General features: G+C 42.7%; 49 protein-coding genes, 1 other RNA gene and 9 pseudogenes (2 of these 59 running past the window's edge). 22 read left to right on the forward strand and 37 right to left on the reverse strand.

What is annotated here, in order from left to right:
* Nucleotides 1–1243: pseudogene (locus N4T56_RS13355) on the forward strand (ATP-binding protein) (it extends 87 nt beyond the left edge of the window).
* 115 nt (nucleotides 1244–1358) lie between these two features.
* Entirely contained in the window at nucleotides 1359–2858 is a 1500-nt protein-coding gene (locus N4T56_RS13360; protein ID WP_261733576.1) for a DUF3300 domain-containing protein, read from the forward strand.
* Between the two features lie 79 nt (nucleotides 2859–2937).
* On the opposite strand, the gene N4T56_RS13365 is transcribed toward N4T56_RS13360, so the two are convergent.
* The 7 genes from N4T56_RS13365 to N4T56_RS13395 form a co-directional block, all read right to left on the reverse strand.
* Entirely contained in the window at nucleotides 2938–4338 is a 1401-nt protein-coding gene (locus tag N4T56_RS13365) for a sensor histidine kinase (protein ID WP_261733577.1), read from the reverse strand.
* Nucleotides 4339–4375: 37 nt separating this feature from the next.
* On the reverse strand, nucleotides 4376–5035 hold the full coding sequence (locus N4T56_RS13370) for a response regulator (protein WP_261733578.1): 660 nt from the start codon (nucleotides 5033–5035) through the stop codon (nucleotides 4376–4378).
* 2 nt (nucleotides 5036–5037) lie between these two features.
* A complete protein-coding gene (locus tag N4T56_RS13375) occupies nucleotides 5038–5868 on the reverse strand; it encodes an FAD:protein FMN transferase (RefSeq protein WP_261734826.1) in 831 nt (276 codons plus the stop codon).
* A 162-nt stretch (nucleotides 5869–6030) separates the two neighbouring features.
* The gene (locus N4T56_RS13380) at nucleotides 6031–7326 is read right to left on the reverse strand and encodes a DUF3570 domain-containing protein (RefSeq protein ID WP_261733579.1); all 1296 of its coding nucleotides are present in this window, start codon (nucleotides 7324–7326) and stop codon (nucleotides 6031–6033) included.
* On the reverse strand, nucleotides 7317–7556 hold the full coding sequence (locus tag N4T56_RS13385) for a DUF4266 domain-containing protein (protein ID WP_188917796.1): 240 nt from the start codon (nucleotides 7554–7556) through the stop codon (nucleotides 7317–7319). Before N4T56_RS13385 ends, N4T56_RS13380 begins: the two co-directional genes overlap by 10 nt.
* Entirely contained in the window at nucleotides 7549–8064 is a 516-nt protein-coding gene (locus N4T56_RS13390) for a TlpA disulfide reductase family protein (protein ID WP_261733580.1), read from the reverse strand. The genes N4T56_RS13385 and N4T56_RS13390 overlap by 8 nt, the downstream gene beginning before the upstream one ends.
* A gap of 115 nt (nucleotides 8065–8179) precedes the next feature.
* Entirely contained in the window at nucleotides 8180–8746 is a 567-nt protein-coding gene (locus tag N4T56_RS13395; protein WP_261733581.1) for a cytochrome b/b6 domain-containing protein, read from the reverse strand.
* Nucleotides 8747–8883: 137 nt separating this feature from the next.
* On the opposite strand from N4T56_RS13395, the gene N4T56_RS13400 reads away from it, so the two are divergent.
* Nucleotides 8884–9288, forward strand: coding sequence for a hypothetical protein (locus tag N4T56_RS13400; protein ID WP_261733582.1), 405 nt, complete (start codon nucleotides 8884–8886; stop codon nucleotides 9286–9288).
* Here N4T56_RS13400 and N4T56_RS13405 read toward each other — a convergent pair.
* The 9 genes and pseudogenes from N4T56_RS13405 to N4T56_RS13450 form a co-directional block, all read right to left on the reverse strand.
* Nucleotides 9281–9487 carry a DUF3565 domain-containing protein gene (locus N4T56_RS13405; RefSeq protein ID WP_261733583.1) on the reverse strand — a complete coding sequence of 69 codons (207 nt, stop codon included), beginning with the start codon at nucleotides 9485–9487 and terminating at the stop codon, nucleotides 9281–9283. The two genes, N4T56_RS13400 and N4T56_RS13405, sit on opposite strands and share 8 nt — an antisense overlap.
* A 77-nt stretch (nucleotides 9488–9564) precedes the next feature.
* Entirely contained in the window at nucleotides 9565–11031 is a 1467-nt protein-coding gene (gene der, locus N4T56_RS13410; RefSeq protein ID WP_261733584.1) for a ribosome biogenesis GTPase Der, read from the reverse strand.
* Between the two features lie 422 nt (nucleotides 11032–11453).
* Nucleotides 11454–12647, reverse strand: a complete 1194-nt coding sequence (gene bamB, locus N4T56_RS13420; protein WP_261733585.1) for an outer membrane protein assembly factor BamB — start codon at nucleotides 12645–12647, stop codon at nucleotides 11454–11456.
* A 12-nt stretch (nucleotides 12648–12659) separates the two neighbouring features.
* Nucleotides 12660–13280 carry a tetratricopeptide repeat protein gene (locus N4T56_RS13425; RefSeq protein WP_261733586.1) on the reverse strand — a complete coding sequence of 207 codons (621 nt, stop codon included), beginning with the start codon at nucleotides 13278–13280 and terminating at the stop codon, nucleotides 12660–12662.
* Between the two features lie 14 nt (nucleotides 13281–13294).
* Nucleotides 13295–14569 (reverse strand): histidine--tRNA ligase, encoded by a 1275-nt coding sequence (hisS, locus tag N4T56_RS13430; RefSeq protein WP_261733587.1) that lies wholly within the window; start codon nucleotides 14567–14569, stop codon nucleotides 13295–13297.
* Between the two features lie 93 nt (nucleotides 14570–14662).
* Complete coding sequence (gene ispG / locus N4T56_RS13435; RefSeq protein WP_261733588.1) at nucleotides 14663–15778, reverse strand: flavodoxin-dependent (E)-4-hydroxy-3-methylbut-2-enyl-diphosphate synthase; 1116 nt, start codon at nucleotides 15776–15778, stop codon at nucleotides 14663–14665.
* 34 nt (nucleotides 15779–15812) lie between these two features.
* Nucleotides 15813–16793: a RodZ domain-containing protein gene (locus N4T56_RS13440; protein ID WP_261733589.1), complete on the reverse strand. Its 981-nt coding sequence runs from the start codon at nucleotides 16791–16793 to the stop codon at nucleotides 15813–15815.
* Nucleotides 16793–17579: pseudogene (gene pilW, locus N4T56_RS13445) on the reverse strand (type IV pilus biogenesis/stability protein PilW). Before pilW ends, N4T56_RS13440 begins: the two are co-directional and overlap by 1 nt.
* Before the next feature lie 31 nt (nucleotides 17580–17610).
* Nucleotides 17611–18732 carry a bifunctional tRNA (adenosine(37)-C2)-methyltransferase TrmG/ribosomal RNA large subunit methyltransferase RlmN gene (locus N4T56_RS13450; protein ID WP_261733590.1) on the reverse strand — a complete coding sequence of 374 codons (1122 nt, stop codon included), beginning with the start codon at nucleotides 18730–18732 and terminating at the stop codon, nucleotides 17611–17613.
* Nucleotides 18733–18981: 249 nt separating this feature from the next.
* On the opposite strand from N4T56_RS13450, the gene N4T56_RS13455 reads away from it, so the two are divergent.
* From N4T56_RS13455 to N4T56_RS13470, 4 genes are all read left to right on the forward strand, one after another.
* Complete coding sequence (locus N4T56_RS13455; RefSeq protein WP_261733591.1) at nucleotides 18982–20040, forward strand: CNNM domain-containing protein; 1059 nt, start codon at nucleotides 18982–18984, stop codon at nucleotides 20038–20040.
* Between the two features lie 271 nt (nucleotides 20041–20311).
* The gene (locus N4T56_RS13460; RefSeq protein ID WP_261733592.1) at nucleotides 20312–22066 is read left to right on the forward strand and encodes a bifunctional metallophosphatase/5'-nucleotidase; all 1755 of its coding nucleotides are present in this window, start codon (nucleotides 20312–20314) and stop codon (nucleotides 22064–22066) included.
* Nucleotides 22067–22192: 126 nt separating this feature from the next.
* Complete coding sequence (locus N4T56_RS13465; protein WP_261733593.1) at nucleotides 22193–22495, forward strand: NrfJ; 303 nt, start codon at nucleotides 22193–22195, stop codon at nucleotides 22493–22495.
* A 57-nt stretch (nucleotides 22496–22552) separates the two neighbouring features.
* Nucleotides 22553–23077: a GNAT family N-acetyltransferase gene (locus N4T56_RS13470; protein WP_261733594.1), complete on the forward strand. Its 525-nt coding sequence runs from the start codon at nucleotides 22553–22555 to the stop codon at nucleotides 23075–23077.
* On the opposite strand, the gene N4T56_RS13475 is transcribed toward N4T56_RS13470, so the two are convergent.
* A complete protein-coding gene (locus tag N4T56_RS13475) occupies nucleotides 23074–23286 on the reverse strand; it encodes a DUF3820 family protein (protein WP_041413444.1) in 213 nt (70 codons plus the stop codon). The genes N4T56_RS13470 and N4T56_RS13475 overlap by 4 nt on opposite strands.
* Nucleotides 23287–23708: 422 nt before the next feature.
* Between N4T56_RS13475 and N4T56_RS13480 the strand changes: the two are divergent.
* The 4 genes and pseudogenes from N4T56_RS13480 to N4T56_RS13495 all read left to right on the forward strand — a co-directional run bounded on the left by N4T56_RS13480 (nucleotide 23709) and on the right by N4T56_RS13495 (nucleotide 26477).
* Nucleotides 23709–24456, forward strand: a pseudogene (locus tag N4T56_RS13480) (AAA family ATPase).
* A complete protein-coding gene (locus tag N4T56_RS13485; RefSeq protein ID WP_261733595.1) occupies nucleotides 24416–24817 on the forward strand; it encodes a hypothetical protein in 402 nt (133 codons plus the stop codon). Before N4T56_RS13480 ends, N4T56_RS13485 begins: the two are co-directional and overlap by 41 nt.
* A gap of 176 nt (nucleotides 24818–24993) precedes the next feature.
* Nucleotides 24994–25818: a M90 family metallopeptidase gene (locus N4T56_RS13490; RefSeq protein ID WP_261733596.1), complete on the forward strand. Its 825-nt coding sequence runs from the start codon at nucleotides 24994–24996 to the stop codon at nucleotides 25816–25818.
* Nucleotides 25809–26477: a nuclear transport factor 2 family protein gene (locus N4T56_RS13495; protein ID WP_315903054.1), complete on the forward strand. Its 669-nt coding sequence runs from the start codon at nucleotides 25809–25811 to the stop codon at nucleotides 26475–26477. The genes N4T56_RS13490 and N4T56_RS13495 overlap by 10 nt, the downstream gene beginning before the upstream one ends.
* 63 nt (nucleotides 26478–26540) lie before the next feature.
* Here N4T56_RS13495 and N4T56_RS13500 read toward each other — a convergent pair whose 3' ends face one another.
* The 5 genes and pseudogenes from N4T56_RS13500 to N4T56_RS13520 all read right to left on the reverse strand — a co-directional run bounded on the left by N4T56_RS13500 (nucleotide 26541) and on the right by N4T56_RS13520 (nucleotide 33861).
* Nucleotides 26541–27995, reverse strand: a complete 1455-nt coding sequence (locus tag N4T56_RS13500) for an HDOD domain-containing protein (protein WP_261734828.1) — start codon at nucleotides 27993–27995, stop codon at nucleotides 26541–26543.
* Between the two features lie 490 nt (nucleotides 27996–28485).
* Complete coding sequence (gene aceB / locus N4T56_RS13505) at nucleotides 28486–30135, reverse strand: malate synthase A (RefSeq protein ID WP_261733597.1); 1650 nt, start codon at nucleotides 30133–30135, stop codon at nucleotides 28486–28488.
* A gap of 889 nt (nucleotides 30136–31024) precedes the next feature.
* Nucleotides 31025–32812 carry a GGDEF domain-containing protein gene (locus N4T56_RS13510; protein WP_261733598.1) on the reverse strand — a complete coding sequence of 596 codons (1788 nt, stop codon included), beginning with the start codon at nucleotides 32810–32812 and terminating at the stop codon, nucleotides 31025–31027.
* On the reverse strand, nucleotides 32790–33002 hold the full coding sequence (locus N4T56_RS13515; protein ID WP_261733599.1) for a hypothetical protein: 213 nt from the start codon (nucleotides 33000–33002) through the stop codon (nucleotides 32790–32792). The genes N4T56_RS13510 and N4T56_RS13515 overlap by 23 nt, the downstream gene beginning before the upstream one ends.
* Nucleotides 33003–33032: 30 nt before the next feature.
* Nucleotides 33033–33861, reverse strand: a pseudogene (locus N4T56_RS13520) (SAM-dependent methyltransferase).
* A 478-nt stretch (nucleotides 33862–34339) separates the two neighbouring features.
* Here N4T56_RS13520 and N4T56_RS13525 point away from each other — a divergent pair.
* Nucleotides 34340–34849, forward strand: a complete 510-nt coding sequence (locus N4T56_RS13525; RefSeq protein WP_261733600.1) for an outer membrane protein assembly factor BamE — start codon at nucleotides 34340–34342, stop codon at nucleotides 34847–34849.
* Between the two features lie 70 nt (nucleotides 34850–34919).
* On the opposite strand, the gene N4T56_RS13530 is transcribed toward N4T56_RS13525, so the two are convergent.
* Nucleotides 34920–35255 (reverse strand): RnfH family protein, encoded by a 336-nt coding sequence (locus tag N4T56_RS13530; RefSeq protein WP_261733601.1) that lies wholly within the window; start codon nucleotides 35253–35255, stop codon nucleotides 34920–34922.
* On the reverse strand, nucleotides 35245–35682 hold the full coding sequence (locus tag N4T56_RS13535; protein WP_261733602.1) for an SRPBCC family protein: 438 nt from the start codon (nucleotides 35680–35682) through the stop codon (nucleotides 35245–35247). The genes N4T56_RS13530 and N4T56_RS13535 overlap by 11 nt, the downstream gene beginning before the upstream one ends.
* A 265-nt stretch (nucleotides 35683–35947) precedes the next feature.
* On the opposite strand from N4T56_RS13535, the gene smpB reads away from it, so the two are divergent.
* Both smpB and ssrA read left to right on the forward strand, forming a co-directional pair.
* Nucleotides 35948–36445 (forward strand): SsrA-binding protein SmpB, encoded by a 498-nt coding sequence (gene smpB, locus N4T56_RS13540; RefSeq protein WP_261733603.1) that lies wholly within the window; start codon nucleotides 35948–35950, stop codon nucleotides 36443–36445.
* A 71-nt stretch (nucleotides 36446–36516) separates the two neighbouring features.
* Nucleotides 36517–36872, forward strand: a transfer-messenger RNA (tmRNA) gene (ssrA, locus tag N4T56_RS13545).
* 809 nt (nucleotides 36873–37681) lie between these two features.
* Here ssrA and N4T56_RS13550 read toward each other — a convergent pair.
* The 3 genes from N4T56_RS13550 to N4T56_RS13560 all read right to left on the reverse strand — a co-directional run bounded on the left by N4T56_RS13550 (nucleotide 37682) and on the right by N4T56_RS13560 (nucleotide 40033).
* Entirely contained in the window at nucleotides 37682–38470 is a 789-nt protein-coding gene (locus tag N4T56_RS13550; RefSeq protein WP_261733604.1) for a Rossmann-like domain-containing protein, read from the reverse strand.
* A 472-nt stretch (nucleotides 38471–38942) separates the two neighbouring features.
* Nucleotides 38943–39620, reverse strand: a complete 678-nt coding sequence (locus tag N4T56_RS13555) for an oxidoreductase (RefSeq protein ID WP_261733605.1) — start codon at nucleotides 39618–39620, stop codon at nucleotides 38943–38945.
* Between the two features lie 53 nt (nucleotides 39621–39673).
* A complete protein-coding gene (locus tag N4T56_RS13560; protein ID WP_261733606.1) occupies nucleotides 39674–40033 on the reverse strand; it encodes a hypothetical protein in 360 nt (119 codons plus the stop codon).
* A gap of 111 nt (nucleotides 40034–40144) precedes the next feature.
* Here N4T56_RS13560 and N4T56_RS13565 point away from each other — a divergent pair, with 111 nt between their 5' ends.
* Nucleotides 40145–41041 carry a LysR family transcriptional regulator gene (locus N4T56_RS13565; protein ID WP_261733607.1) on the forward strand — a complete coding sequence of 299 codons (897 nt, stop codon included), beginning with the start codon at nucleotides 40145–40147 and terminating at the stop codon, nucleotides 41039–41041.
* 644 nt (nucleotides 41042–41685) lie between these two features.
* Here the strand turns inward: N4T56_RS13565 and N4T56_RS13570 are convergent.
* From N4T56_RS13570 to N4T56_RS13585, 4 genes are all read right to left on the reverse strand, one after another.
* A complete protein-coding gene (locus N4T56_RS13570) occupies nucleotides 41686–42030 on the reverse strand; it encodes a zinc ribbon domain-containing protein YjdM (RefSeq protein ID WP_188917732.1) in 345 nt (114 codons plus the stop codon).
* A gap of 199 nt (nucleotides 42031–42229) precedes the next feature.
* Complete coding sequence (locus N4T56_RS13575; protein ID WP_261733608.1) at nucleotides 42230–42445, reverse strand: CopG family transcriptional regulator; 216 nt, start codon at nucleotides 42443–42445, stop codon at nucleotides 42230–42232.
* A 110-nt stretch (nucleotides 42446–42555) separates the two neighbouring features.
* Nucleotides 42556–43878, reverse strand: a complete 1323-nt coding sequence (locus N4T56_RS13580) for a protein kinase (RefSeq protein ID WP_261733609.1) — start codon at nucleotides 43876–43878, stop codon at nucleotides 42556–42558.
* Between the two features lie 226 nt (nucleotides 43879–44104).
* The gene (locus N4T56_RS13585; protein ID WP_261733610.1) at nucleotides 44105–45148 is read right to left on the reverse strand and encodes an alkene reductase; all 1044 of its coding nucleotides are present in this window, start codon (nucleotides 45146–45148) and stop codon (nucleotides 44105–44107) included.
* 145 nt (nucleotides 45149–45293) lie between these two features.
* Here N4T56_RS13585 and N4T56_RS13590 point away from each other — a divergent pair, with 145 nt between their 5' ends.
* Nucleotides 45294–45878: a TetR/AcrR family transcriptional regulator gene (locus N4T56_RS13590; protein ID WP_261733611.1), complete on the forward strand. Its 585-nt coding sequence runs from the start codon at nucleotides 45294–45296 to the stop codon at nucleotides 45876–45878.
* 50 nt (nucleotides 45879–45928) lie between these two features.
* On the opposite strand, the gene N4T56_RS13595 is transcribed toward N4T56_RS13590, so the two are convergent.
* Nucleotides 45929–46177 carry a TIGR02922 family protein gene (locus N4T56_RS13595; protein ID WP_261733612.1) on the reverse strand — a complete coding sequence of 83 codons (249 nt, stop codon included), beginning with the start codon at nucleotides 46175–46177 and terminating at the stop codon, nucleotides 45929–45931.
* A 417-nt stretch (nucleotides 46178–46594) separates the two neighbouring features.
* On the opposite strand from N4T56_RS13595, the pseudogene N4T56_RS13600 reads away from it, so the two are divergent.
* A pseudogene (locus tag N4T56_RS13600) lies at nucleotides 46595–47321 on the forward strand (YebC/PmpR family DNA-binding transcriptional regulator).
* Nucleotides 47322–47383: 62 nt separating this feature from the next.
* Here N4T56_RS13600 and hpf read toward each other — a convergent pair.
* On the reverse strand, nucleotides 47384–47740 hold the full coding sequence (gene hpf, locus N4T56_RS13605) for a ribosome hibernation-promoting factor, HPF/YfiA family (RefSeq protein ID WP_160053720.1): 357 nt from the start codon (nucleotides 47738–47740) through the stop codon (nucleotides 47384–47386).
* A 404-nt stretch (nucleotides 47741–48144) separates the two neighbouring features.
* On the opposite strand from hpf, the gene N4T56_RS22540 reads away from it, so the two are divergent.
* The 3 genes from N4T56_RS22540 (at nucleotide 48145) to N4T56_RS13615 (ending at nucleotide 49429) form a co-directional block, all read left to right on the forward strand.
* On the forward strand, nucleotides 48145–48306 hold the full coding sequence (locus tag N4T56_RS22540) for a DsbA family protein (protein WP_315903055.1): 162 nt from the start codon (nucleotides 48145–48147) through the stop codon (nucleotides 48304–48306).
* On the forward strand, nucleotides 48278–48796 hold the full coding sequence (locus N4T56_RS13610) for a DsbA family oxidoreductase (RefSeq protein WP_315903056.1): 519 nt from the start codon (nucleotides 48278–48280) through the stop codon (nucleotides 48794–48796). Before N4T56_RS22540 ends, N4T56_RS13610 begins: the two co-directional genes overlap by 29 nt.
* A gap of 192 nt (nucleotides 48797–48988) precedes the next feature.
* Complete coding sequence (locus N4T56_RS13615) at nucleotides 48989–49429, forward strand: OsmC family protein (RefSeq protein WP_261733613.1); 441 nt, start codon at nucleotides 48989–48991, stop codon at nucleotides 49427–49429.
* Between the two features lie 618 nt (nucleotides 49430–50047).
* On the opposite strand, the pseudogene N4T56_RS13620 reads toward N4T56_RS13615, so the two are convergent.
* From N4T56_RS13620 to N4T56_RS13635, 4 genes and pseudogenes are all read right to left on the reverse strand, one after another.
* A pseudogene (locus tag N4T56_RS13620) lies at nucleotides 50048–53334 on the reverse strand (S41 family peptidase).
* A 148-nt stretch (nucleotides 53335–53482) separates the two neighbouring features.
* Nucleotides 53483–54337, reverse strand: a complete 855-nt coding sequence (locus N4T56_RS13625; RefSeq protein WP_261733614.1) for a hypothetical protein — start codon at nucleotides 54335–54337, stop codon at nucleotides 53483–53485.
* Nucleotides 54337–54883: pseudogene (locus N4T56_RS13630) on the reverse strand (sigma-70 family RNA polymerase sigma factor). Before N4T56_RS13630 ends, N4T56_RS13625 begins: the two are co-directional and overlap by 1 nt.
* Nucleotides 54884–54974: 91 nt before the next feature.
* Nucleotides 54975–56596: pseudogene (locus tag N4T56_RS13635) on the reverse strand (vWA domain-containing protein); the annotation flags it as partial.
* Nucleotides 56597–57085: 489 nt separating this feature from the next.
* On the opposite strand from N4T56_RS13635, the gene purE reads away from it, so the two are divergent.
* Nucleotides 57086–57577, forward strand: coding sequence for a 5-(carboxyamino)imidazole ribonucleotide mutase (gene purE / locus N4T56_RS13640; protein ID WP_261733615.1), 492 nt, complete (start codon nucleotides 57086–57088; stop codon nucleotides 57575–57577).
* Nucleotides 57577–57671 (forward strand): annotated as a pseudogene (purK, locus tag N4T56_RS13645) (5-(carboxyamino)imidazole ribonucleotide synthase) (it continues 990 nt past the right edge of the window). The gene purE and the pseudogene purK overlap by 1 nt, the downstream one beginning before the upstream one ends.

The raw sequence follows: 57671 nt of genomic DNA on the forward strand, positions 1-57671 counted from the left end.
ACCGTTAATAATGCCTTTGAAACTCAAATTAACGTTGCCGCCAAAAATCAATTAAAAGCTTACGTGTATTCAGTGTTAGCCATGGCAGAAGTGGAAAACGATGAATTACTCATGCCTGAGCATCTGCTCGAGAATCAATTTAATGTTATCGGCTCCGGACTTTATGCACTGATTACCACTAAAGATAACCAATTATTATGGAGCTCTAATTCGTTTTTAGGCTTAAATACCCCAATCAACTTACCCAAACCTGCAACAGGAAGAAACAGTTACGCCAGCTTGTTAATTAATGAACAACCGCAATTAATTTACAGTTACAGTGTCAGTTTCGCCACCAGCGAACACCCTTTTACCATGACACTGCACATCATTAAAAACCAGCAAGAATACCAACAACAAATTAGTCAATTTTCAAAGACGTTATGGACTATGGTTATTGATCTTAATGGCACTATTATTTAGCGTGCAATTGAGTTGGTTGTTATGGACCTTAAAACCATTAGGCAAGTTCAGTCAGGAACTCAGTGCCGTTGAGCAAGGTAAGTCGATGCAGCTAAGCACCCAATACCCTATAGAGTTGCAAAAGGTGGCGAAGCAGCTTAATACCTTATTGCAAACAGAGCAAAATCAACGTAAACGCTACCGAAATGCCCTTGCCGATTTAGCCCATAGTTTAAAAACGCCTTTAGCGGTCATGCAAACTCAAGCTAATTTAAATGACGCATCCCTAGAGCAAATTAATCGTATTAATCAAATTGTGGCTTATCAATTAAAGCGCGCACAAAGTGCTGCTGGCACGGGTTGGCACCTTGGGGTGAGTGTTGATGACATTGCCGCACGGTTAGTGCGCACCTTAGGTAAAATTTATCAACAGCAACAGCTGACTATTGACTATCAAGGTGATGCCGACGCGCGTTTTAAAGGTGATGAGTCAGACTTAACTGAAATGCTCGGTAACGTGTTAGATAATGCCTGCAAAGCGGCCAATAGCCGAGTGTTACTCACGGTTAAGCAATTACCTAACAGTTTACACATTTATGTTGAGGACGACGGCGCAGGTGTGCCTAAAGACAAGCAACAACAGATTTTTGAGCGTGGCATGCGTGCAGACACCTACACACAAGGTCATGGGATTGGCTTGGCAATTGTGCGTGACTTAGTCGACAGCTACCACGGCACATTAACGGTCGGGCAATCATCCATTTTAGGTGGCGCCAAATTTGAGTTTGCATTTACCCATTAATCAATACCCAGATAATAATCACCAGCTTTTTAAATCCTTTAGTTAACTTTCAGCTTATGTTCATCTTCGGCTGGTTATGATGGCTTTAACAGTCATCAATGACACTGGAGATAACATGAAAAAAGCCATTCAAACACCCGCTAAAGCACTTATTGCATTAGCCTTGGTTTGCATGCCATTAGCAAGTGTGCAAGCCGCACAACCTACCGAATCATCCACTTACAATACAGTCGATGAAGTAGTCAGTGATGCAGAATTAGCACAAATGCTCGCGCCTATTGCGCTATATCCAGACAGCCTATTAACGCACATACTGATTGCGTCAACCTACCCGCTTGAAATTGTGCAAGCCAAACGTTGGTTAGCCAGCCAGGGAGAGCGCGATACCAGCCAAATTATGACCGCAGTAGAGTCACAAGATTGGGACCCAAGCGTGAAAGCCTTGGTGGCCTTTCCTAATGTACTTGAACGCTTAAATGACGATTTAGTGTGGACGCAAAACCTAGGCGATGCATTTTTACAAGATGAGGGACGCTTACTAGACACCATACAGTCACTAAGACTACAAGCCGATGAAGCGAATAACCTGGCCGATCTTGAACAAGTTAAAGTGACCCGAGTTGAGCGCAGAATTATTATTGAATCTGTTCGTCCTGAAATTGTGTATGTGCCTTACTATGACAGCCGCATTGTTTATGGTAATTGGCGTTGGAACCGATATCCACCAGTGTATTGGCATGCACCTGCTTATGTGCATTACCGCCCAAGTCACAGTGCAATATTTTGGGATGCTGGCGTGCGCATTAGCTTTAACTTCTTTTTTAGTGGATTCCATTGGCATGATCGCCGTGTCATCGCGGTACCGGTTCGTAAAAACTACCGTTATTACACGCCACGTAAAATCAGTTACAGCCATGGTGCACAACATTGGCAACACAAACCTAAACATCGTAAAGGCGTGGCTTATCGCAGCCAAGTCGTGAGTAAGCGTTACAATGGTCATTATGAACAACGTCATAAGCCTGTTAGCTATTCACGTGAGACTAAACGCCAGATGGTTAATGAGCCTCGTAAACAAGTGAGCCACAGCACTAAGCAAGACAAGCGCAGTGAGCATGCAACGGTAAAGGGCGTCAACCGTAATCAAGTGGTAGAACATCGCAGCACAGCGCTTAAGCGCGAGTTAAGTCAGCAACGTCAAACCACCACTAAAAGCAAATCGTTTGACCGTAAAACTGAGCCAATGCGTTCGAGCTACAGTAATAAGCGCGATATGGTGAATAACAAATCCAAGTATGAGGCAAAACCGGTAACCAATGTGACTCAAAAATCACGACAAGTTGAATCTAAAAAAGCGGCAACTCAAAAAGTGCAACGTGCAGCGAAAGTAGAAAAAACTCGTCAACCACAAGCCGCTTCGCGAAGTGTCCAGCAAGTGGCAAAACAGCAACGCAGAAGCGAGCCCAAGCAGGTGCGTTCTGTTACTCGAAGTGCCCCGCAAAAAGCACAACGCTCAAGCAATTCGCAGCGTAGTATGAACAGCCAACAGCGTAGCACCTCATCGAGGCAAGCAGGTCACTCAAGAAGCAGTAAACCAACCAGAGAAAAACATTAGGACCGCAAAATATAAACAGCATGAGTTTGAGCTTATGCTGTTTTTATTTTTAGTCTCTAAGCATGTTATGCCAATCAGTTTATGAGATGTCAGGTAAGCTGATACATACCGATAATCCCTGCGGCTCAATACGGCGAAGACTCAACTCACCTTGATGTAAACTAATAATATGTTGGCAAATCGACAACCCTAACCCAGCCCCTTGAGAAGCATTTTCGTCGACCCGGTAAAAACGGTTTTGGGCTAAACTAATTTGCTCATCTGTCATACCACAGCCCTGATCGCTCACATAAATGTTGATACCCGCATGGGTTTGCTCCGCACGCACAGTAATAACTGAGTCTACAGGGCTATATTTACAGGCATTTTCAATGACGTTTTTTAGCACTAACTCCAAATAAAATGGGTCGGCATTAACGGTTAACTCATTGGGAATATCAATGTGCCATTGGTAATCAGCAATTAAATGCAATAATTGATTAATCACATTATCGATAATCGCTTGGAGTTGACAATGTTGACGATTTAAGACATCTATCGCATCAACCCGTGACAGCAATAACAGCTGCTCTACCGTGTGACTAATACGGTTAACCCCGCCATCAATAGCATTAATATATGGTAAGGTTGCTTGTTGAACCACCTCTCCATGAGCCGACAACTCATCACTTAATCCATCACTATGAAGCTTGATAATAGCTAATGGGGTTTTTAGCTCGTGAGCGGCATCGGCACTAAATCGCCGCTCCCGAGCAAGGGTCTCGTTAATGCGCTGTAGATAGTTATTGAGCGCTTTTTGGGTTGAGCCTAATTCTGTTGGTAAGGCGTAATTAATTGGAGTTAAATCTTGGGCTGAACGATTAGCGAGGTTTCGCTCAAGTAATTTCACGGGCTTAAACAAATAGTAAGTCACCAATAGCATAATTAGCATCATCACAGGGGTGATGAGTAAAGGCGCTCGCCATGAGTTGTTAATGATCATCGACACAATTTCTTGGCGAACATCATCGCGTTGCGCGGTAATAATCCACACTTGTTTAGGCTGAGAGAAAAAGCTGTACACATGCCATAATTTACCGCCAACAATACGGGTGTCATAGCCTTGAGTAAAGTGGGTCAATAATTGCTCGCCAGAGCTATCAGAATACGCCAATAGTTGCCCTTGCTCTGACAATAATTGAAACGATAATTTGTGTTCATATGACAAGGTGACAGCGTTGGCTTTCTCGGCCAAGGTTTCAATTTGCGAGTCAGCAACATGAAATAGCACCGGCTGTTTGATGAGAGCATCGAGTTGCGATGAGGTGAGCTGATTAACATAAAATTGCTCGAGCACTTTAGCTGTTTGTACCATTTGGGCATCAAACAGTTCTTCGACTTCATGGGTTGCATCACGATTACTTAATATGCTCGAAAATGTCACCGTCAACACAATACCAACAAGCATCAATAAACTTAACAATAATCGTAATGAAAACATAATACCCTTATCTACACCGCAGTATGGCGACCAATGACTATAGCGTTTCAGTTAAAATATAACCGATACCCCGCACGGTTTTAATTAATTCAGTTGCAGTTTTTTTACGTAAATGATGAATGTGCACCTCAATCGAGTTACTGCCGACTTCATCCCAGCCGTAAGTTAACTGTTCCAATTGATTACGCGTTAATACGCGCCCGGCAGACTGAGCAAACTCCAGCAACACTTGGTATTCACGGCGCGATAATGACACCAATTCACCACGAAAATGCACCTCGCAACGAGTAAAGTCGATATTGAGCGCGCCATAACTAAATTGATTATTGTCGAGCCCATACTGGCGTCTAATAATTGCCCGTAACCTGGCAATAAGCTCTCTAACATCAAAGGGTTTACTTAAATAGTCATCAGCCCCAATGTCCAGGCAATCGAGGCGGGTATCAAAATCAGTATTGGCCGTTAACACAATAATGGGCAAGGATACACCAGAGCGGCGCCACAGTTTGAGCAAATCAGCACCATTACCGTCAGGTAAACCTAAATCTAAAATGATTGCGCTAAAGTCTTCATTATCAAGTGCCACTTGTGCTTGTTTATAGGAAGGTAAATGGTCAACTTGAATGCCTTCTTTAGCCAAGCTCAATTCCACGCCTTGAGCCAGTAACTTATTATCTTCAACCAGCAATACTCGCATTTTTACCCTCGAAAGACTTTAAAATCGACACCCTGTAGCTGCAAAAAGGCTTCAGCATCTGACCCTTTTAACATTGACATAGTGGCTAACATACCGGCCATCACGCAATTGGGCGCAAGCACGGTAACCGATAAGGGCGCCTGCTCAACAGGATAGCCAGTTTTGGGATTAATAATATGGCCGTAGCGCTTGCCATCCACCTCAATGTAACGGCGAGTTGTTCCGCTAGTGGCTAACGCCCCCTGGCGTATGGTTAACAGCGCCGCGGCATTATCTAATTGTTGCGGATTTTCAATCCCGACCTGCCAACCATCGTTTTTGGTGATCGGGCAAGCAATATCGCCCCCAAAGTTAACCAACACAGAGTAATCCGGCCATTGTTTAGCGATCATTTGCGCCGTTTTATCAACCGCATACTCTTTACCTATGCCGCCCAAATCAATACTCATGCCTGAGGGTAAATACACATGGCTGTCGCTAAGGGTCATTTGCGATAACCCCACATGTTTTATAGCCTGCTCGATATCGCGATGTTCCGGTACACTGTGCTTACCGTCAAAACGCCATAATGACATTAACGGGCAGGCACTAATGTCAAAGGCGCCGCCACTCAATTGATAACATTGTTGTGCAAATTGCAATAAGTGCACAGTTTCGGCATCAATGGGTTTTGCCACCCCGTTTGCATGATTTACATGCCATATTAAATTGCCTTCAATAAAACGACTAAATTTTTGTTCAATACGCTTAGCTTCTTGAAATGCTAGTTGCAGCATTTGCTCGGCAATATGTTGATCATCTACTGCCATCAACACTTCACAGGGGCTTGCCATCGCCCTAAACGAACCTAAAAAGCCCCACTCGCGGGGCTGTAAGCTTATGTTGTTTGCCTGTGGATTTGACAAATTAGCGACCATAAGACTCTCGGTTTATAGCAGCAGGCCATTATTACTCATGCAATAATGGCCTACGACTCTGATTACATTAGACCCACATTAAAACGAATAACTGACTTGAGCAACAATCGCTTTCACTGACGGGAATAAATCATAGCTTTGCAATTGCCCCGGGATTTCAGTGCCGTTGTTGTCGGGGTTTTGTTGATAATACTCAAGACGATATGTCATCTCGTGGCCACCCGATAAACGCTGACCAAATTTAAGCCCAATGGTATATGCCGTCATATCACCTATGCGGTAATCGGCACTGGCATATTCAGGTAATGCATCGCCGGCCATTAAGAAAGGTTGATAGAACTCAGCCGCTTGCTGTTGGTAGTAACGCAAGTGCAACTGCCCATAAAAACTCGGGCCAAAGTAATACCGATAATGCGTTTCTAACGTATGTGAGGTAATGTCCCAGTCATCAGTACTGTAACGATATGAGAAATCCACTACGCCTGAGTCAAGCGCGCCTTTCGTCATTAAAAACACACTGTGCTTTAGGCGAGAGTCTGGACGGTTCTCATAACGATAGTCCTGGGTTAATCCATTAACATCTACTTCGCTTAAGATTTTATAAGGGTCGGTCATGTAACCCGACACACTCGACAAACCGTAATTAGCTTGCATCAACCAGTTACGGTTTAGGATCTGAGTCACACCTACCATCACATCCATCGTTTGTTTGGTATCATCACCGTCTAAACGGGTTTGATCAAACGCAGCTTGATACTCTGCATCACTGTTATATTCGGTGCGAAAGACCATTTCAGACAACGCCACAGGGCGGCCACCAACAGGGTCAACAACGTCATTAGTAAATGCGCCCGACAACGCGAGTGTAGTGTTGTTTTTGTTAAAACTACGTTCTATCCCGGCGTTTAACCCCATTGATAAATAATCAAACTCTTTAGAGGCATAGATGCCAACATTGCCGGTCCAATCTTGATTTAAGATCTCTTGCCAATTGGCGCTTAACTGTACGCGAGTATCATGAAAAGTATCGTCAAGCGGCGTGTCACCCGCGTTAACTGTGTACTCGCCTTTGCCTGAAGGACGGGTAAATGTTTGACTTTGCGCTTGAGCAACCGCACCTGATGCAGAGGCACCGGTTAAGCTATCAACCACAATCTTTAGGTCTAACAATGACGAATCGCCAAAGGCTTTTTGTACATTGCCTATCGCCTCAGCGGCTTGTACGCGGTCTTGTTCACCGTAATACATAATGGCAGCATCGACTTTCCAATCATCATTAGCAGGCACGGTTTCTGCCGCTTGGCTTTGGCCAATAAGACTACAACTGGCTAGCGCCAATGCACTAGCAATACTATGTGTTGACGTTAGTTGCATCCACAACCTCCACCGGCTAATGAGCGACCACCACTGGTGCCTTCTTTACTGAAATAAATGTGATCATCTAGTGCTAAATCCAGCTTCTCACTGTTCAGCGCCATGTCTTCACGGGCAAATTGATCTTTTTCCCATGGCTGCACACCTAAACTCGAACACCCCAGCAAACTGCTGGCAATCGCTAATGCCAACGCTGTTTTAATTAAAGGCTTATAAAGCACATTACTCATGTGATGACTCCTGTAACAACATTTGAATTTCTTGCTCATAAGCAGGTATGTTTTCTTGATAAAATCCCACATGAGTCTGTACCAGTTGTCCTTGGCGATTAAACAAGAAGCTGCTTGGCATGCCCTGCAAATCATAGGCTTTAGCAACATCACCTTCGGGGTTAAAAACAAGATTAAAATGGGCTGGCAATTGAGCGAGAAACTCATGAGCAAGTGCTGTATCAACATCTAAATTAATCGCAACAACCTCTAGGCCTTGCTGTTGATATTTTGCATGCATGGCATTCATCCATGGAAATGACTTACGACATGGTCCACACCAAGAAGCCCAAAAATCAACATAAACCACCTTGCCAACATATTGCTGCAAACTAACCGATTGACCTTGAGCGTTTAACACTGAGTGTTCTAAAGATGGCGCGGCATAAGCTGCTGTGCTTAGACTCAGTGCCACACTAAATAGGGTAAAACTGAATTTATTTGTGAGAGAAAATAACTTTTTAGACATTATATTTTCACCTTATGAGTTGATAAGTTACACACTAGGTTACCAATCTTAAGGTTTACTTAAGCTAAAAACAGATTTAAGCATTAATGATAAATTGCCAGTTATGTCATCCGTATTAACCACCAATCATTTTGGATACCATGCCTTTTTCATGAGTTGATTCGGCAATGAATATACCGGCCACATGCAAGCTGATAAACGGAATAAAGTACCATAACGCCAATTTATGAATTGTTTCTGCTTGATGCTCTATGGCCTCTGGATCAAATTTGAGTAGTAACCCGGTGATCACCGAGATGGTCACACCGGCATAAAACACCCAATACACCCATGCTTGAAATTTTTGCTTCACTGTCGCCAAACTGCTCAAGGGCGAAGGATAATGCAGGCCAAATTTAGCCATATACACAAAGCGAGCAAACACCAAAACACTTACCGCATAACCAAAGTAAATATGCCATTTAAACATCACTCCACGGATCCCTTTTGCAATACTGACCGCTTGTTTATCAGTGATCATGACATCAATATTGGCTAAGCCTTGAGCGATCATGGCAGCCATGTGATTTTTCTCCATCCAGCCTAAACGTAACAATACGGTTAATAACATCACCAGCATGGTCAGGGCTAATCCCCAATGAAGGAGACGGTGAGCTAATGGGTAATTGGATTGGCTATACATAGACACCTCGATAGATTAAGTTAACCACAGCATTATTGCCCCGTAAGCTTAACAATCACTTATGGTTTAGGGTTTTATTCGCAATATGGCTGAGCGGCAAGATGAACTTAAAAGGGATGTATGAATAGGACGTTATCATGACAGAGTTTTTTAAACGAACTCAAACGCTTGCATTATTTATTGCAGGCTTTGGTACATCGCTAGGTGGACTTTACACTATTGCGCCTCAATGGGCTTTAGCGCAATTAAACCAATTACCCTATATTGCTAGCGACACCATTTTTGTTCAGCATTGGGGCTTTTTAGTATTGATGATGGGGTGCAGTTTCTTAATTGCGATCTTTCGTAATGATTGGATCATCCCGGTATTTGGGGTGGCATTAATTGAAAAATTATTTTTTATCAGTTTAGTGATTAACAATTCAAGCCAAGCATTTATCAATGGCTTTTGGTTATCCATGGCGATGGACAGCGTTATCTGTTTGTATATTGCCGGCTACCTATTGAGCTATAGACAATCGAAAACGAATTCGCTCAAATAGCATCTACAGGTTGTTCACGGTCACATTTTTTACAGTTAAGTCGAATACCTAAATGTTGCTCACGACCCCGCTCTGTTGTAACCCATTCGCGGACAGTCCAGGGTGGGTCATGGCGTACATGTTGAAAATGGCCACATGCAAGCTCAGCGCCCCAATGCAGCTCTTCATCTAGGTGATAACCCACTATTTGCTGTTGCATATACGGCCACCTTAAGCTTTTAATATTTCAACCACAAAAAAGCCTGAACATGTCAGGCTTTTTGTAATTGCTTATCGTTATTTTTTACGATCGCGGATATGACTCATTGCACGCTTGCGGCGACGTTCTTGCCCTAAGGTTAATTTGTCTGTTTTACCTTCAAACGGGTTAGCACCTTCATGGAAACGTAACTGGATTGGCGTACCAACTACTTTTAATGAACGACGGAAATAATTCATCATATAACGTTTGTATGAATCAGGCAGCTTGCTGACCTGGTTACCGTGAACTACAACAATCGGTGGGTTATATCCACCAGCATGGGCATATTTAAGCTTAACACGGCGACCATTGACCAATGGTGGTTGGTGATCTTCTTGCGACATTTGCATAATACGGGTCAACATCGAAGTGCTTACACGACGGGTAGCACTGTCGTAAGCTTCTTCGATTGACTCATATAAATGGCCAACCCCAGTACCGTGTAATGCTGAAATAAAGTGAATACGAGCAAAGTCGATAAAACCTAAACGACGGTCTAATTCGCTTTTAACTCGGTCTTTAACCAGTTGATCAATACCGTCCCACTTGTTAACAGCAATCACGAGTGCACGACCAGCGTTTAAGGCAAAACCAAGTAAGCCAAGGTCCTGCTCTGCAATACCTTCACGCGCATCAATCACTAACAATACCACGTTAGCGTCTTCAACCGCTTTAAGGGTTTTAATTACTGAGAACTTTTCAACAACTTCATGCACTTTACTACGACGGCGCACACCCGCAGTGTCAATAAGGACATATTCACGACCTTCGCGCGACATTGGTATATAAATACTGTCACGGGTGGTGCCTGGTTCATCATAAACCACGACACGGTCTTCACCTAAAATACGGTTAATCAGCGTTGACTTACCTACGTTTGGCTTACCAATAATGGCCAGCTTAATCGGCAAGTTTTGTAAACGAGTTTGTTCGGCTTCTGCTTCTTCTTCGCTGTATTCACGTTCAACCTGCTCACCTTCTTCGTCAAGTTCACGGACAATGCCCATGGCTTCAGCGTAAGGTGTTAACGCGTAGTCAATCATGTTGGTGACACCACGGCCCTGTGCGGCAGCCATTTGGTATACTTCACCTAAACCTAGAGACCAAAATTCTCCACAGGCTGAATCGGCATCGATACCATCAACTTTGTTAGCAACCACGAAGGTCACTTTGTCACGGCTACGTAAATGCTGTGCAATGGCTAAATCGGCAGCGGTTAAACCGGCGCGGGCGTCGGTCATAAACAACACAACATCAGCTTCTTCAATAGCAGCTAATGACTGCTCAGCCATTTTTGTTTCGATCCCTTCTTCGGTGCCATCAATACCGCCGGTATCAACAACGATAAACTCGTAACCAGCTAAAAATGCACGGCCGTATTTACGGTCACGTGTTAAGCCAGGAAAATCAGCTACTAACGCATCACGAGTACGTGTAAGACGATTAAATAATGTCGATTTACCGACGTTTGGTCGCCCCACAAGAGTCACTACAGGGATCATGATTTTGCCTCTAAAAAACTTTTCAATAAAAAGCCCCCGGAACGCTTCCAGGGGCTCTAGTAGAGATATTATACCTTAATTAATTCAGAAATGGTCCTAGGGTCTGTTGATCTTTGCTGGTTGAATTTCGTTCGAGTTAAAAACGTTTTAATCGAGGCGAATGGATTGATGCCTAGTCATCTAAGCAACTCTTTATTTGCAAAGAATCATTCAACAAAGAGTAAAACGTTTTTAGCCGAACCTTTCAGGCAGCGTTTGTTGGCCATTTTTACTGCGTTATCGACTTTTTATGTAGAATAACTACACCTCAAAGTCTCTGCCTTGTATAAATGGCCAACAATTCGCTGCAAAAATAACCTTGAAAGATCAACAGACCCTAAGACTTATTCTGTATTGGCTTGGGTATCTTCCTCAACATGCATTTACTCTTCGCCTAAGACGACAATGGCAACTTTACCACTGCGACCTTGCACATAGATCTTGTCATCAACCACTAATGGTTGAGCATATAAACCATCACTGTCGACTTGAATACGGCCTACTACATCCCCGTTAGTACGGTCAATGAAGTGTAAGTAGCCTTCTAAATCGCCAACAACGAGATAATTATCGATAACAGCTGCGGCAGTAAGCTCACGGTTTTTAAGGGTTGAGTTACTCCATAGCTCTAGGCCGTTACGACGGTCAACTGAATAAATTCGGCTATGGTCATCAACAAGATATAAGCTTAAACCCGCTTCTACTAGTTCATTAAAGCTCGAATATTTACGCGACCAAACAGTACGTCCGCTGCGTAATTCCATTGACACTAGATTACCGTTGTAGCTGGCAACATATAAGTTTTCACCCAGAATTAACGGGGTCATATCAACGTCAGCCATACGGGTAAACTCATTACCGCCACTTGGGCTGTATACGGGTTGTTCCCAGGCAGCCTGGCCGTTATTTTTAACCACGACAGCCACTTTACCGTCGGCAGTACCAACAAAGAACCCACCGGCTTCATAGGCAGCAGAAGATGTGCCACGCAATGTTAAGTTAGGGAGCTGACTTTCGTAAGTCCATAACTTGTCGCCAGTATCAATACTAAAAGCTTCAAACGCACCCTTAGCCGTGTTGACTGCAACAACGTCTTCAGCAACCGTTGGCGCTGAGAGTAGCTCGCCGTTTGCATGTGCTGACCAAACCACTTCACCAGTCGCCTCATCTAACGCAACCAATAAACCCGTTTCACCACCCACAAACACTTTTTTACGTGCTGCGGTCACTCCCGCGGCTAAGCGAATGCCTTTGGTTTTGGTTTTAAGCTCTTCTTCAAACGCGTCATTAAAGTCTGTCGACCATAATTTTTCGCCGGTTGTTTCATCAAATGCAACAACGACACCGCTGCGATCTGCAACGAATAACTTATCGTAACGAACCGTAGGACGAAGCTGCGAGTAATAATCACCTACGCCTTCGCCTACACTGGTGTCCCAACTGATTTCTGGAAACACGGTTGCTTGAATATCAACTAATTCACTGACAGGTTCTTCTTCTACATCACTCGAAGAACAAGCTGATAAAAAAGCAACACTTAGCCCAACGGCAAGTAGATTTCTACACCACGACTTCATCGGCTAAGTTCCTTATGCCTTGTTTAGATTGTCTAGTTTCATTGTCAGCGCAGGACTGGTTAAGGCTCCACCATTATCTACCGCTGCTTGATAAGCTAACTTGGCATTATCCAAATCACCTTGACGCACTAAAAAGTCGCCTTTTAATTCTTCACGCTGCGAAGCAAATGCTTCGTCAGTCACTTGCTCAAGTGTGGCTAATGCAACACCTAAGTTATTTTGTTCAGCTTGCACACGTGCTAAACGAATGGTTGCTACCATGTCTAAACCTGAACCAGGTTTTGCAGCAATCACTTTCGTTAATGCCGTTTCTGCTTTGGTTAAGTCACCCGCATCAATGGCAGCCTTAGCGACCATTAATTCAAGCAATGCTTGATAACCCGCCTGGTCGTGCTCAGCAGTAAAGGTTTCTGCTTGAGTTAAAAACGCAGCAGGATTCGTTGACTGCTCAGCAATGGCCTGAAAAGTCTCAGAAGCTTGTTCAGCTGATTCGACTTTCATGTCTGAATAGGTATTCCAACCATATAGACCACCAAGACCTACCACTGCCCCTACGGCAATTGAGGTACCATAATCTTTCCAGAACTGCTTGATAGCATCTACTTGTTGTTCTTCTGTGCTATAAATTTCCACTTACGCTTCCCCTCTTAAATCAGTTCTGCAATTTTAGTCACCAGTTCAGTACGGGCGACTAATTGTTGTTCGTTGTTATTTCGTAATGGCTTAATCGCAACTTGGTTATTTGCAACTTCATTTTCGCCAATAATCAAAGCATATTGAGCACCGCTTTTGTCTGCGCGCTTCATTTGCTTTTTAAAGTTACCACCACCGCAATGAGACATGACTTTAAGCGTTGGTAACTGTTGACGCAACTCTGCGGCAACTTTAATCGCTTCAACTAAGCAATTGTCGCCCATTGCTGTGACGTATACATCAACTTCAGCGGCAATGTCGTTGGTTAGCGCTAAGGTTTCAAGCAACAATACAATGCGCTCTAACCCCATAGCAAAACCAACAGCAGGCGTATCTTTGCCGCCTAACTGGCCAACTAAGCCATCGTAACGGCCGCCAGCCAACACAGTACCTTGTGAGCCTAAACTTGTGGTGACCCATTCAAATACTGTGCGGTTATAGTAATCTAAACCACGCACTAAACGCGGATTGATGGTGTATTGGATGTCAACAGCGTCTAAGAGTTCACATAAAGTTGAAAAATGTGTTTTTGTATCTTCACCCAAGTAGTCCATCAATGCAGGTGCATCGGCTAAAATAGCTTGTACTTGTGGGTCTTTGCTGTCTAATACGCGCAGTGGGTTTGAATACATGCGGCGCTGGCTGTCTTCATCTAACTTATCTTTGTGTTGCTCTAAAAAGGCAATTAATGCATCACGATAAGCAGCACGCTCAGCAGGATCACCAAGAGTGTTTAACTCAAGAGCGACATGGTCTTTAATGCCAAGTTGGTCCCACAAACGGGCAGATAACATTAACACTTCAGCATCAATGTCAGCAGTACCAATACCGTAAACTTCAACACCAAATTGGTGGAATTGACGATAACGGCCTTTTTGAGGGCGCTCATGGCGGAACATGATGCCCATGTACCATAGGCGTTGTTCTTGGTTGTATAGTAAACCGTGTTCATTACCGGCGCGCACTGTTGAAGCTGTGCCTTCTGGGCGAAGCGTTAAGCTGTCACCGTTACGATCTTCAAAGGTGTACATTTCTTTTTCAACGATATCGGTGACTTCACCAATTGAACGTTTAAAAAGATCAGTACTTTCAACGATAGGTGTGCGAATTTCACTGTAACCAAATGCACTTACTGATGAGCGAAGCACCGCTTCGACTTTTTGCCAAATTGGGCTTTGAGTAGGCAGAATGTCGTTCATTCCGCGAATTGCTTGGATTTGCTTTGCCACTGTTACTGATCCAATTTTAAAAATTAGCTTGCACTAATAAAAAGTAAGTTTACCCGCTCAATCTATGCTTCGCACAACGAGCAGGTTAGAGAATTAATCTGTTTTGTCGGCTATATCAATACGATTAGCCATCATCGCTGCTTTAGCGCGAATTTTGGCTTCCAGGCCATCAACAATACTGTTGTTGTCAAAACGTTCTTTTTGGCGCACGCCATCATCGTAATAACCACTTTTAGCGTGACCACCGGTTAAACCAATGTGCGACACTAATGCTTCGCCTGAGCCATTAACCACACAACCAATAATTGATACATCCATGGCCGTTGTTAAGTCTTCTAAGCGGCGTTCAAGTTCATTCACTGTGTTAATCACATCAAATTCTTGACGAGAACAAGATGGGCAAGCAATGAAGTTAATGCCGCGACTTCGAATACGTAATGACTTTAGAATATCAAAACCGACTTTGATTTCTTCAACCGGATCGGCAGCCAAAGAGATTCGAATAGTATCACCGATACCTTCAGCTAACAGCATACCTAATCCAACTGCAGACTTAACAGAACCCGAGCGCATTCCGCCCGCTTCGGTAATGCCTAAATGTAAAGGCTGGCGAATTTGCTTGGCGAGTAATCGATAGGATTCAACCGCTAAAAATACATCAGACGCTTTAACACTGACCTTAAATTGATCGAAGTTAAGGCGGTCTAAAATATCCACGTGACGCATTGCAGATTCAAGTAATGCCTCAGGTGTTGGCTCGCGGTATTTGTCCATTAACTCTTTTTCAAGTGAGCCGCCATTGACCCCAATACGGATAGGGATATTGTTGTCACGGGCACACTCAACCACACTGCGGATACGTTCTTCGTTGCCGATGTTACCTGGGTTGATGCGCAAACAATCAACGCCATATTCGGCCACTTTTAATGCAATACGGTAATCAAAATGAATGTCGGCAACTAACGGCACATCAACCGATTGTTTAATTACTTTAAACGCTTCAGCAGCGTCCATCGTCGGCACTGAAACACGTACGATGTCGGCACCGACTTTTTCTAAAGCTTTAATTTGCGCCACAGTAGCTTCGACATCTGTGGTTTTTGTATTGGTCATCGACTGTACGGCAATCGGTGCACCGTCACCAATAGGCACATTGCCCACGTAAATACGTGTGGAAGGTCTGCGAATAATTGGGGATTCGTTATACATGCAAATACACTCTATTGCTGGTTGCTAAAGCACATTATGCTTTTGGCAGGGTTAATCTTGCGACTCGACCGTTAGCAAATTCAGCTAGGCTGACTTGGTCACCGTCAAGGCTGATACTGGCAACCTGTGGGGCGCCGAGAATCACTTTAAAAGGCTTAAGGCCACGCACTTCAACTGACTTAGCCGCGGTTTTCACGCCATCAACCAATACTTTACCATTGGCATCAGTGACGTTAATCCAGCAATCACCACTTAACTCAATCGTAAGTAAGCCTTCAGTGCCAGAAACACTTAACGCGGTACTATCAAGATTAACGATTGATTCAGTACTCGCTTGATTTAAGGTGCTGTTAGCCGCGGGGGTTAACGTACTGGCAGGCATTGTCGCTATGGATGCATTCGGTTGTTCAAGGCTGCTAGTTGCAGCATCAATTTCGGCATTGGCATCAACATCGGTGCCGTCATCCATCGCAGCTTGTGTATCACCCGCTTGTTCTGCTGGAGTTATTTGCTGCGGCTCGGGCATGCTGGCCTCTGCGGCAATTTCTTCAACCGTTGGCATCGACACATCAATATTGGTTAATAATGATGACTTTTGCACCCACCAAAGTACAAACATGGCAATTAGCACGGCCAAGATAAGGTAAGTGACTAAATTAAGGCGACTGTTACGAGCCTGATGAGTGGTTTTACGTGAAAAGCTTTGCATTGCCGGAGGAACAATTTCAGGCAACTGATGACTTAAACATAATTGAATGTCGTTCAAATCCGCATTAATAAAACGCGCATAGTTTCGGATATAACCCCGAACGTAAGTGGTGGAGGCAATATTATCAAAAATGTCTTGTTCGATATCGCTGATTATTTTTGGGCGTAAATGTAATTGCGTTGCCACTGTCTCAATAGACAGCCCTTTTGCTTCGCGAGCCGCTTTTAAAATAGCTCCAGCGGTAACAACGTCATTCAACAACGCGGCCTTTTCAGCGTCTTGTTCTACTTCGAATTCTTTAGTCATTAATTCAAGTTAGCTCTATAATTTTTGGCTTGTGGAGATGCAGGAAACTTCGCAATTAATAAAATGCCAAATCGTTTTACGGCCTCTAAGTCATTTGCCGCCCGCTCAATCTTGATCCCTAAGGCTAAACTTTCTGCTGATTCACTAACAACTCGATGGTATCTTGCGAGTTGTTCGCGCGCATCGCCGTAGTCAGCTTCTTCCATGGCTAACTCGGTTAACTCTAATAAGGTTATTTGTCTTCTTGGATCATACTTTAACGCCATATTAAAATACTGTCGCGCTTTTTCTTTATTGCCGGCTTTGCGACTACACACCCCTAAATTTTCGTAACTTGATGCTGTGCGGGTATATTTGGGCGTATTAATGGCCTCAAGAAACATTTTTTCTGACTCAGCAAATTTACCTTGCTGACATAAAAACACCCCAAAATTGTTACGCGCGTCGCCGGTAGCATCGCTAAGGCTAATGGCACCGCTTATAGGATTCTTCGGTGCGAACGACATCGTCAACCGTTTGGTAATAATACGCCATCGCCACATGCACTTCACTTAAGTTTGGTGCATGCTCAACCGCTTTATTTAAATTGTATTTTGCTTGCTCGCTGTTACCTCGGCTTAAATATGTCAATCCAAGTTGCATGCGCTCTCGAGCCGCACTCACTTTATCAAATTTACGTTCAGCCACCGGAGTATCAGTACCACTATAGGTGCGTTCGGTTACACAACCGGTAACCGACAGCGCCATTAAGGTCATCACAAAAAATTTTTGCATTCCATGCTTCATTTATAAGCCTATTATCTATGCAAACAACAAGTTAATCCATTGTGACTGAAATCTGGTTTTGTTGCATTTGTTTTTTTGCTAAACGCTTTGTTCTATCACGAATATCACCCGCTAATTGACCACAAGCCGCATCAATATCGTCACCACGGGTTTTACGTACGATGACGGTTAAGCCGTACTCCATCAAGACTTTAGAGAAACGGTCTATGCGTGAGTTCGACGAGCGACCGTAAGGTGAGCCTGGGTATGGATTAAATGGAATTAAATTAATTTTACAAGGTGTATCTTTCATTAACTTAGCTAATTCATGCGCTTGGTCTGTGCTGTCGTTGATATGATCTAACATCACATACTCAACGGTGACACGGCCACGGTTAGCGTTAGATTTCTCTAAGTAACGACGAATACCCGCTAAAAACTCTTGTAGCGGATATTTTTTGTTAACAGGCACAAGCACATCACGTAGCTCATCATTAGGCGCGTGGATACTCACGGCTAATGCCACATCAATTGCATCACCGAGCTTATCAAGCGCAGGGACAACACCAGAAGTCGACAAGGTTACGCGGCGTTTTGACAAGCTAAAGCCAAAATCGTCTAGCATAATGTCCATTGCAGGGATCACATTGGCTAAGTTTAGTAAAGGCTCGCCCATACCCATCATTACAACGTTAGAAATTGGACGGTCGCCGGTGTCTTTATGAAAACCTAAAAATTGCGATACACGCCAAACCTGGCCGACAATCTCAGACACGCTTAAGTTACGATTAAAGCCTTGTTGAGCCGTTGAGCAGAAGGTACATTCTAATGCACAACCCACTTGCGATGATACACACAAGGTCGCGCGGTCATCTTCAGGAATATAAACAGTTTCAACTTCTTGGCCTTGGCCAACGTTAATGGCAAATTTAATGGTGCCATCATCTGATTTTTGGAAGTTTGAAATTTCTGGCGCAACAATTTCACATCGAGCAGCAAGCTTTGCTCGCAACGCTTTGTTAATGTTGTTCATTTCTTCGAAGTCACTCACACCAAAGTGATAAATCCACTTCATTAATTGATCGGCACGAAACGGTTTTTCACCCATTTCGGTGAACAACGCACGCAGTCCTTTACGATCAAGATCTAATAAATTGATTTTTTTTACACTCATCTGCCTAACCTCAAAACGCCAAAACCTGTAACAGGGCGGCAAATTATACAGGTAGCATTACCTTTTAGCCAGTATATCTACATTAAGCTTGCGTTAACGACAAACTCAGCCAGTTATACTCATTTGAGTTACCTTAACTGCGTTGATTTTCAACCATTCTGATTGAAATTCAGCTTGAATTAACCTGGGTGAGTGTAATATTAAGCTTGGCTATGTGGCCTGCCATGAGGAAGTCTTAACTTTCAACCTATGATAACCCTTCTGTTTATCGTTTTTTTCGCTATATTTATCTCGTTTTTATGCAGTATTTTTGAAGCTGTATTACTCTCGGTTACCCCTAGTTATATTGCTAATCTCAAAGAACAGCACCCACACGCGGCAGCAAGACTGCATCAACAAAAGCAAAATATCGACTCGCCGCTCGTGTCTATTCTCACCTTAAACACCATTTCTCACACGATGGGAGCATCGGTTGCTGGCGCTCAAGCTGCGATAATTTTTGGTAGTGAGCTACTTGGAGTATTTTCTGCGGTTCTGACATTTTTAATTCTATTTTTCTCTGAAATTATTCCTAAAACGATTGGTGCTAATCATTGGCGTAAACTCGCCCCAGCCGTGTCACTTTGTTTATATTGGATGGAAAAATTTACTTTCCCGCTAATTTGGTTATCACGTAAAATCACCGGACTATTAAGTAAAAATGATGGTCATCATTATATTCGTCAAGAACTCAGTGCCATGAACCAAATGGCCAAAGACAGTGGTGAGTTTAGCAAACAAGAATCGCAAATTTTAACCCAAATGTTGGCGATGAAAGACATGACAGTCAGCGACATCATGACCCCAAGAACGGTAATGTTCAGGTTGCCAGCGAGCGTAACCAACGAACAATTTATGCGTCAGCACTTAAGCAGTCCATTTACACGCATTCCTGTTTATCAAAATGAACGCGATAACATTATTGGCTATGTTAATCGTAATGACATTATTTTACATGCAAGCCAAACGCCCAACGAAGCCATTGGCGTGCTGGTAAAAAGCTTATTAGTGGTGCAATCGTCAGTGAGCGTGCTGCCGTTATTTCAAACCATGATAAAACGTAATAGTAAAATGGTATTAGTCGTTGACGAATACGGTGAAAGCGAAGGGATTGTTACGATTGAAGACATCATCGAAACCCTGATTGGCTTAGAAATTGTCGACTCAAAAGACATCGCCCCTGACATGCAGGCATTGGCGCGTAAGCTTTGGTTGCGACGAATTAAAAATAAGCAGTTAGTGATTTACACCGACACCGAAGCCAACTAACCAACAACTCACCGTGCATCTAACAGGAAACATATGGCTGCAAAAGGGTAGCGACTAAATTAGATACCAATGATTAACCTGTTGCGCAGATTGATTTTGCCTCTCTATTGCGCCGTACTGTATGGCCGTTTATCGAAAGGAAACCATATGCCTGCCACTGTTTTTTATGCACAAAATCAGCACATACTAATATTTTGTTGTTTTCAAATGACTGCGGATGACAGCATTACGCCAGATACGTTAAGATGATGCCATTACACAGAGGGAACTAATGCAAAATTCTTATCGCTTATCCATTGCACATATCAACGACACGCATTCAAACTTTGAACCAAGCCCAGTCCAATTTAGTTTAACCACCGAGCAGCAATCTTATAAGCTGAACACAAACTCAGGTGGCTATGCACGCTTAGGGTTTCAAATCGACCAGGCAAGGCAGCAAGCAGCCCAACAGCAAACGCCATTTTTGTTTTTGCATGGTGGCGACAGCTTTCAAGGCACATTGTATTTTCGTGAGTTTCAAGGCGCAGCCAACGCCCATTTACTTAACTTGTTAAAACCTGATGCCATGGTATTAGGCAATCATGAAATTGATGCAGGAAATAGCCCTGTACAAGCCTTTTTAAACCGCATCGATTTTCCTGTACTTGCAGGCAACATGGACTTAAGCCATGAAGATAGACTAAAAGTTGGTAGATTGTACGGCCACCCAATGCTGTACGACTTTGATGACAACAGCGAAACCGCCAAGGTCTTAATTAAGCCTTTTCATGATACAAAAATGGCGATTATTGGTATCACCTTAGATCAAATGCGCTTGATTGCTAGACCCGATCCTGACACCGACTTTGTCAATGCCATTGATACCACTCGAGCCACCATTGCACGCTTACATTATCAAGGTATCAAACACATCATAGTGCTAAGCCATTTAGGGCTAGATCAAGACCGAGAACTCGCCCAGCAAGTAGATGGCATTAGCCTGATTGTGGGCGGCCACTCTCATACGTTGCAAGGACAAATGAGTGACATTGGTTTAAGCAATATCCCTTATGCAGAAACCATTAACTCAACGCCCATTTTACATGCGGGTAAATATGCCGAAACCTTAGGCTTGGCCGAAATAATTTTCGACAAACAGGGGGGCGTCACAGAGCTTATTGGTAATAATTATTTTATGGTTGATAGCCAAATTCATGTCAGCGACGCCCAAGGGCAAACAGCGTCACCCGCAATAGCGCAACGGTTAGTCAAACAATTATTTGCCCATCCAAGCATTAAAGGTGATCAACACGATGATGGCATTCATCAAGTGATCCACAGCCAATATCGCCCGGCATTAGATGCATTAGAAAACCAAATATTAGCCCACATTCCGCGCGACTTTGTTCATACCCGTTTACCGAGTAAACATTTACCCCACGGCAGTGAAATTGCCCCTTGGGTGAGTCGCAGTATGTATAAAGCAGCCAAAAAAATTGAACCCGACATTGATTTTGCATTGCACAATGCTGGCGGTGTAAGACAATCGCTTAATAAAGGACAATTGTCTCTGGCCGATGTGGTGGGGCGTATTTTACCGTTTGAGTTGCCATTAACCCTGTATCAAATTATGGGTAAATACGTGATTGAGGCGTTAGAATCATCGATTAACCGTGCCACAAATAACGGCATTGTAGGTACAGGAGCAGGCAGTTTCCCCTACCCTTATGGACTGCGTTATTTTTACGATGGCAAGCAAGCTAAAGGTCAACGTATTACGCAAATTGAAATCTATAAACAAGACCAATGGCAAGCGCTTGAGCCAGACAAACTATACATCGGAGTATCGAGTTCCTATACCGCAGCAGGTAAAGAAGGTTACGACGCCTTACTGCACGCCCATTGGCAACAAGCCATGACCAGTCAAACCTTGCCAGAAGCCTTTATCGACTTTGTCAGCTTGCACGGGCATTTGATTGAAGACCCATTATTTACCAATGTGCATTACATTAGCCACCGAGAAGATAAATCAACACATGAGTAACCCGCGACTCATTTAGCATTAACTGTAATACTGTCACGATAATTTGGGTTTGATCACAGACCACGAGTCGCTTAAATGATTAAATGCTGAAGTATCTTCTTCTAAATCGTATTACAGGAAAACAATATGAAAGCTAAATTAATCGCATTTGCTGCCGCCGCTACCCTAGCGTTAGGGATTTCTTCTGTTTGGGCACAAGGCGCATTACATCAAGGCGAAGTGCTAGACACAATGAATGGCGGTGGTTACACCTACGTTCAAATTAAAGAAGCAGACAAAACTTATTGGGCTGCTGGATCACAAACTCAAGTCAGTAAAGGCGATACTGTCGAAGTGTCAGAGCAAATGTGGATGACCGATTTTGCGAGTTCAAGCTTAAATAGAACCTTCGATAAAATTATGTTTGTTGGCAATATCGACAAAAAATAGTTCGTTTTACGCTTAAAAAACACCATAATTGACCAATCTTTAGGATTGGTCTTTTTTATGCAAAATTCACACTCATCGCCTTACCATATTGTTGATTTTAGCCCAGTGTACGCACATCAAGTCAGCGAGTTATACCATAGGGCAATACAACACATACGCCATCCAAGATACCCGCAAGCTAAACTCAATGCCTGGTCATCGTCGCCGCGCTCAAACAAATTTTGGCAATTAAAATACCAACGAAACCGCGCATGGTTAGCATTAGATTCAGCACATCAAGTGATTGGATTTATCGGGGTTGAAACTCACTTTAAGCAGCAAGGTTACATTGACTGTTTGTATGTTGCGCCAACTTGGCAACACCAAGGCATCGCACGGGCGCTATATCTGCAATTACAATCTTGGGCACAACAACAGTGTTACCCCAAATTAAGTGTCGACGCTTCATATTTATCTAAAGGTTTGTTTGAGCAACATGGTTTTGTGTTAAAACAGGTCAGTTATCAACACAAACTCGGGCAAACTTTTAATGGTTTTTATATGCAAAAAGGATTAATAGATGAGCTTATCACAGGCCATTAGCGTTTTAACAATGGCTGCAGCATCTCTTCTAAACCATTGAGTTTAACTTCGTACATTAGTGCCAATTGCTCGCCCAATTTACCTTCAGGAAAGCCTTTAGAGTGAAACCACACCAAATATGGCTCAGGCAATTGCAATAACTTGCGCCCCGCATATTTGCCAAATGGCATCGTTTGATTAATCGCTTCTAATAGTTGTTGTTCGTTCATCACGTGACCCTTTTACTGTTTATTTAACGATATTAACACGAGCTATGTAAGCTTTTGCCCCATTTTACCGCCACATTACTTATATTAATTAGTTATACAAAGTAAAAAAAATACACAATTAGATATATAAAATGGATTTACCACCTTGCTGCAACCAATGACACCACACAGATCAACACGGCAATAGGTCAAAAAAGGCCTGTAAGTGATTATCAACTTTAACTTTTCAGTAACATTGACGCTTAATAAGCATCAGTGTCAACTTTTTGCCTTTCTAATAAAATCCGTCAATAAAATACTCTTATGCCATTTATAAAAAAACGTCAAAAATCAGCTAATTGACGAAACTTAACATAACTCTTACAGTTAAGTTATGTATTACTTTTGGCAGTGTATTCGGCCTGATAAAGAGGACGGTTTCGATGATCATATTAGTCGGCGGAGAAAAAGGCGGTAGCGGTAAAAGCTGTCTTGCACAAAACATTGCGGTGTTTCTCACCCGCGAAGCACAAGCCAGCGTGATAATGGTGGACTGCGACCCACAGCGAATGCACATCAGACTGGATCCAAGCGCGTAATAATAATCCAGACTTGCCGACCATCAACTGCGTGCAATTATACGGCAAAATCCGTAACGATCTGCTCAGCCTAGAACAACATTATGATTATGTTATTGTGGATTGCGGCGGCCAAGATAACCTCGCATTGCGCGCTTCAATGTCGGTAGCATCGCACGTACTCATGCCATTGAGACCTAAACGTCGTGACTTAAAAACCGTCAGCCATATGGACGATATTGTCGCAACCTGTTTAATGATAAACCCTAAAATGAAGCCATCGTTTGTGATTACCCAATGCCCAAGCTTACCCAACCAAGCAAGTCGCATTACCGAAGCAAAAGATGTGTGCCGCACTTACGACATTAATGTACTTGAAGCTGTAAACTATAGCCGTAACATCTATGACGACAGCGAAGAGTCTGGTTTATCTGTGTTTGAATTAGAACCAAAAGGGAAAGCCACAGAAGAAATGCGCAATATTGCGTGTGAGTTACTCGAAATCACCGATGCAAAACAACTTATAGACCAACGCAATAATGTATCTAACGTAACGACATTGAGAGGAAATTATGGGACTAGCCGATCTCAAGAAAAACGCTTCGTTATGTAAAAACGATCGCCCTATCGCAGTGTCGGTTGATGACTTTATTGCCGCCGCCGACTTATATGCAGCAGGCGTTGAGACTCACTCAGGCTTATCCCCCAAAGCTCTGACAGAGTCTTCTAACGTGGTTGATTTTTTACAACGTAAATATCAACAACCGCAAACGATCACGCAAACAACTCAGGCGATAAAAAAGCCATACAAGCGTTGTACATACACCTTAAGCGAGGCGGCAATTGAACAATTAACAATATTGAGCCAAAAAGGACAAGTCGCTAAATCAAAGCTGATTAGGCAGCTTATTGCTCATTATTTTTCATTAACGCCTGAACAGCAAAAACGTATCGACGCAAATTTTCACGACTAAACAAAACTGAGCAACACTCAGTATAAACCGAGTTCACCCTCTCTCCCCACCCTTTGCTGGCAGCAAATTGACCATAGTTATTTGTATGCCAGTATTTTTATCTTTATGTATCTCGCTTGAATTTCACCTAAGCCTCCCCCATAAATAGTTTATGAGAGAATTCATTTGGAAAATCAATGGTAGCGATTGTAATTGTGATAACCGTGTCAATATTAGCAATCGCATGGATTGGCAGTAGTCGCTGGCGTAAACAGCGCCAACGCAAACACATTACCTCAGTGCCCTTCCCACATGCATGGCGCACTATACTGAAAGCTCGATTTCCGTACTTTAAAGCCATGCCAACCGATCTACAGCTGCAATTAAAAAAACACATACAGATATTTATTGAAGAAAAACAATTTGTTGGTTGTAATGGTTTTGTCATTAATGATGAAGTCAAAGTCACGATTGCCGCGCAAGCCTGCTTGCTTTTGCTTAACCGACAAACCGATTACTACCCAAAACTGAAGCAAATTTTAGTGTATCCGGCCGCCTTTATTGTTGAGAACAACCGCACTGACATGGCAGGCGTGCAGTCAACACAGCGCAATGTGTTATTGGGAGAGTCTTGGGGACATGGCAAAGTGGTATTGTCGTGGAATAGCACGCTACAAGGCGCAGCTGATCCGTTTGACGGTAACAATGTGGTGATTCATGAGTTTGCCCACCAACTCGACCAGGAAGATGGTAGCGCGAATGGTGCACCACCACTGAGTGACATTACGGCTTATCGTTCTTGGTCTCAAACGCTAGGCGAAGAATTTAAACAACTTCAGCATTGCGCAGCGCACCATATACCGTCATTATTTAACTATTATGGAGCGACCAATCCGGCAGAATTTTTTGCCGTAATAAGCGAAACCTTTTTTGAACGCCCTGTGGAGTTTTATCAACAACATCAACAACTATACCAAGAGTTAAGTCAGTTTTATCACCTAGATCCAATCCATTGGCATTAACGGTAACCCCTATTGGTCAACGCGAAAATGCCATTATTAACGTAAGGGACATTATGCAATCTATTATTCACCGACTTGGCTTTATTGCCATGTTAGTTACTACAGCCGCAGCCTTCGACGTACATGCAAATCAGGCTGACGAATTAAGTGCAGAGCAAGCGCAAACAGATAACAAAAACCAATCCATTAGCCAACAAGTAAGCTCAGAAAGCCCTGCAGTCATTAAAGATCTCAACACTACCACTGACATGGTCGACAGCCAGGGCTTATCAGCACAAGACAGCCAAGCGGTGAGTGCGCTGCTTAATAAACTGCATGAAAGTGCCGCAAGCGCTGACTGGGCAACCTATTTCAGTTTATATCATCCGCAAGCAGTGTTTATCGGCACCGACAATACTGAACGTTGGAACATGGTTGAGTTTAAGCAATATGCACAACCGACAAAAGGCTGGCGTTATGAGCTTCAATCGCGCCATTTATTGCAAATAGACGACACCATTTTATTTGATGAGCACTTGTTTAGCCCAGCCTATGGCGCAAGTCGTGGCACAGGTGCATTAGTTTACACAGAACAAGGCTGGAAAATAGCGCAATATCATTTAAGTTTCCCCATCCCTAATGACAAAGCAAAACGCATAACCAGCTTAATTATGCAGTAGTGAAACATTAACAAAAAAGAGATGGCCATTAGCCATCTCTTTTTATGCTGCCACGCTTTAGGGCTAGCTCATCGATACGGCAAAACACACATTAGCTAGCTGACAAAAGTGAGTAAAACTGTCGTTATCTAGCGGCTCAAAATGTCGATGGGTGCTGTGCCTATCAGCATAAAATAACCCTAACACTTTATTACCAATAGCCAAGGGAGCAATTAAAAAACCAAATTTTGACAGTTTTTCAACTAGTTCGTCATCCACTTGCACAGTACAGTCTTTCGATGAAGGCTCATTAACCCAAATGCTGCGTTTTTGCTCAATACATTGGCTAAACACAGACTTTTTATCATTAAGGTCAATAACAAAAGTCTGTTTCAACTGGTCAACATCATCTCCCATCATCACTCTAGGTTGCAGTAGTTTACGACTGGGCGACAATAGCAACACACCGCAACGGTCAACGCCTACCCCACTTAAAATGCCTTCTAGAGTGGTTTGCATAATCTGATTAAAATCGGTTTTAACCACAGCATATTGGGTTAATTGCCGCAACTTTGCGAGCTGGTAACCTTGGTCAACTTGACGGCTCAAAGTGTCGATAACTGGTATCTCAATATTGCTGACAACTGTCGATGGCTCAGGTAAATACGCCACAATGGCTTTTGCACCATACTCAATGGCAAGTTTATGAGTGACCTGATTACATTGAATCACCCGTTGAGTCATTTCATCAACATCGATGTCGAGCATTTCTGCCGCTTGGCCTAAGCGCTTTTGTAATTCAACAAGATCCGCGTTAGGTAACGACAATATTTCTGACAACTTATCAGCCAGAAAAATGCAACGAATTTCAGGCATGCGCTCATCAGGTTGTGCTAACGACTTTTGCAGTACCTCGCCTAAGCCCCAGCTCCTGGTAATACCCTGTGTGAGTTGTAAAAATGACGCGCCAAGCTCCGCTCTAATAAGGGCATTTTGTTCCCCTTTATCATCTATAGTGACAAGTTTTCGATGCAGTTGAGCTGGGATTTCACCGCCCATGCTCCAAAACGCGCTTTCACCAATGCGGTACAACAATGACGCAATAAACACTTCTTCACGCAGTGACTCACCGCGATCGCTCATCATCATGCGAGCCAACATTGCTGCTTGAAAAGACTGTGCCATCAGTTTTAATAAACGGGTGTATACACCTTCAGATAAGTGCTTATTTTCTAACAAACTGGTTAATAGCTTTGCGGTGATACAAATATTACGAATAGTGTCAAAACCAAGCACAACCGCTGCGCGGCTAACCGTAGAAACCTGGTTAATGCCTTTATTGTATATGGCGCTGTTGGCTACACGTAAAATACGCGAGGTTAGCGCATTATCATGCATCACACTGCGTGCCAGCAAAGCCAACGAAGACACATCATCTTTAGCGAGCTTTTCTAAGTCTCTCACTGTTGAACATAATGCAGGCATTTCTTGGTCACTGATACGCTTCGTCCAGTAATCGGCACCTTTTTGTTGGGTCATCGACTTCAAAAACAATTAACCTAAATGTAACAAACCTGAAGTTGAGTATACTCAATTTCAATAAAGAGTCGTAACTTGATTGTGGTTTGTTGTACGCAGGTCTAATAAATCAATGTGACTGTTCATTTTTCAAACGTTTTCGTTCAGGCAAAAAAAACGGCTCAAAAGAGCCGCAATCACAAATACGTGGTTGGAAAACTTACGGGTAGGAAGTACCCAAACAGTTAGAATCAACAACTAAGCGTTTGCTTATGATCCAACCTATTGGATAAAAATCCCGTGCGACCTGTAGGTGAGTCGCACGGGGTTACAACAGCCACAAAAGTGACTAAACTTGTAAAACTAAAATAACGATTAACATTGTTCTTCAGTTCAGGCTGTTAACGCTGTCACTGAAGGCTTACCGTCCTGAGTCAATAAGTTGCCAAAGTGAATCAATTCAGCCTTGCGCTATGTATTGGTTTACAGAAAGTAAATAATCAATTTGCCATTAAGCCGTTAATAATTCGTAACCAGGTAACGTTAAAAAGTCGACCAGTTCATCTGAGGTCGTAATTTGCTCAAATAACGCTGCAGCTTGTGTAAACTTGCCAGCATTAAAACGATCGCTACCCAACTCTTTTTTAACGTTGGCTGTTTCTTGTTTCAGCATGTCTTTAAATAAATCTTTAGTGACTAACTTACCGTTAGATAAACTTTTTTGATGTTTAATCCATTGCCAAATTGACGTACGTGAAATTTCAGCCGTTGCAGCATCTTCCATTAGGCCATAAATCGGTACGCAACCATTGCCTTGGATCCACGCTTCGATGTACTGCAATGCAATGCGAATATTTAAACGCATGCCTTCTTCGGTACGTTCACCTTCACAGGGCTCGAGTAATTCACTGGCTAAAATGGGGGCATCTACATCACGGGTAATGTGCAATTGATTGGTTCTGTCGCCGCCAATGTAATCATTAAAAATAGCCATAGCGGTATCAGCTAGTCCAGGGTGAGCTACCCAAGTACCGTCATGACCATTACGGGCTTCAAGCTCTTTATCACCACGTACTTTTTGTAAAACTTTGGCGTTGGTTTCTTCATCCTTTGCAGGGATAAAGGCCGCCATACCGCCCATAGCGAGCGCGCCGCGTTTGTGACAGCTTTTAATCAGTAGGCGTGAATAAGCACTTAAAAACTTAGTGTCCATCGTGACGGCTTGACGATCTGGCAGTACACGGTCTGGATAATTTTTTAATGTTTTAATATAACTAAAGATGTAATCCCAACGGCCGCAGTTAAGTGCCACAATGTTTGAGCGAAGCTCATAAAGAATTTCTTCCATCTCAAACACTGCCGGTAGCGTTTCAATTAAGCAGGTACATTTGATGGTGCCTGGTTTTAAGCAAAAACGTTCTTCAACAAAAGCAAATACCTTTGCCCACCAGCGCGCTTCAAGATGACTCTCTAGCTTAGGGATATAAAAATAAGATCCAGAGTTTTTGGCTAATAATTGACGATAGTTGTGGTAAAAATACATGGCAAAATCAACTAGACCACCAGGTACTGGGGTGCCTTTATATAGCACATGCTTTTCATTTAAGTGCAAACCACGCACCCGGGCAATGAGTACCGCAGGATCTGGCTTAAGCGAATACTGTTTACCCGTTTCTGGTGCTGTAAAAGCAATATCACCATTGACCGCATCGCGAAGGTTAATTTGGCCTTCAACCACTTTTTGCCAACTCGGTGCTAATGAATCTTCAAAGTCAGCCATAAACACTTTTACATTGGCGTTGAGTGCATTAATGATCATCTTGCGGTCAACAGGACCAGTGATTTCAACTCGGCGGTCAGTCAAATCGTCTGGTATGCCGCGGATAGTCCAATCACCATAACGAATAGCACGCGTTTCAGGTAAAAAGTCAGGTAACTCACCATTATCAATACGCGCTTGTTTTTGTTTACGCTTTGCCAATAACTCTGGTACTTCAGCAGCAAATTTGGCACAAAGTGAATTTAAAAACGCCACAGCACCAGAGTTAAACACTTGTTGCTGACCTTCAATGGTTGTGCCTACAAATGTGATGTCGGTTTTTACCGTATCTGCTGTTGGTGTAGTCTTACCGTACTGAGCTACCAATTGTTCGGCTGTCATATTGTGCACTCTGAGTGCTGCATGCGTTTGTTACTGTTAACGGTATTTAATGATGCTGACGTTATATGGTTTAAGTTATTACCCATTGATTACCTTATATAGGTCTATGCCGCTGAGCATATAACCAATGTCCATATTGTTTTGTGTAAATAAGTCATCACGCTTTAACGTTCAAACAAGCTTTCATATGTTTGTTTTGTACTAAAAACTAACCAAAAACGTTTGTAATTGCAACAGTCTTTAGCTGACCAGAACGTATGTAAAACCATGCTAAACAACACAACAAATTGGTCTTACCCGCATCAAATAACAACACCAACTACCTGATAATTATAAGCAAAAATAAATATCAATCATTTAAGATAATCACTTTCAAAAATTCATCTTACCAATTGACCACAAATTGACGATGGTAAAAATAGATGTCGTAAAATTACACGCTGTAAATAAAAAGTTACTAACCTTTAATTTAGATACCCTAGTCAAACATTTTGTTCGTGTTTTGAGATGACCTAAACGTAATTATAAAAAAGCATTAAAATACATAACGTTATTAACTAAGTCGCAAAAAATAAATTCAAACAATCGTTTTAATTTAACTTTTACGTAAACGTAATATTAAATAAGCAGGTTTACACAAAAAGTGCGAGTTACGTCACCCGATCAACAAGCCACAGTCGTTTGGTTTTTTTGAAAAAATTTCACTTTTTTTTAAATAAATGAAAAAAATGTCATAAATGGTGCGTGTAAGAGGTTTTAAGATTCAAAATGGTTCATAAACCAAGATGTTAAGCATAATGATGAGAGGAATAGATTAATTTAATCTCGACTCAACGGAGTATCTCGTAATAACGTCAATACAGTTAGTGAGTGTTGTTGCCAGAGATAATTAACTCTGTGGGTGTTTCATTGACTCGTTGTAACACACAACACAATTACGTCCGTTATGTTTAGCACAATATAAAGCTAAGTCTGCGCGATGAATAAGCGGGTCAAGGCTTAAGTCGTGTTTGTCGGCACAACTAATACCACAGCTCACCGTAATCGTAAAGTCATGACCAGAGAAGCGGGTATTGATCGCCTCTACCTCTGCTCGAAGGCGTTCGGCAAAGTGTGCTGCTGATTTAAGATCTTGTTTGGGCATAAATATCGCAAACTCCTCACCGCCCATACGGGTAAATACATCATTAGGCCTGAGTAACGGCTCAATCACACTGGTAAACTTTTTTAATGCCCAGTCACCAGTAGCATGACCAAATTGGTCATTGATGTTTTTAAATAAATCCAAATCCATCAACAGCACAGAAAACGGCTCGGATACTGCTTGGGTTTGGATAAATTCGTTTTCAGCTAACTCCTGGCCAGTACGGCGATTATAAATACCAGTTAACCCGTCACGCTGAGCTTGCTTCATAAATTGATTGCGTTGCAGCCAGGCTGAAATCAGCAGTAATAATAAACCAACTGACACACCAACGAGTAATGTCGAAAACATGATTGACGAGCTTTTGTCTTTTATAAACAGGTCTTTTTGCTTCATCAACAACTCATGGTCTTGCATCAGACTGTTGTTTTCTCGGTTTTTCTCTACACTGTCAAAACGAGCCATCTGATAAGCGTTTTCTTTCACTTTTTGCTCGTTTAATATTTGTAAACTCAGTGCATTAGCAACCACTTGGTATTGATAAGCTTTATCAAACTGACCACGTTTTCCTGCAACCAACGATAAGGTTTCATTAGCACGTTTTTTTACTAACAGATTATTGGGTGCTATCGGTTTATCATTCACTTTATTAGCATGCTGCTCGGCTTCTTCAAAACGGTTTAAATAGAAGTAAGTCATGCCTAAATATGAGTGGACCTCGTTAATCTCAACTTCAAATTTAAACTTTTTGTAGTTGGCTAACGCGTTTAATAATAATGATTCAGCTTTATCATAGAGGCTGTTTTCATATGCAACAATTGCCTGGCCTTTAGTGGACATTACAGCAATTAACGGAAAACCATGTTCACTACAGTACTGTTTTGTGTCGGTAAATAGGTTTGAAGCCAAGTCGAATTGTTTAGTACGCAGATTCGCCACGGCATAATACAACATCGAATAACACTGGTTTTTAGGGTTTTCACCTTGATTTAAATTCAGAGCCAATTGCGATATTCGCAACATTTCATCATAAGCATCAAGCTCCAAGTACACATTTAATAGTCGATTATAGGTAGCAATTTTAATGCTGTTATCTTGATAATTATCAATGCGTGATAAATTGGTTTCTAACAAAGTAAAAGCGCGTTTGTAGTCTTTTAAGCCAATACTGGTTGTTACCCGATATAAATATATTCGAGTGATGATATCTTCAGACGGGTTTAAAGTTAACGCGATGTCTAACGCTTCGTCTGCAGCAGCATACTCGGCTAAATAGATATGCTTGACGCTAAGCAGCATGTACAAACGGCTTTTTTGTAACATCGACAGCTTGTCTTGACGCGCTAACATGGAATTTAATTTGGCGATGGCACTTTGAGTGTCAGTGTGCATAAAGTTTTCGACAATATCGAGCTCATCATCCATTTCATTGGCGAGCACAATGCCTGTGCTGCATAATATTAGCAGCACAGTGATAACGACTTTAATGAACACTTGCATCAACAAGGTATTACGGCTTAGGTGTTGTAACAATCTGGAACATTTTCATCTCTTCATCACCCGCTAATTGGCGAATACGCGCTATATCACCCGACATTACCGCTTCAATTTCTTCTTCGGTAATGTCATTTGCCTGCATCACCCCTATAGGATCGTGTTGATACGCTTCTAATAATTTTGCGTCTGTCCCTAACTGAGTAAAAAATTGACTTAAATTCGACATATCGTGCCCTTAGTGTTGTAAAAGTATTCTCTAACCAAGATCCATTTCACTAATGCCTAACTTTGCAAGCATGGCAGGGTTTAATGCTAATGCTTGCTGAGGCGGGATCAATAACGTGCTGATGGTCGTTAACCTAGCATCAGGTAAATCAGCCAAGGCAATATGTTCTACTCTTGGCGATTGCACTGCTAAGTTTGCAGCTTCATATATTATCACTTGATGATCAATAGGATACCACTGCAACAAATGCTCAACCAAAATATGTAATCGCTGTTTGGTTGTGGAAAACTGTGTCAATGTATGTTCCCCCGCGAGTGCAATTTGCCACAACACTAAATGAGCACAAGGATTAGGAACATGTTGATACAGCATAAACTGAGTGGCTTCATAGCTTTGGTGACCACAACCACCGGGATCGATACCTAAATCGTACCCATAAACACGCCTCAGCTGAAACACCCGCAAGCATTTTAGTCTTAAAACCTTGCTGCTTAGCCTGTGCAATCGCTAAATGTGATACGCAAGAAAATACCCCCGGATGACCATACAATGCACATACCACCCTTTTATTTGCTCGTACCTCATCTAACATAGCATCAACCATCTGCTGATAGGTGTCGCGACGATTTTTTACTTCCCCTGTTTGAGCGTAATACCTTTGTAGCGAGCGCACATCAGCGTTCAAGGTTGACAACCATCTATCGGCAAACCCATCGGGCACCAATGAAAAAACCACATCTGCATGTTCAATATAACTCACGGTTAATTGGCCAACTTGCCCAGCAAGCTGCACTCCGGTACCAACACACACTAGCTGACCTTGTTGATTTGCGGCAGTTAGCTGCAAGTTACACCTCATCATGTCATCCTATTTTTGTTGATATAAAAATCAACTAAATGGGAAATAAAACAAAGATTAAATCACATATTCATTATATGAGCATTTCAATCTATCATGCTTTTAAATTAAACAATTTAATGATTATTTACCAACTTTATTAACATTACGTGGCACAAAACACGCTTTTGAAAAATTTATATTTATATACCCTATTGTATAAGCGCTTTCACGGCATGAATTAAATGACTAATTAAGCTCTATAACACCAAATTTATGAGCTTAAACAAGGTTGACGTTAAAAACTCACAGCAAATATCACCGATAAATGTGGCGCGTATAAGAGAGTAAACATGAATCATAGTGGGTTTTATTACTAGAAATAAGGAACTTACGTCGCGATATTCACTCAAAGCCACAACATCTTCTAATCGACTCTTGTCAGCATAGGGACAGCTTGGGTATGATGACCGACAGAATTTAGGAAGTAGCGCAGACAATGATAAACAAAAAACAAAGTCTTACCCTTGTAAGCGCAGTAGCGCTTTCACTCTCAATGAGCGGATGTAGTGTTTTCGATTGGTTAATTTATAAGCCTGATATACCGCAAGGCAACTACATGGAAACCCAGCAAGTTGAAAAACTTCGCATCGACATGACCAAAGAGCAAACTGAGTACATTTTAGGTCGTCCGGTTTTACGTGATAGTTTTTCTGATGACACTTGGTACTATGTATACCACTTTAAAAGTGGCCGTGATGCCAGCATTATCCATAAAGAGCTGATCATTCATTTTACAGGTGACAAGATCTCTAGCGTCACCGGCGATTACGATTTAAGCAGTGAGTTTAATACCCCGCTTGAGTTAAGCTCTTTGCCAACGGTTAATGAGCCTGATTTAACGCCATTACTGCCAGAAACTCGGCCAGATTCAAAACCATTGGTTGAAGAAACACGCCCAACGCTAACGAATCAACCAGAAAAATCTAACGACCCAGATAATCGTTAATGGTTCAGAACCAATAAAAAAGCAGAATCAATTGATTCTGCTTTTTTATATTTTGTATAGAGTTAAACAATTAACTGACCTTTGCACCGGTAATTTTATTGATCCGGCCTTCATCTTTTGCTTTTTCAGCGCGTTTACGGCGCACATCTTTAGGATCGGCAATTAAAGGGCGATATAATTCTACCCGTTGCCCAGGCTGTATCACTTCATCATGCTTAACCACACGACTAAACACACCCAGTTTGATGTTATCTAGATCGATGTCAGGAAAAAACTTCACGATATTGCTTTGGATCACCGCATCAATAAACGTGGTACCAGGTGCAACCATCACAGTGATAATTTTTTGCTGTTTGGGTAATGCATAAATCACATCAACGGCAAATTGCTCTGTTTCACTTGTCACGATAAATCACCTTCGCTCTGTCGGTAAATGCCACCACCATCGATGACATTAAATCTTTAAAAATTTTACCAAATGCTAAGTCGACTAATGCATTTGAAAATTCAAAATGCAAATCAAACTCTACCTTACATGCCTCTTCTGTCAGCGCTGTAAACTTCCATAAACCGTGCAAATGTTTAAAATGCCCGTTTTCTAACTCTAGTGTAATGGATTTAGCTTCAACAACTTGGTTACGAGTCGTAAAGGTTTTACTGATCCCCGCTTTACTCACATCAACCGATGCCACCATGGTTTTACCGTCAAACTCTAATACTTTACCGCCAACACAGCCGGGCAAAAACACATGATACGACTCAACATCGTTGACTAAATCATACATTTCTTTGGCACTAAATCTAACCAGCATACTTTTGGAAATTTTGGGCATCTGACATCACTATCATTGAAACAATGTTCGGATTTTATCACGTTAAACAAAAAAGGCATCCGCCATAACGCTAAATCTCACCCTTAATAACACAATAGGCAAGAAACTAGGTATAATCGTTGAAATATCATAAATCTCCCCCATATCTCTTATATCAATGGTGTTAATTTATAACCTTAATATAATAGCGTTTATTAAATGGGCTCAGAGCTGATTACCAGTCGCCTTTTTATAGGCCGCGGCAGTAATCACAACGGTAAATATAATGGTAAAAAAGAGTTCTAAATCAGCAAAGAATACCTCAGCCACCATCGCACGCAACAAACGCGCGACCTTTGAATTCCGCATCGAAGACAAAATCGAAGCGGGTTTAGAGTTAATGGGATGGGAAGTTAAATCGATCCGTATGGGCAAAGTCAATCTGGCTGATTGTTACGTATTTATTAAAGACGGTGAAGCCTTTATGCACGGTTGTACTATTCAACCACTAAATACAGCATCCACTCACGTTGTGTGCGATCCTATTCGTACTAAAAAGCTATTATTAAAGCGTAGCGAAATCGACAAGTTAGCCGGCTTAATTGAACGCCAAGGGTACACCTTAGTGCCACTGTCGATGTATTGGCGTAAAGGTGCCTGGGTAAAAGTTGAAATTGGCTTAGGTAAAGGTAAAAAAGATCACGATAAACGTGAAGACACCAAAGAGCGTGAATGGAAAGTTGAACAGTCTCGCGTCATGAAAAAGAGCAGACTGAACGGATAATAGCCAAACGATGATATTTTGTTAATAGTCACTAGGTATTAGCGAAACAACACGTTATGATATAACCAATTGGGGGCGATTCTGGATTCGACAGGATTCACGAAACCCAAGGAGCATGTCGAGGGGCGGTTGGCCTCGTAAAAAGCCGCACCGTTATAGTTGCAAACGACTCTAACTACTCTCTAGCAGCTTAGGCTAGCTAGCCATCAACCACACGTTTCGCACGTGGACAGTGGATTTTGATGGTCATATTACAGTGTGCTAGCGAGGGAACTCCGTCCGGGGGTGAACCGCGAAACAGTACCGGACTCACCAAGTAGCATCCTGTCTTTCGGAGACTGCTTGGTTAAATAAAAGAGAGACTAAACATGTAGCGCCGAGGATGTAGGCTTTCTGGACGCGGGTTCAAGTCCCGCCGCCTCCACCAAATACCGAAAGGGCTTAGCAGCAATGCTAAGCCCTTTTTCTTTGCAAGTGGCGGCAAAATGGCCACAATGAGGCGGTTAATTTACTCGTCGTCCCGGCAATTCTTTTAGCCGAGAACCAGGTGTTTGCTTTGTCCCTGTGGCAGGCTGTTGATTAATACCATTTCCACTAATTATCTGGTCATTCAGCGGGAGTTCTGTGTCTTCTAGGCAAGTAATAGGATTGTAGGCATAGTTGCTCTCGGCAACTGCTCCTGCGTTGCTCTACCTCCTGCATCCATGCAGTCGTACGTCAAAATCCTATTAAGCAGTATAGAAGGCACAGAAACCCGCCTTGCAGGAGGCGCTCAGACTGTCCATTTCTTTGTTGCATTGCCTTAGAAGGGAATAACCATTATTTCAACAATGCGCCTCAAACTGAACAGTCTGAGTGACTCTGATTGGTCACATAATTAATGGAAATGGTATAAATTGAAGTTACGGACTTACTCAATTCCACCAATACGACTTCTATTAAAACATTGAATTAAATTCATAAAGTAGATTAAAGTATCAAACTTAAGGACAAAGTTGGGTAACCTCGAGCACAATCATCGAGTGCACCATTTAAGGAAGAAAAAGCCATTCAATAACATGTGTCTATCAGCTCCCTTTTTAAAGTTTACTCTGACCCAACTAATTTTTGACCCAACTAATTTTTAGCGCTGTTACGCTTGTTTGCTGATATTGTCACCACAAATGGGCGTGGTTTTTCTGATTATATAGGTGGATGAAAGGGCGCACGGTTATGTCTCGCCCTTAATATGAGAAATTATTTGTAGTCACTGTTTCTCAAAGAGTAACGAGTAACGGACTCTTTCCACTTCTCGCCACTTTTCCAACGCTCAAGGAACAGTTCACTGTTTACTACTGCGCGGCCACCGATGCGAGTGATGCCATGTTCAAATAGTACCTCTGGCAACAGACCAACGCTTGAGCTCACCAGTGCGATCTCTTGAGCTTTATGGCAATGCGTTAGCAAGCCTTCTAAGGTGTGGTTGATTACGCTGGTTCCAGTAATCAGTACCTTATCGCATTGCGCCAATTTGCTTGGATCTGTGGTTACTTCAAAATTGTCTTCGGCCTGAACCAATTCAGCCCGCAGCTCGATCACCGTTAAAGGGGTTTGCTGTTCGCGGAGTTGGGCTATAAGCGGGGCGAAGTAGCCAACCATACCAACACGCTCACCAGGTTGAATATCTAGCATCTCTAAACTGTCTTCTTCGTTGTGGTAGTTAAAGCCACGTTGTTTGAGTACATATTGGCTAATGGCATTAAGCGCTCCGGCGCCAAGCACTTGCTGCCAATCTTGTTGCTGCACGCTTAATTGGGCTAAATCGGTTACTGCTTTACCAATGTAATCACTGTATAGCGATTCATTTTGTAACTGCTCAAACGCGTTGCCCAATTTTACGTAGGTTAGGCCAATGGTACCGCCTTCTAATTCGACAACCCCAAACTTGGCACTCGGGTTATTTTCTTCGTGGCAAATGTGGATTGCTTTGATTGGGGGTAGATCGGTTGGTGCAGTAGTGAGTAACTGTTGATAAATAGACGACATCTGTGATTTCCATAACGCAGGGGATATTTCCAATTATTGTACCTCTACAAAAACGGTTTTTTTGTTAGCTAGTTAGAATTTAGTGTGGTCAGGGTAAACTTTTATAAAAAGTAAATTGAAACCCTGATTTTTTTAAAACGTTTATGTCCATTTTTAAGTTAGCTTGAGTAACATATTATTGCCCCATTGTTTGTTGATGCAATTATTCAGAAGCAGATAGTGTCACTGGAATTGCTGTACTTATATTTATGGTAAGAAGAGGAAATAATAAATGAAAGGATGCGACCATAAATAAACCTAACTTCAGGAAAAGTGCCCTGTAGAAACGCATAGCTATGCGTTTCTAGATCTTAGATGGTGGACTACAGTTGATACTTCGCCTGCCATTTCGTAATACGAGCTTTATCACGATTTTCGTAGGACTGAATTGCTGGCAATAGCTCTAAGTTGAACTCTTTTTCATTATCATGACTTATAGCCGTAAGAAGCATAGTATACCAAGCGGTGACTCCCCCTGCGGCGGTGACTTAAATTTTGGAAAGTCAAATGTAACACCTTCTCCCTCTAACCATTCATTTGGTAAATCAGGTCTGAGTATCAATGCTCGCCCAAGACCAATTGAGTCCGCTGCATTTATAGATAAGGCATCTATTACTTGCTCCCGCTTTTTAAAGTCCCCCGTCACCACTAAAGGAATATTTGTTAATCCTTTAGCCTTTACTGAAAAATCAATGAAGTACGAGCCGTTTGAAGCGCTGTCAGAGCTGGATTTTGCCCCAGGAAAATATGATCCGCCACTTATCTCAATCAAATCAATAGAGGTTGTGTTGAGAAGGGAAATGACCTCTAGTGCGTCTTCTTGAGTTAAACCACCTTCGAGCTGATCTGAGCAATTTATTTTTATACCAATAGGGAAAGTACCTCCAACAGTACTTCTCACTTCCGCAATTACTTCAATAATAATACGGGAACGGTTTTCTACCGACCCTCCATATAGATCCGTTCGATGATTAAAGAGTGGTGATAAAAACTGACTTAGTAGAAACCCGTGGCCTGCATGAATCTGTACGCCAGTAAATCCTGCTTGTTTAGCAATTGCTGCGGATTTAGCAAACTGATGTGGTAATAAGGCTATGTCTTGCTCAGACATCCCCTCACACTCGAAATCTCCAATACAAAGAGCTGATAGCTCTTTGGGTTTACTCAACGGTTGATACGCCAATCCACCTGCATGCCCAAGTTGGGCCAGATATGTGCGTTATTAATTGCAGCACGTGAGGTCAATGCTTGTAGCTCTTTAATATCAGACTGTTCGGATAATACGAGATTTCCTGGATTTTCTGGAAATAGTGCGTCAATTTGAACCTCTCCAACGACCGATAACCCAATACCGCCCTCTGCCCAGCGTTCATAGAGTCGAGACTGTGCCTGAGTAGGGTTTCCCTCTCCATCAGCAAGTGAGTCAGACATTGCTGATTTCATTAGACGGTTTTTAATGATGGCGCCACATGGGAGCTCTAAAGGACGGTTAAGTAAGTTTTCGGTGTGTAATGGTTGGGTCATATCTGCCTCTCTGAGCACCATTGTTATGAATAACAGTAGAGACATTGTTCCAGACTTTAAGTAAACTAAAAAGACACTAATAATTAATATACTTTTAAAAAATATTTAATAATGAATACGTCAGATCTCTATCTATTCATTCGAATCGTGGAAACGGGCAGCATAACCGAGGCTGCAAACCAACTGAGTCTTACTCCTGCAGCAGTCAGCACTGCGCTGAAAAGACTCGAAAAACAGTTAGAGGTACAACTACTTATCAGAACAACCAGACAACTGAAAATAACGCCACAAGGAGAGCAGTTCTTGTTTCATTGCCGTCAGGCACTAGCTAGTTTGGAACAAGGTCGTATAGCCGCACATCAGACACAAGGAAAAGTAAGTGGTAATCTCAGATTGTCCGTCTCATCTGATTTGAGCCGCAATACACTTTTGCTGTGGATAGAAGAGTTATTGAATGAGCACCCTTTATTATCGATTGATCTGACAGTAGGCGATTCTATTTCAGATTTTTTTCTCGAACAGGTTGATATGGCTCTTCGCTATGGGAAGCCAGAAAATTCATCGATGGTTTCATTTCATATCGCGACCATGAGCAGGATCACTTGCGCCTCTCCAACCTATATATCTAGATATGGAGAGCCAATGCATCCTGAAAACTTGAGGGAGCATAATTGCTTATTACACCGCAAGGCTGGTCGCCTGTTTAACTGTTGGGAGTACGCTAACCACTCTGGTACATACAAGGTTAAAGTAGGTAGTAACCGAATCAGCAATGATACCGATATAGTTCGTAGATGGGCAGTTAATGGCAAAGGAATAGCATATCGCTCTCAGATAGATCTCTACTCAGATCTTAGTAGTGGGCAACTTGTACAGCTTTTACCAGACTTTGAATCACCATCGGTTGAGCTAAATCTAATCTGTCCAAGCCGAGAGCAGGTTAGTCCTGCTGTTATTGCTTTTCGGGAGTTGCTTAGGAGGAAGGTATCTCAAATCGTTTCCTCATAAACTTGTTGAATAACCATGCAGTATCTCACCATTAAAAATAGTAGCCGTCAAAATCAGCCATGTTTGGAATTGTTCAGAACCGACCAAAAATACCTCCTGTCGAAACTACTGCATTTTTATTTTTGGGATACGAGAAGTTATCCAAAGATTGGAGACTGTCTGTTGCTGCTAAATCGGAATTGTCCACAAACGAGTTAGATCTTTCAATTACAAACACAAACAAGGTTGAATCGAAGATAACCATACGGCGGATGTCATCGCGGCTATGACCTTCGAAAACAGGGATGCTTTCGCAGAGCGCCCATGGATGGGTTTACCGCGTGTCATAGAAGTGATTTCATTGAGTATCGTTACCTAGTGTTACAACAAAGCAGTAAAACAGAGTACTCACAGCAAATCCTGCACAAATGTTCAAAGCAAAAATAACACCTGGATCCCACCTTAAAGCATTGCCGGGACGACGAGAAGGGGTTAACAAGCTTTTAAATGCTTAACAGCTTACCCAGAAGTGGGGTCATATGAGGCGGCGGGACTTGAACTGGCGTCCATAAAAAATCCCCGATAGCATTGTTGCCAGCGGGGATTTTTTGTTAATCAAACAGAAGCTGATTAATGGTCACTTATAACAATTAAGTTAATCGCTATTAGCTTTGTTTTTTAACAAACTTTGATTTCAACATCATTTGACCGTTGCCATCAACTTTACAATCGATGTCATGATCACCGTCGACAAAGCGGTTGATTACGGCTTTGGTGCCGACTTTAAGCACAAGTGATGAACCTTTAACTTTAAGATCTTTAATTAAAGTCACTTTGTCGCCTTCGGCCAAAAGGTTACCCACGGCATCTTTTAAGATAATTGCGTCTGGATCAACCACTTCTTCATTTGGATTCCACTCATTTGCGCATTCTGGGCAAATTAATAATGTACCGTCTGAATAAGCGTAAGGAGATTCACACTTTGGGCATGGCGGGATGACATCACTCATAAATTCACTCTCTGTTTTTTAGCTTTAATCGAACAAGATAAAGCACTAAGGCATTGTTCAAAAAGCGTTATCGATTGGCATGAGACAGCCACTAAAACCACCTCACCTTAAATTGTAATCACATTATAATGCTATTATCACAAATTGACTACCCTAAGCCGTTAAGCCCAACTCACACTCCACCATAAAAAGCGATAAATTAGCTTTTCACTTGCGGGTTCGGTCGGCTTTGGTTGTCACCAAAACTGACATCGTGTTTTTCGAGGTATTCACGAATAAGCTGACGGGTAACTTGTGATGGGGTGAGATCTTGAGCCGCGCACAATTGCTCAAATGCCTGCTTTTTAGCGGATTCATTAATACAGTAAAACGGGCAGTTTTGTTTTCCACTGGTGATGACCTTTAATTGTAACATGATAATTTGATTATAATGCAGTGATAGGTTAAAGGCCATATTTCACAGTGGATATTCAAGGGTGCTTATCAATGCGAGTCACATTGATAAGCACAATCATAATGGCAAGCTTATGCCATGTTGGCTAATTGCTGTTTAAGCTCATTAAAACCCGGCCTAGCGCTTAAGTTAGGCTGCAAGCAATCTTGCACTAATTGATGTAGCGCTTGCGCCTTGGGGCTATTAGGGTGCTCAATCAGATTTAGCATGTCTTCAATCATGTAACCCAATGCCCTCACCTCAATAGCTTGCATTAACACACGACGTTCAGAGTTGAACTGGTTTAAGTTAGATGCGGCGCCAAAGTCACCAAATAACACATTGCCTTGCGGGTTAATCATGGTGTTATGCGCATAAATGTCGCCATGACTTATTCCATTTTGATGTAAATGCACCAAAATATCGGCCATTTGGGTCGCTATGTTAATAATACGAGACTCACTAAAGCGCGTATTTGGCTCAAAAGTATCGCGACTACAGGTTTGCAGCGATGGCGGTAAGCCTAAATTGACGTAACTTGGCGGAATAAGTTGCATCACTAAGCCTAATTGGTCGGCCTGATTAATTTGTGCCAATACAGTAATCAAATTAGGATGCTCTCCTGCGGTTAAGCAGCAATCAAGCTCGTCTGCCGGATAACCATCACTGGTGACCATGCCTTTAAATAGTTTAACAGCAACCTCATCAGTACAACGAAATTCACCAGTTTCGTACTGCAAAGCCATATGTGATGCTTGATAAATTAAACCAGAAGCGCCCTGCCCGAGCAATTGACCTAACTGAAATTGGTTTAGCGGTACCGTGGGGACGCGAGTGTTATCACAATGCTCAACATGACTAAAACGATTACCCGAAAAAGCCAACCAGGCTAATTTTGGTAGCTCAAATAACCATTGCGGTAATTCAGCTAGTTGATTGGCAGACAACCTAAGTAAAGCCAATTGATGACAATTTGCCATACTGACTGGCAATGAAGTTAAACGATTACCGGCTAGCGCGAGCTTTTCAAGACGATAACATTGACCGATACTGTCTGGCAGTTGCTTAATCCGATTATCGGTTAAAATTAACCAGCGGGTTTGTTTTGGGATTGATGCGCTTGATACCGTTCTAATTTGGTTAGCTTTGAAGCCAATCATTTCTAAGTTGGGGCATTGGCCGAGTACATCAGGTAAATGTTCAAATTGGTTATTCGACAAAAACAGGATTTTTAACTGATGTAAATCGGCGAAGTTGTCAGGAAGCGACGACAATTGATTGTCGGTTAAATCGAGCACTTCTAACGTATCTGCTAACTCAAATAATTTAGCTGGAAACTCACTCAGTCCTTGGGCGATTTTGACTCGTGTTTTTCCGTGCAATAAACCATCATTTAATTGTTGCAGTGTGTGCATAACGCTTCTCTGTGCCTAAAATTGCCGACATAGTAATAGACAGCACTCTGGGAGACAAATTTATGACAAAAAAAGACCACAACAAAAGTTGTGGTCAAGACGGATGCTAAAAACACAAATTGGGGTTGATAATTTAGCGCCACTCATTGGCATTAGCATGACAACAAGTGGATTCCTACAAAAATGCGCTTATGCGCAAACAACAAAAAACTTAACCTTAATTCGGTTAGATTAACTCGGTTAACATGGTGTCAGCGTAAGCGACTAGCTCATCACCGTCACGCACCTTTGCCACATAGTCTGGATTAGCAATAAACGGGCGACCAATGGCTAACAAGTCAAACTTGTTATCCTTAATGGCTGCGCTGCCGGTTTGTGCAGTGTAACTTCCCACACCGACCAATGTGCCGGTGTATACGCTACGAAGGTATGCCGATATGCTGCCGCCTAGGTAATCAAACTCCATTGAGTCGTCAAAAATACCGCCATGTAAAAACGCTAAATTACGTTTAGCCAACTCAGGTAATAAATAATCAAATACATTACGATCTCGTGAGTCGCCAGCCATATTAAAATAAGCACCAGGAGACACACGTAATGCCGTGCGATCAGCGCCGATACGCGCAATAACAGCATCGACCACTTCTAACGCAAAGCGTGACATGTTTTCAGGGGTTTGGCCGTATTCATCTTCACGACGGTTATTGTCGTGATGTAAAAACTGGTCAATTAAATAGCCATTGGCACCATGAATTTCAACGCCATCAAAACCTGCATCAATGGCGTTGGCTGCCGCTTGAGCATAATCAATCACCAATTGTTTAATGTCTTCAATTGTGGCGGCTTTTGGGGTTTGGTAAACCAGTTCACGCATTCTTGGCACTGTGCCTTCAACCGCTTGGGCAGAAGACGATAATACGTCACCACCGCCAAAAAAGTGTGGGTGAGCCACGCGGCCGGTGTGCCATAGCTGGGCAAATATTTTGCCGCCATTTTTGTGTACAGCGTCTGTAACCACACGCCAGCCATCAATTTGCGCAGGGGTAAATAAACCCGGAGTGTTTGGATAACCCTGGCCGTCGGCGCGAATAATCGTTGCTTCACTGATAATTAAACCGGCTTCAGCACGACGCGCATAATAATCGGCAATCTGCTGCGTAGGGATCAAGTCATCATCTGCCATACAACGGGTTAATGGCGCCATTAAAATCTTGTTCGATAATGTTAGGGTGTCATTGAGTTTATATGGTGTAAATAAACTTGCCGTCATGTGACGATCTCCTTAATTGAATATGCATTCAAGAATAATGATATTTGAATATACATTCAAGTAATTTTTGAATAGTCGATCAAATTTGGATAGACTCAGAAAATATGAGCTATTGCACATCGTTATTAACATTAAGTGGCAGAATATGAGACACGCTGAATTTGATAGAGAACGAGTTTTACGTGCAGCAATGTGTACCTTTATGGTGAATGGGTTCGCGAAAACCAGCATGCAAGATCTCACTAAAGCAACAGGATTGCATCCTGGGTCGATTTACTGTGCCTTTGACAATAAAAAAGGCTTATTCATTGCAGCGATAGAACAATATCAACAAGATCGGACTGATCAATTTAAGCAACTATTTGCCAATGATCGCTCTGCAGTAGACAACTTAAGTGATTATCTCGCGCAAATATTACAAGAGTGTTTAAGTTGTGATGCCACAAAAGCCTGTTTATTGACGAAATCGTTAAGTGAAATGGGTGAGCAAGATGAGCAGATTAAGCAAATCGCTTGTGAATTTTTACAGTCCTGGCACCAATCATTAGTACAAGTGTTCGACACAGCAAGAACACAACAGCTTATCCCGCAAGAAAGCGATAGCCAGTTTTTAGCTCAGTATTTAGTCATGGGAATTTACGGATTAAGAACGGTAGCGCACACTCAACCGAATGTAGAAGTATTACAACCCTTAGCAGATAAACTGCTCGCGGATTTAATCAGACATTAAAAAAGACACTTGCGTGTCTTTTTTCATTGTTAACCACTCAATATGATTGATTAGCCAACCGTGCGCTGCGAATAAACACGCTCACCTAGCGAATTCAATATCGTGCACTCACCTTCGAGTACCGCAATAATTGACTTACCACGACGGAATGACTCAGGGATCATGACTCGTCCAGATTGACTTACGGGTAAATCAGTCAATACAGCGTTGTACATTTCAAGACCAGCAGGAGCATCATAAAATAACACGGTGACTGTCGCATTTTGTGCTTGAACTGCTTCTGCAGATTCAGATTTCATATTAGGACTCTCATTTCTAGCATTCTATATCTAAGTGTAGAAATGATATTGATAGTTGCAAATCATCAATACATCTCAGGGTAAAATAAGGAGCGATCCTCAGGCATGACTCCTGGGTATCTCTCACAGAGAAGTCCTTTCTCATTTTATGTTGTTTAAGCTCACATTGGTAACACATCATTAAATTGTATTATCGAATGCGTTCACTTGATACATAAAGTTAACACATCAGATGTGTGAATATGAGTATTTCTACATTGCTCACATTCCTTCACCAAGCAAAATATGATGATATTTATCGCGTTATCGACAGTATTTCGACAATAATTATGCTCTGCACCTAAACACATCGGCTTATTCCTGCTAGAATCGGCGGCACTTTTACGACTTCCATTTCCGAAATATAACGAGATTAAGATGGGCAGAGCATACCAAAACCGTAAAGAATCAATGGCTAAAACAGCCGGTCAAAAAACACGTCTTTATTCGCGCTACGGTAAAGAAATTTACATTTGTGCCAAGCAAGGTGGTGTTGACCCAGACGGCAACTTAGCATTACGCAGCTTGATAACTCGCGCGAAAAAAGACCAAGTGCCAGCACACGTGATTGAACGTGCAATTGAAAAAGCACGTGGTGGTGGCGGTGAAGATTACGATACTGCACGTTACGAAGGTTTTGGCACTTGGCGGATGCATGGTAATTGTTGACTGCTTAACCGACAACGGCAACCGTACTTTTACCCAAGTTCGCCAAGCTTTTGTAAAAAATGATGCCAAATTAGGTAGCCCTGGCACTGTTGGTCATATGTTTGAACATCAAGCCGTGTTTGTATTTAAAGGCGAAGACGATGAAGCCATTCTTGAGTTACTGATGATGGCTGAAATTGATGTAACAGACGTTGAATTAGAAGACGGCATGATCAGTGTATTTGCACCAGTATCTGAATTTAACAATATCAGAACCGCTTTAACGGATGAATTCCCAGAAATGGAATTTGAAGTTGAGAGTTTATCGTTTGTCCCACAAACAATGACAACCATTAGTGGTGAAGACATTGAGACATTCGATAAATTTATTGCCGCATTAGAAGACTGTGATGATGTACAAAACATTTATCACAATGCTGAAATTGACGAAGAATAATCAACTTTAACAACCAAAAACGCAGCCTTTAAGCTGCGTTTTTTTGTGAGTGAGCCAATGGATTAACGAAGATCCATCTCTTGTACTTTTTCATAAGCAATTTCAGGCGCCGTAACATCAGGCTTTTCATGTAAATCTGCTTTAAGTTGGCCTTTGCGGTGTTTCAAAGCTGCATCTAATTTTTTAGCAGCACTGGTAATGGCTGGATACATGACTGCATTATTACCTTTTGCAGCAATTCGAGTTCCTTCATAATTAGTACGAATTTCAACATCAAATTCACCGTGCTCTTTAGCAATAATGATGTCTAACGAAATAAGCGTTGGGAAATGGCTAGCTATTTTAGCGAATTTTTCTTCTACGTGTTGTTTGACAGTATCAGTAACATCAACATGGTGACCAGAAAGATTTATTTTCATAGATTGTCCTTAACAGAATTTACTTGCCAAATTTATCGCGTTGTACAAATGCATGCTGACATAAATAACTAAGTTGTACAAATGCATGCTGACATAATTAGACATGGGGCATGTGGGCAAAATCACAAGTGGTCAATTTAAAAATATGAAGTATGTACCACCAGCAAGTGTTTAACACAACTCGAATGAGCTATATCAAATAGACCTAACCCTTACATTGATTAAACATCAGATTACTGATTAAGTATAGACACATTTTTAACGGCGTTGGTTGCAACTTTCGTGTTGTTTATACAAATGGTGATAAACCCATCAATTAACCCGTAAAAGCAGTTAATTTATAAGCAAATGTAGTTATTTTATTTTTTTAAATTAAGTCGAATTAATCATTATTAGGATCCATCATGGCAACAAAACAGCTCCAAATTGACATTGTTTCAGACGTAATGTGCCCGTGGTGCATTGTAGGATATCGCCGTCTTGAGATCGCATTAAGCCAATTTGACGACCTTGATGTGACATTACAATGGCACCCTTTTGAACTTAACCCAGCAATGGGACTCTGAGGGTCAACATTTAGGCGAACACATTGCAGAGAAATACGGTTCAACACCAGAGCAAAGTGCACAAAATAGACAGCGACTGACTCAAATGGGAGCCGATTTAGGGTTTAAATTTAACTTTTCAGACTCATCGCGTATCTATAACACCCTACTTGCCCACCAGTTACTGTATTGGGCTGCTGAGTCTGGTAAACAAACAGAGCTAAAACTGGCGTTGTTCACCAGCTATTTTACTGAGCAGAAAAACCCAGATGATATAGAGGTGTTAGTTGAAGCGGCCACCAGCGCGGGCTTAGACGCGATAGAAGCCCGGGCGGTATTGACCGACAGGCGTTATGAAAAAGCCGTCAAAGAGAAAGAGCAATTGTGGATTAGTCGCGGCATTCAAGCCGTACCGGCCATCGTGTTTAATCAGCAGTATTTAGTCTCTGGCGCACAAGAGCCTGCTACGATTGCAGAGTTAATCACCAAGCTCACCACAGATGCTGCATAGCAAAGATCAACAGACCTTAATCATTAGCTGCAGATTAAAAGCGTTTTTTTCGATCTGCTTCATAGACTTTCATTAGCACTTGGTGTTGAATCTAGCCTAATAAGTTATCGTTTCACTCACCTTCGCTCTGATTTTAAACGGTACATTGAGTCGTTATAAACAATCACTATTTTAGTGGTTTGGGAGTACAGAATGGGTTTTAAAACAACGGTAAATTGGCAGTCTTCACCCAGTGAGGAAGGTGAGTTTAATCGCGACCACCAGGTCAAATTTGGCACAGGACAAACAATCGACGCATCTTCGGCACCTGAATATAAAGGCAGTGCCGACAAAGTAAACCCAGAAGAAAGCCTACTGGCGGCATTGTCGTCGTGCCATATGTTGACTTTTTTAGCGATTGCACATTTAAAACGATTGCCCGTACTGAGCTATGTTGACAATGCCACTGCCGATTTAGGCAAAAATGAGGCGGGCAAAGTGGCGGTAGTTAAAATGACACTTGAGCCAATTGTGACCTTTGCTGAAGGTATTGAAGTCACCCAAGAAACCTTAGATAAAATACATGAAAAAGCACACGCAAACTGTTTTATTGCTAACTCAATTGCTTGTGAAGTTGAGATTAAAACCAACTAAACGGCGCATTCACCCGCGTAACGCCAATCTCATTTTTCATCATTAATAAAAATGCCCTGACCAAATTGGATTTGGCAGGGACATTTTTTCTTAACCTGAACTCGGGATTAGATTATACCATTTCCATTAATTATGTGACCAATCAGAGTCGCTCAGACTGTTCAGTTTGAGGCGCATTGTTGAAATAATGGTTATTCCCTTCTAAGGCAATGCAACAAAGAAATGGACTGTCTGAGCGCCTCCTGCAAGGCGGGTTTCTGTGCCTTCTATGCTGCTTAATAGTATTTTGACGTACGACTGCATGGATGCAGGAGGTAGAGCAACGCAGGAGCAGTTGCCGACGACTGCATGGATGCAGGAGGTAGAGCAACGCAGGAGCAGTTGCCGACGACTGCATGGATGCAGGAGGTAGAGCAACGCAGGAGCAGTTGCCGACGACTGCATGGATGCAGGAGGTAGAGCAACGCAGGAGCAGTTGCCGAGAGCAACTATGCCTACAATCCTATTACTTGCCTAGAAGGCACAGAATTCCCGCTGAATGACCAGATAATTAGTGGAATTGGTATTACTTACGTATGTGCTTACAGCCTTTGCTGGCAAGCATGGCGAACAGCAAACCTATTTGGCTTTGATGTCGTCTGCTTTACCTGTTTTTGGCATGGGTACCCCTTGTAATGGCGCAATAGGTTGTTGCACCAACTCATCTTTTAAGTAACTGATTGCCGCTTCAAGCTGGGCATCTTTGCCGCTAAATGTCGCGTAAGGTAAGTTATCGACTTCAATGTCGGGTTCAACACCGTGGCCTTCTACAATCCAACGACCATCGATAGCGTATTGAGGGTATTCGGCTACTCGCGCCATGCCTTTGTCGGTAACTGAGTTACGCCCCGACAGCCACACTCCCGCACCGGCAGTTTGTTTACCAATAATGGGCGCAATATTAAGCGCACGAATACCGGCAGAGAACGTTTCGCCGTCTGAATAGGTCATCTGATCGGCCAATACCACTAAATGACCTCTAAACGTTTGCTGCATGTTTGCATTGGTGCTGCCATGGGTTGGCTGCCAGAATGCCCACGCACGACGAAGCAGTTTTTCGATAATCCAGCTGTCGATGTTACCGCCACGATTACGGCGCACGTCAATGATTAAGCCGTCTTTGTCGTAATTGGTGTAAAACTCGCGGGCAAAGCTTTCAATATCTCCAGAGCCCATAGCATACAAATGTAAGTAACCAATATTACCTTTTGAGGCTTTAGCAACTTTGGCACCATTATGCTCTACCCAATCAAGGTAACGTAGCTTGGCGTCAGTACGTATGTCATGTGGTGTTACCACTGTATTAAGAGCCGTTTTGCCACGCTGAAGTCCAATTAGCACTTGTTTATCGCCCTGATTACGCAGTAGTTGCGTTACATCGGCAACAGAGTCAACATGTTTACCATTAATAGCACGAATGACATCGCCCTCTTGGGCATCCACGTCTATACGAGCAAGCGGCGAACCAGACAAAGGCAACTCACTGTCGGTTTGGTAAATGTGGCTGATCACCACCCCTTTATCGGTTTGCGTTAACCTTGCGCCCAACGCTGCGGCTTTGGCCGCATCTGTATTTTTGTCAATATCACCACCACGCACTTGTGAGTGTAGTGAATTGAGCTCACCCATCATTTGCACAAAGATGTCATTAAGTTCGTTACGGTCGGTAAGCCTGTCTACCAGTGGCTGATATTTGGCTTTGGCTGCTTGCCAATCTACGCCGCGCATTTTAGGGTCAAAAAACGAGTCGCGATGCATAAGCCAGGCATCTTCAAAAATCTGTTGCCATTCTTGTTGTGGTGAAATGCTTAGCTGCCATTGGTCAGTGCTCACCTTAGCTTTAGACACGTCGCTTGGAAGTTTGTCGCCCGCATCAACAATCATGATATTTTTAGGGTCTGACTTTTTGCGCAACATAAGTTTGCTGCCATCTTTTGCCAACGCATATTGTACCCACATCGTCACTAAAAGTCTCTACTTTTGGCTGTTGTGCATCAAACTTAACCAGTTTTAACTCGCTTTTACCTTGATGACCATCGAGTAAATACAGCTTATCTTTTGTGGCGGTTAAACTGTTGTAGTTGCCTGCATCGACTGGCACTTGCCATAAACGCTGATTTAATCCATCCCAGTCGACTTTTGTTTTCGCTGGTGAGTCTTGATCATTTTTATCGGCTTTTTGCGCACCTTTGTTAGCGGTAAGCTCAGTAGGCTTGGCAAACGGGAACGCGGCTTTAGCCTCTAACGCTAAGGCAAATATTTGGGTGCGCTTGTCAAAAATAGTGCCCCATGTTACGATCGCCCCAAGGCGAGCCTGGGTTTGCTTTAAATTCGCGGTTAGACAAAAAGTACAACCATTTTCCGTCATGGCTAAAGCTAGGCGAAAACGACTCATATTTGTCTGTGGTTAAGGTTTGGGCTTTAGACTCATTAACAGAATACAACACAATTTGCGGCCGTTGCTTGCCGATTTCTAATTTGGTTAGTGCAATAAATTGGCTGTCGTCAGACCATTTTATATCTTGATAAGGGCCAAGGCCTTCACCATTTTCGATAATTTTTTGGTTGTTGCTGCGAGTTAAATCCAATAACCACACATTGCCCATGTAATCGTCGTGCGCTAAATAACGTCCATTGGGCGATAACGTTAAACTGGTACGCAGAGTGTTACCATTTTTTGTCAGCTGCTTTGCCCCATCAGAGCCGTCTGCTGGATATTGCCAAATTTCTTGTTCACCAGACGCGTCACTAATGCCATAAACCCATTTACCATCACTGCTGAGTAACGCGTCGCGCACACGGCTATTGGCAGGTGTGGCTATTTGTATCAAACGACGGCCATCGTTGCTAGCAACCGCCACATGGCTGCGCGCAGTAATCACCACATTGTCACCTTGCTGAGCAAACACCGTTGAGGTGGCGTAATCCATTGGGTCATTCACCCATTGTTCACGGCGGTGTGCAAAGTCACTGGTGAGTTCAATATCCAGGGTACTTTCGGCCATGTCGGCTAAATTCAGTAGCTTAATGTCGGCGCCTTGTTGAAATACAATGCGACCATTATCAAGTTGAGCATCACGCACTTGCCATTGGCTGTATTGGGTATGTTGTTTAATGTCTGTGCCATCAACACTCATGCACCAAATATTATCATTACCCGATTGGTCGCTGACAAAATACACCCGTTGTTGCCACACCATGGGTTGTTTGACAGAACCTTCATGAGCTGTAGTTAACTTTTGCGCTTCTTGTTTGCTGCCCATTTTATAACGCCATATTTCACCTTTAGCGCCGCCGCGATAAACCTTGGCGTTGTCGCCACTCACTTGCAGGCCAAACTGGGTAAAATAGACATACTCGCCTTTATCATCGACGGCGCCTTCAACGGCATCGGCTAGGGGTAAGTCGGTCACCGTTAATGTTTGCGGATTAACGGTTTTGAGCACCCAAAAATTAGCGGGGCCAAAGGCATTGTCGGTTGAATACAAAACCTCACCTGCAGCGGTCCAGCCTTGCAGGCGTACTCGGCTGTTTTCAAAGCTCACACGTTTTGCCACGCCGCCCGCAATGGGCATCACATACACTTCGGTTGCGCCTTCATAATTGGCGGTATAAGCCACCCACTTACCGTCTTTAGAAATGGTGGCATCGAGCTCTTCAGCTGTGAGGCTGGTTAAGCGGCTGGCTTTGGTTTGGTTAAGCTGCGTGATTCACAAGTCGCCTTCTGCGGTAAAAACTAGTGTTTGGTCATGCAGTGCAGGGGCACGGTAATAGCCTTGATTAGAGGCATTGGCGAAAATCATTGATGAGCAGGCTAATGTGCCTAAAGCTAACATGCAATGTGTAACAGAGCGGCGAAGTTTCATGGTGAGGTGTTTCCTTTTACTCGGTCTAAGGCCTTGGTATTATTTGTTCACGTTATCAGAGTTATGTCATTTTTTGCAGTACAAAAATGTAACGAAAAACGGCTAAGCATTATTCGCTTAGCCGATGATATAGTTGCGCGTTAATTGATTACTGCGAAGTAAGCTGCACTTTAATTTTTTGATACTGCTCATAAAGTGGATGTGCTGGGCTCAAAAGCTCAGGAAAGCGCTGTTCCATGGTGATCATATAACCTTCAGCCTGCTTGATTTTATTGTCTGCCATTAACGCCTGTAATCGCGCAAATGCGACTTCAGCGGTATCAAGCTCAATAGTACCTTTAGGGTGACTTTCAAGTTGTTGCTTCATCAGTTTAAGCTCTTTTTCTTGCTGGCGTATAGGCAGTGCAGCCTTTCGTTGCGCGGCTTCAGTATCGGCAACCTTTTTAGCCGCTCGGACTTGCTGTTGTGATTCCTCTATCACCTGTGGTGAAGCATCCTGCACCTGCGTTTTGTCAGCTAGCGTATTGCCGCTTGGGGACTCATCACTTACAGACGTTGGGCTGACCTGTTCGAGCTTTGGCGATGCAGCGCGCTTTGACAAACCTTCAATAACAATCGATTGTTCAACTGCGGCATTATAAATGGTTTCACTTGATGATTTGCTCATTACGTTTTCAACATCAAACGGTTGAACGTCCATCTGCGGCTCAGGCAATCCTTGTTCAGGGTTTATGCCAACTTGTTGTTGTAAACTCGGGTTTAAAATAAACAATCCCGCCACCAAGATCACCGATGCGGCAGTTGAAAATAGCCAAGCATTACGTTGCCATAATGATTTAGTCGCGCCATTTTGTTTAGCGACCACATGACGACCAGCCCTGGCTTTTGCCAAAATTGCCTCGTCTAACTCAGCAGAAGGTTGTTCTAATGATTGCTGATGATAGGCTTGTTTGATTTCAGTTTGTAATGCAGTGAACGCTGCATCATCTTGTTGCTGACTCATTACCTTATCTCCTGCAATTTATGAGCAATACATTGCTTAATACTCTGATAAGCATAACGAATGCGACTTTTGGTAGCTTCTAAGGTCACATTAGCAATGTCGCTTATCATCGCAGCGGTCATGCCCATTTCAATGTTGAGCAAAAACGCTTCTTTTTGCACTGCGGGTAAATCAGCAATGCAGGCTTTCATCATATTGAGTTGCTGCTGTTGCTGTAATCGCGGCTCTGGCGCGTTGAGATTGTCAGCCTCAAGGCTATCCATTTGCTGCTCATCGGCAAGTGGACTGATATTATCGAGAGGCTTAACCACTCGCACATGGTCAATCAGCAAGTTATGGGCAATTTTATACAACCAGGTAGTAAATTTAGCTTTAACTTGATATTGCGCCGCCGCATTCATCACCTTGCTCCAGGTGTCTTGATATAAGTCTTCGGCCAATTGTTGATCATGTATTTGGCGAACGAAATAACGATACAAAGTAGCCTTTGTGTTTGCGATATAAGGTTTCGAATGCACTGATATCGCCCGCCTGGTAGTCGAGCATGAGCTGCTCGTCACTACCGACTTGTGGCACTAAATGGTCATCCTTTGGCTGTGCGTCTTTTGACTGAGTGAGTGTTGGCACCATTTTATCCTTAATGTGGGTTAACCCGTTTAGCAACCTGACTTGGCGGCATCGCCTCTGCTGACTGCATCGACAGCACCTTGGCAGTTTTTAATAGCTGTACAAATTCATGGCGATAGCCAAAACGGTCTTGACTCATTGCAGATTCGGCAAGTGTAATTAACTTAGCATAATCAGTGTCGTGGACATAATCATTATGGTTCAGTAATTGACCAAAACCGGCCACCGCTGCTGCAAAGCGTAAATCATCACTGGCTTGGTGCAAATGGCTTAATTGCTGCTGTTTCGTGATGGGGTAAGTTAATAATTGGCTGGCTTGACCGCCAATGGCTTTATAACGCAATTTTAAAAAAGCCACTTCATCGCGATTTATCGAAACATCGGCATCAGTCACCGTTGATGCAGAGTAACGCAGCGGATCAACCAAGTTATTTTGGCTGTCGTTATAACGTAATTCGTATAACGCAGTGACACTGTGCAACTCGCGCCGATCTCACCTGCATCAACAGCGTCGTTGTTAAAGTCGCTGCGGTTTAATAAGCGGTTTTCGTAGCCAATTAAACGGTATTCAGATACCACTGTGGGGTTAAATTCAATTTGTACTTTAACATCATGGGCAATGGTTAATAACGTCGCACTGAGTTGATCTACCAGCACTTTGCGCGCTTCATTTAAGGTGTCAATATAGGCATATTGACCATTGGCTTTATTTGATAACTGCTCCAATAGATGGTCATTATAATTGCCTAAACCAAAACCTAATGTCGACCAACCGATACCTGTTTTACTGTGAGTCGCCACATAATCCACCAGCTGTTGATGGTTGGTCATGCCCAGATTAAAATCGCCATCGGTGGCTAAAATGACTCGATTAATGCCATTTTCAATATAATGCTTTTGCGCTAATTGATACGCCAGCTGTATACCCTGGCTGCCATTGGTGCCGCCTTGAGCATTGAGTTGATTCAGTGCGCGGCTGATGGCAGCAAAGTCGTTACCAGCAACGCCATCAAGCACCACGCCACTGGCACCGGCGTAAACCACAATCGAGACTTTATCTTGCGCCGACAATTGCTGGCTGAGCATCAACAGCGCCTGTTTAAGCAAAGGTAATTTATCGTTTGACGACATTGAACCTGACACATCTAGCAGCATCACCAGGTTACTGGCACCAAGTTGGTCGGTATCAATATCAAACCCTTTTATGCCAATGCGTAACAATTGCGTGTCTTGATTGTAGGGCGATGGCGCCAACTCGGTAGTGACATTAAAGGGCGCATCGACATCGGTTGGCGCGGGGTAATCGTAGCTAAAGTAGTTAATCAGCTCCTCTACTCGCACACTATTTTTAACGGGTAATTGGCCTTGGTTAATTAATTTGCGAGTGGTGCTGTAACTCCCGGTATCAACATCAATCGAGAAGGTCGATACCGGTGTTTCACTCACCACCATATTGCCGTTTTGCACTAAGGTAGCAAACTTATCATTATTGATAGGTGCCAAGCTAAGGTGACGATTATCGCTGTGCATTGGCATAACGTTGGCCATCACTTTCGCTTCACTCAATTGCTGGCGCTGTTTTACCAATCTTTGAGCTTGTCCCTGTGCAGGAATCATCATTTCTGCTTGTTGAGGTTTGATATGAGAGTCGCTCACGGGTAAGTCTTTTGGGGCGGCTATAGGCTCAGGTGCACTCGTTGTGGTGTCAGTCTGCGCTTGCCCTCGCTGGGTTGAATCGTTTGACTCTTGCGCGCAGCCGCCGACCATCATGCCACTGATGATTAATGCCAAAAGACGCTGTTTAAATGCTTGTTGATAATCCTTCATAATCGTGCCCTTTTTTAATTGCTTGTTATGTCGCTACTGACTAACAACGAGCAAAATTTCAAAAAGGGTTATTTCAATCACATCTTTATCCACCCTCTGGCACAACAAAAGAGTTTTCGTTTTTAGAAACTGAGTGTTAGCCTCATGAAACACTGAACTAAAGCCAACCGCGCGTGGGTTATGCTATTATCTAGCCCCTTTTTTACCGCCTTAATATTGAGGTTAATCACTTGGTTTTTTTATCCGGTGAATTAACAAAATATACTAATAGAATAAGTACGTTAAGGAGTTAACATGCAAGCCCTAGTTGCTGTTGTGATGGGTTCGAAAAGTGATTGGCCGACAATGGAAGCCGCCGCAGAAATAATGGATAAGCTTCAAGTGCCTTATCATGTTGAAGTTATTTCAGCTCACAGAACGCCAGACAAGCTAATGGAATTTGCAAGTTCTGCTGCAGATAAAGGCTACAAAGTTATTATTGGTGGCGCAGGCGGAGCAGCCCATTTACCTGGCATGATCGCCTCTAAAACTCGCTTACCAGTGCTGGGGGTGCCAGTACAAAGTAAGGCGTTATCTGGCATGGACAGCCTATTATCAATAGTCCAAATGCCAAAAGGTATTGCTGTGGGCACTTTAGCCATTGGTACGGCAGGCGCATTTAATGCAGGCTTATTGGCGAGTCAAATTTTGGCGGTCACCGACGCAGATTTAGCCGCACGTTTAGACGCATTTCGTGATGAACAAACTCGCACTATTCTTGATAATCCCGATCCGAGAGAAGACTAATGACTTTGCCAAAAAATCTTTGGGTATTGGGTGATGGTCAATTAGGTGCCATGCTCAGCCATGCAGGTCAACCACTGGGTATTAATGTACGTCC

It is taken from the genome of Shewanella phaeophyticola, assembly GCF_025398315.1.
Lineage (GTDB): Bacteria > Pseudomonadota > Gammaproteobacteria > Enterobacterales > Shewanellaceae > Shewanella > Shewanella phaeophyticola.

What these genes read in the sequence shown, in the direction of transcription:
- N4T56_RS13360 (WP_261733576.1), top strand. Translation starts at nt 1,359, where the DNA reads ATGAAAAAAGCCATTCAAACACCCGCTAAAGCACTTATTGCATTAGCC.
- N4T56_RS13365 (WP_261733577.1), bottom strand. Translation starts at nt 4,338, where the DNA reads ATGTTTTCATTACGATTATTGTTAAGTTTATTGATGCTTGTTGGTATT.
- N4T56_RS13370 (WP_261733578.1), bottom strand. Translation starts at nt 5,035, where the DNA reads ATGCGAGTATTGCTGGTTGAAGATAATAAGTTACTGGCTCAAGGCGTG.
- N4T56_RS13375 (WP_261734826.1), bottom strand. Translation starts at nt 5,868, where the DNA reads ATGGCAAGCCCCTGTGAAGTGTTGATGGCAGTAGATGATCAACATATT.
- N4T56_RS13380 (WP_261733579.1), bottom strand. Translation starts at nt 7,326, where the DNA reads ATGCAACTAACGTCAACACATAGTATTGCTAGTGCATTGGCGCTAGCC.
- N4T56_RS13385 (WP_188917796.1), bottom strand. Translation starts at nt 7,556, where the DNA reads ATGAGTAATGTGCTTTATAAGCCTTTAATTAAAACAGCGTTGGCATTA.
- N4T56_RS13390 (WP_261733580.1), bottom strand. Translation starts at nt 8,064, where the DNA reads ATGTCTAAAAAGTTATTTTCTCTCACAAATAAATTCAGTTTTACCCTA.
- N4T56_RS13395 (WP_261733581.1), bottom strand. Translation starts at nt 8,746, where the DNA reads ATGTATAGCCAATCCAATTACCCATTAGCTCACCGTCTCCTTCATTGG.
- N4T56_RS13400 (WP_261733582.1), top strand. Translation starts at nt 8,884, where the DNA reads ATGACAGAGTTTTTTAAACGAACTCAAACGCTTGCATTATTTATTGCA.
- N4T56_RS13405 (WP_261733583.1), bottom strand. Translation starts at nt 9,487, where the DNA reads ATGCAACAGCAAATAGTGGGTTATCACCTAGATGAAGAGCTGCATTGG.
- der (WP_261733584.1), bottom strand. Translation starts at nt 11,031, where the DNA reads ATGATCCCTGTAGTGACTCTTGTGGGGCGACCAAACGTCGGTAAATCG.
- bamB (WP_261733585.1), bottom strand. Translation starts at nt 12,647, where the DNA reads ATGAAGTCGTGGTGTAGAAATCTACTTGCCGTTGGGCTAAGTGTTGCT.
- ispG (WP_261733588.1), bottom strand. Translation starts at nt 15,778, where the DNA reads ATGTATAACGAATCCCCAATTATTCGCAGACCTTCCACACGTATTTAC.
- N4T56_RS13440 (WP_261733589.1), bottom strand. Translation starts at nt 16,793, where the DNA reads ATGACTAAAGAATTCGAAGTAGAACAAGACGCTGAAAAGGCCGCGTTG.
- N4T56_RS13450 (WP_261733590.1), bottom strand. Translation starts at nt 18,732, where the DNA reads ATGAGTGTAAAAAAAATCAATTTATTAGATCTTGATCGTAAAGGACTG.
- N4T56_RS13455 (WP_261733591.1), top strand. Translation starts at nt 18,982, where the DNA reads ATGATAACCCTTCTGTTTATCGTTTTTTTCGCTATATTTATCTCGTTT.
- N4T56_RS13460 (WP_261733592.1), top strand. Translation starts at nt 20,312, where the DNA reads ATGCAAAATTCTTATCGCTTATCCATTGCACATATCAACGACACGCAT.
- N4T56_RS13465 (WP_261733593.1), top strand. Translation starts at nt 22,193, where the DNA reads ATGAAAGCTAAATTAATCGCATTTGCTGCCGCCGCTACCCTAGCGTTA.
- N4T56_RS13470 (WP_261733594.1), top strand. Translation starts at nt 22,553, where the DNA reads ATGCAAAATTCACACTCATCGCCTTACCATATTGTTGATTTTAGCCCA.
- N4T56_RS13475 (WP_041413444.1), bottom strand. Translation starts at nt 23,286, where the DNA reads ATGAACGAACAACAACTATTAGAAGCGATTAATCAAACGATGCCATTT.
- N4T56_RS13485 (WP_261733595.1), top strand. Translation starts at nt 24,416, where the DNA reads ATGGGACTAGCCGATCTCAAGAAAAACGCTTCGTTATGTAAAAACGAT.
- N4T56_RS13490 (WP_261733596.1), top strand. Translation starts at nt 24,994, where the DNA reads ATGGTAGCGATTGTAATTGTGATAACCGTGTCAATATTAGCAATCGCA.
- N4T56_RS13500 (WP_261734828.1), bottom strand. Translation starts at nt 27,995, where the DNA reads ATGACCCAACAAAAAGGTGCCGATTACTGGACGAAGCGTATCAGTGAC.
- aceB (WP_261733597.1), bottom strand. Translation starts at nt 30,135, where the DNA reads ATGACAGCCGAACAATTGGTAGCTCAGTACGGTAAGACTACACCAACA.
- N4T56_RS13515 (WP_261733599.1), bottom strand. Translation starts at nt 33,002, where the DNA reads ATGTCGAATTTAAGTCAATTTTTTACTCAGTTAGGGACAGACGCAAAA.
- N4T56_RS13525 (WP_261733600.1), top strand. Translation starts at nt 34,340, where the DNA reads ATGATAAACAAAAAACAAAGTCTTACCCTTGTAAGCGCAGTAGCGCTT.
- N4T56_RS13535 (WP_261733602.1), bottom strand. Translation starts at nt 35,682, where the DNA reads ATGCCCAAAATTTCCAAAAGTATGCTGGTTAGATTTAGTGCCAAAGAA.
- smpB (WP_261733603.1), top strand. Translation starts at nt 35,948, where the DNA reads ATGGTAAAAAAGAGTTCTAAATCAGCAAAGAATACCTCAGCCACCATC.
- N4T56_RS13550 (WP_261733604.1), bottom strand. Translation starts at nt 38,470, where the DNA reads ATGTCGTCTATTTATCAACAGTTACTCACTACTGCACCAACCGATCTA.
- N4T56_RS13555 (WP_261733605.1), bottom strand. Translation starts at nt 39,620, where the DNA reads ATGTCTGAGCAAGACATAGCCTTATTACCACATCAGTTTGCTAAATCC.
- N4T56_RS13560 (WP_261733606.1), bottom strand. Translation starts at nt 40,033, where the DNA reads ATGACCCAACCATTACACACCGAAAACTTACTTAACCGTCCTTTAGAG.
- N4T56_RS13565 (WP_261733607.1), top strand. Translation starts at nt 40,145, where the DNA reads ATGAATACGTCAGATCTCTATCTATTCATTCGAATCGTGGAAACGGGC.
- N4T56_RS13570 (WP_188917732.1), bottom strand. Translation starts at nt 42,030, where the DNA reads ATGAGTGATGTCATCCCGCCATGCCCAAAGTGTGAATCTCCTTACGCT.
- N4T56_RS13575 (WP_261733608.1), bottom strand. Translation starts at nt 42,445, where the DNA reads ATGTTACAATTAAAGGTCATCACCAGTGGAAAACAAAACTGCCCGTTT.
- N4T56_RS13580 (WP_261733609.1), bottom strand. Translation starts at nt 43,878, where the DNA reads ATGCACACACTGCAACAATTAAATGATGGTTTATTGCACGGAAAAACA.
- N4T56_RS13585 (WP_261733610.1), bottom strand. Translation starts at nt 45,148, where the DNA reads ATGACGGCAAGTTTATTTACACCATATAAACTCAATGACACCCTAACA.
- N4T56_RS13590 (WP_261733611.1), top strand. Translation starts at nt 45,294, where the DNA reads ATGAGACACGCTGAATTTGATAGAGAACGAGTTTTACGTGCAGCAATG.
- N4T56_RS13595 (WP_261733612.1), bottom strand. Translation starts at nt 46,177, where the DNA reads ATGAAATCTGAATCTGCAGAAGCAGTTCAAGCACAAAATGCGACAGTC.
- hpf (WP_160053720.1), bottom strand. Translation starts at nt 47,740, where the DNA reads ATGAAAATAAATCTTTCTGGTCACCATGTTGATGTTACTGATACTGTC.
- N4T56_RS22540 (WP_315903055.1), top strand. Translation starts at nt 48,145, where the DNA reads ATGGCAACAAAACAGCTCCAAATTGACATTGTTTCAGACGTAATGTGC.
- N4T56_RS13615 (WP_261733613.1), top strand. Translation starts at nt 48,989, where the DNA reads ATGGGTTTTAAAACAACGGTAAATTGGCAGTCTTCACCCAGTGAGGAA.
- N4T56_RS13625 (WP_261733614.1), bottom strand. Translation starts at nt 54,337, where the DNA reads ATGAGTCAGCAACAAGATGATGCAGCGTTCACTGCATTACAAACTGAA.
- purE (WP_261733615.1), top strand. Translation starts at nt 57,086, where the DNA reads ATGCAAGCCCTAGTTGCTGTTGTGATGGGTTCGAAAAGTGATTGGCCG.